Here is a 56,145-nt window from a genome sequence, read left to right as displayed (position 1 = left end):
TTCAACAGCAGCCGCTCGGTGCCGTGCCAGTACTTGCGATGCGCCGGGTCATCGGCGAACAGCACCACGTTGCCCTGCCCCTGCGGCGACACCACCAGCCAGGCGCTGCCGGCCACGCGGCTGCGGTTGGCCTCGGACAGGTAGCCGTTCACCCGCGGTGACTCGTCAATGCGCACCACGGTCGAGAACGCATTGCGGCTGGGCTTGAAGCTGATCCCATTTTCCTTGTTGATCGCCAGCTGGGTGCGCGGCAGGCCGAAGCCGAGCGGGTGGCTGGTGTCCACGTCGGCGCTGAGGATGTTGCCGCTCACCCGCTCGATGGCGGCGATGTCGCGCTGGTCGCCGAACGCGCGGCGCGCACCCTCGGGCTCCTTCTCTTCGGCACCCAGCACTTCATCGCTGAGCTTCTGCTCGATCGCCCACTTGGCCGCGCTGCCGTAGGTCACCAGCGAACCGCCGGCGTTGATCCAGCGCTTGAGCGCGGCCACCGCCGTGGCATCCACGCCGCTGTAGGTACCGCCGGACAGCACGATGGTGGTGTAACGGTCCAGGTTGACCTTGCCCAGCTGCGCCGGGTCCAGCTTGCTGGCCGGCAGCTGCACCTGCTGGTCGAGCAGGAACCACGCCGAGCCGATCTCGGTGGCGCTCACGCCCTCGCCCATCACCAGCGCCACCGCCGGCCTGCGCAGCGATTTGACGCTGTCGCTGCCCAGGTCGATGCCGCTGCGGCTCTGCCCACTGGCCAGGGCGTGCACCTGCACGCCGCTGCTGCGCGCCGCTTCATCCACGGCAGCGAGCAGTGCGTCGCCCGCCAGCGTCTGCCCGGCCACCGGCACCACCACGCTGCCGCGCGCGAACGCCTGCTCACCCGACGCGGTGGCGGCGGTGAACGGCTGGAACGCGGCGCGGGTCAGCACACCCTTGGCCTGCAGCGCGTACAGCGCGCGGCTGGCGTTGTAATCGCGCCAGTCGAACACGTAGGCATAGCCGGCCTGGCCACCGCTCACCCCACCACGGGCGGACGGCAGGCGGGTGATGCGCTCGCCGCCATCGACACGGCTGCGGCTGCCGGCGAACGCCACGCCGTAGGCCGGTGCGATCGCGTAGGAGGTGCTGCCGTAGAACACGTCGCCCTTGATCGGCGGGGTCTCGGCGAAGATCGAATGCACCAGGCGGAACTGCGGCTGCGCGGTGGGCACCACGTAAGCACTGCCCGGCTCGAAGCGCTGGCCGTCCACGGTGACTGCCTTGCTCAACGCCTGCACGGTGATCTGGTGCTGCAGCAGCAGGTCGAGCAGGCGCCGGGTCAGGCCCGGGTCGTGGGCATCGCCGAACACGAACGCCTTGACCGGCTGCTGGTTGGCCTGCTTCACGGCGGACTGGAAGAACTCCTTCTGCAGCTTCAGCAGCCCGTCGCGCTCGGTCACCGCACCGCGCACGGTGCCCAGGCCGGTGGCGACCTGGTTGCGGATGGTGAACGGGAAGGTCAGCAGGCCGTTGACCGATTCCTGCACGCGGCCACGCGAGCTGGCCTGTTCCACCGTGACACCGACCGCACCATGGAAGTCCGGATAGGTCGAGCCGTACACCGGCGAGAAATTGTCGAAATTCTCACCGGTGTAGTACAGCGAGCCGAGCGCATCCAGTGCCTGCGCGTGGTACTTGGCCAGGGTCTTGTTGAACGCGTACGACGACGCCGGCAACAGCGGGCTGTGCATGCTCGCCGGCGACGGTTCGAAGTAGTAGGTGCTGTCCTTGCCCATCTCGTGGAAATCGATCTGGACGTTGGGGTACCACTGGTGGAAGTAGGCGATCTTGGGCCGCGTGTCCTGCTGGGTCAGTGCCAGCCAGTCGCGGTTGAGGTCGGTGAAGTAGTGGTTGGTGCGTCCCTGCGGGAAAGGCTCCACGTGCTCCTTGTCGGCCGGATCGGCCGATGCCGGCGACGAGGCATAGGCGTTGTGCCAGCTGGCCGCACGGTCGCGGCCGTCCGGGTTCTGCGCCGGGTCGAACAGCACCACCGCCTGCTGCAGCCACCTGGCCGTATCGGCACTGCGGTTGGCCACCAGATAGTACGCAGTGAGCAGCGCGGCTTCGCCACTGGAGGTTTCATTGCCGTGCACGCTGTAGCCCAGCCACACCACCACCGGGCTGTTGCCGGCCGCCGACAGCGGCTGCGCCGGGTCGGCCAGGGTCACGTGCTGGCGGCGCAGGGTTTCCAGCTGCTGCTGGTTCTGCGCCGAGGTGACGGTGGCGATCAGCAACGGGCGGCCTTCGTAGCTGCTGCCGATCTGCTCGACCTTGATCTTGTCGGAGTGTCTGGCCAGCTCGTTGAAGTAGGCCACCAGCTGGTCGTGCCGGGTGTAGCGGCTGCCGATCTCGTAGCCCAGGAACTGCTGCGGAGTGGGAATGGCCGGATCGAAATCGCCGCCCTGCGGGAAGAAATAGGCGCTCTGTGCGAACGCCGGCGCGGCCAGCAGCCACAGCGCCCCCACCACCCAGGTGATGGGACGCGACAAACCATGGAACAAGGACACAGCGAACCCCTCTTAGAAGCGGTAATCGAAGCCGACGGTGAAGTAGCGGCCGCGCAGGTCGTACTGGCTGAAGTCGTACGGCGCGCGGATGCCCGGGAACGAGGCGTCGTACGGCGGTTCCTCATCGGCCAGGTTCTGGATCTTCGCGTACAGGGTCAGCTTCTCCAGCCCGGTGTAGGCCAGGTACAGGTCGAACTGGCTGTACGAATCCACCCGGTCCTGCACGGCCGTGGCCGCGGCACTGGCCTTCTGGTCGTAGCCGCTGGTGTAGTACCAGGTCAGCGCGGTGCGGAAATCGGCGTAGCTCCAGTCCAGCGTGGTGGTGGCCTTGTTCTTGGGCAGGGTGGCGCCGAGGTTGCTGCCGGCGTAATCCACCAACGGGCCGCCGACCACGGTGGGGCGGCTGTAGTCGCGCACATGGGTGAACGCGGTGGACAGCGAGAAGTCACCGGCCGCCTCGGTCGGGAAGCGCTGGCGCAGTTCCACGTCGAAGCCCGAGGTCTTGAGCTCACTCAGGTTCTGGTAGCGGTTGAACACCGCCAGCAGCTTGCCGCGCTCATCGCGGGTGACCGCGCCGGGCACATCGTTGGTGACCAGGGTCTGGGTGTTGTTGGTGCCGACCAGGTTTTCCAGTTCGATGCGGTAGTAGTCCACGCTCAGGCTGGTGTTGGACCACGGCGACAGCACCAGGCCCAGGTTGTAGCTCCTGGTGCGTTCCGGCTTCAGGTCGCTGTTGCCGACGGTGAAGAAGGTCGGGTTCTGGCGCGAGCCGGGCACGTCCGGGTCGCGCGGATCGATCACGCTGCCGTAGGCGATGCTGGTGCTGTTGGAGTTCTCCGACAGCGACGGCGCGCGGAAGCCCTTGGAGGCCGCGGCACGCACCAGCAGGATGTCGAACGGCTGCCAGCGCAGGCTCAGCTTGGGCGAGAACGCATCGCCGAAATCGCTGTAGTGGTCGGCACGCGCAGCGGCCTGCAGCTCCAGGCGCTCGGCCAGCGGCACGTTCACTTCGGCATAGGCCGCGGTGACCTTGCGCTCGCCGTGCACTTCGGCAATGGCCGGGCGGATCTGCAGGCCCGCATCGATCTGCCACGGGTTTTCCGAATCCAGCTTCTCGCGGCGCCATTCCAGGCCGGCGGCGAAGCCGATCGGGCCCGCCCAGGTGCTGCCCAGGCCGCCGGAGATCTTGGCGTCCACGCCCTGCAACACGGACTCGGCCGGGCGCAGGGTGCTCAGGTTGATGCCATCGATCACCGACTGCGGGGTGGCCGACGGATCGAGCAGGTTGTAGCTGCCGGTGGCCAGTGCATCGGCCAGGGTCCAGCGGTTGGCAAAGCCGCCGGAGACGGTTTCGCGCTCGCTGCTGCGTGCGCCGAACGCGCCCACTTCCCAGTCCCAGTCCTGCAGGCTGCCGCGCAGGCCGACCACGCCGCGGTAGGCGGTGGAGCGGTTGGTCTTGAAGGTCGGGCCGAGGTTGAAGAAGGTGTATTCGATCGGAATCGCGCGGCCGTAGGGGTTGAACGGGCTGCTGGCCGGCAGGTTGGACGACACCGGCTCGGCCAGGCCGGTATCGGCGTTGAGCGCGAAGCGGCCGCTTTCCAAAGTGAAGAACGGGCTGCTGCCGAACCACGACACGCCCTTGATCTCGCTGTAGATCACTTCACCGAACGCTTCCACGTTGTCGTTCACCTTGAAGGTGCCGTTGACGTAGGCCTGGTAGCGCTTGGTCGAGGGAATCAGCGTGGTGTACGGGGCGAGGTTGTAGCCGCAGGTGTTGCCGGGCAGGCCGTCGATCGGCGCGCTGGGTACCAGCGTAGTGTTGTCCGGGCACTGCCCGTTGGCGTCGAGCATGGGCACCGAGGTGCCGTTGACCAGGAAGCGCGCGCCCTTGGCCGACCAGCCGTTCCAGCGGCCACCGGGCTTGTCGGTGTAGATGCCGGACTTGGTGAGGTCGCGCTGGTCCTGGTCCAGGCGCTCGCGGTTGTAGCCTTCCAGGCTGACCAGGATGTTGTAGCCATCGGCGTCGAGGTCACCGATGCCACCGATGAACTTCAGGTTCTGCTCGTCCAGGCCGCCCTGGTCGGCGGTGCCGACGCTGCCGCCCAGTTCGGCACCCTGGAAGTTCTGCCGGGTGATGATGTTGACCACGCCGGCCACGGCGTCGGAGCCGTACACGGCCGAGGCGCCGTCTTTCAGCACTTCGATGCGCTCCACCGCGACCATCGGCAGCGCGTTGAGGTTGACGAAGGTGTCGGAGAGGCCGCCGGCGGGGAAGCCGTAGTTGGCCAGGCGGCGGCCGTTGAGCAGCACCAGCGTGTTCTTCTGCGACAGGCCGCGCAGGCCGATGCCGGCCGAACCCGAGGCCCAGCCGTTGTTGGTGGTTTCGTTGTTGGCGTTGCCGGTGTTGGCCGAGATCGAACGCAGCAGGTCGGCAACGGTGGCCTTGCCGGTGGCTTCGATTTCCTGGCGGCCGATCACCTGTACCGGGTTGGCGGTCTCGGTGTCGGTGCGCTTGATGTTGGAGCCGGTGACGCGCACCGCGGCCAGGGTGGTGCTTTCGCCGCTGGCGGAGGCGTCGGGGCTGGCATCGGGGCCAGCGGCGGCGTCGAGGGCAAACGCGGACAAAGGCGTAGCCAGGGCGGCGGAAAGGGCCGCCACAAGAAGGGTGTGCTTGGGCATGAACTCTATGGGGGTGGTGGACGACAAGTTCCGCAGTAGTCCATGCCAAGGGCTTAACGGGCCAATAACATCGCTTCATGCGGATATAACGAAAAATAACATCTCTTCATCCGGATGGATATGTTTTGTTGGATGGCCGTACAATGGGCCCATGGAAATCTTCAAAGTCTTTACCCTCGAAGCGGCCCACCACCTGCCCAACGTGCCGGCGGGCCACAAGTGCGCGCGCCTGCACGGCCACTCGTTCCGGGTGGAGCTGAAGGTCGAGGGCGAGCCGGGCGAACACACCGGCTGGATCATGGATTTCGGCGACGTCAAAGCGGCCTTCCAGCCGATCTACGACCGCCTGGACCACCATTACCTCAACGACATCCCCGGCCTGGAAAACCCGACCAGCGAACGCCTGGCGATCTGGATCTGGAACGAGCTCAAGCCGGCCCTGCCGGCGCTGAGCGAGGTGACGGTGCACGAGACCTGTACCTCCGGCTGCCGCTACCGCGGCTGAGCCCCAGCCAAAACCGGTTGTTTCTGAACGGATTCAACCTAATCCGGACCACTTCGGCAATGTATTGTTGCAATGCACCACGATCGGTGTATGCTGCATTGCATCAAACGGAATTTGCGTGGGTCCCTCCCCCCACGCAATCCCAAGACCCGACAGAACCCTCCCTCTGTCGGGTCTTTTTTTTGTCCCCGCTAAAGGGCGGTTCTGATGATTTCCATGCGTTACCGCGCGTGGGTAACCTCAGTGCAGTCGTTTGGGAACCGACCCTACGGCCATGCACTTCGCTCTTTCCATGGTCACCTGCCATGTGTCGAAGGCTGGCGGCGGTGGGTTTGCGGGAGCGTAGAGCGCCATGGATGGCGCGAACGAGCCCCCATGGATGGGTTCACGGCGTCTCCCGCAAACCCACCGCCGCCAGCCAAACCATGGACACCCACAGACCACGGCTTTGGCTTTGGTTTTGGCTTGAGGGTCAATCAGGACGCGCGAGCGGGCGCACGATCTGCACCAGGCTCAACAGCGTCTTGCCCGGCTCTTCCCACGCGACCATGTGCGCCGAATGTTCGAACCACACGCCCTGCTTGTAGGGCGCCTGCACGGTGTTCAACCAGCGCTCGGTCGGCGCGGTGGGCGTGGTGTAGTCGTGGCGGCCCATGAACATCACCACCGGGATCGGGAAGCGGGTAATCGGGTTGAAATCCACCTTCAGCATCTGCGGCAGCAACGGCCCCAGCGACAGCACGCTGCCCTTGTCGATGTTGCAGCGGTCTGCGTCCGTGTAGTCGGGCGAGAGCCTGGCCGCGCCGAAGTAATACTTTGAGTCATCGCGGTAGGCCGTCAGCCCCCCGTAGTACTGCGGCCACGTGCGCGCGGTGATGATCCGCTCGCGCGTGATCGGCGTGTTGCCCGGATACGGTGCGATCGCCTCCAGTTCGGCCACCGCCTTGGCGTTGCCATGTGCCTTCGCCTGCGCCAGCCCGTAATCGAAACTGATCTTCTCGTTTTCCACCTGGTTGATGATCTGCCCGATCCCCACGTACGCGTGGAACAGGTCCGGCCGCTTCAACGCCGCCTGCATCGCCACGATCGTGCCCCAGCTGTGCGCCATCAAGATCACCTTGCGCTGGCCCAGGTGCGTGCGCAGGTGCTCGGCCACCTCGATGGCATCATCCACGTAGCGTTCAATGGTCAGCGTCGGCGCGATGGCGTCCGGCGACGCCTCCGCGTAGGTCTTGCCTGCACCGCGCTGGTCCCAGTCCACCACCGTGAAGTACTCCTCCAGCGGTCGCTGGAACTGCCACACGCTCGGCGTCACCGGGCTGGCCGGGCCACCGTGCACGAACAGGATCACCGGGTTGGCCCGGTCCTCGCCGCGGATGGTGAGCCACTGCTTCACCCCGCCGATCGGCGTGGCGTACTGTTCCTGGATCCCGTTCGGCGTGGTGATCCGCTGCAGGTCGCGTACCACCGCGCGCGCCGGTTCCAGCGCCGAGGTGTCCGGGCATTCATTGGCGGCCGATGCAGTGCCTGCGATGCCAGACATGAGCAGCAGCGCCATCAGGGCAAACCGGATGCGGTGGGAATCCTGTGCGTTGGGCATGCGCTCACTCCTGGCGGGCGTTGAATGCATTGCATCCTGCCAGCAACGGGCGCCCCAGTGCCGGTGGTCGCCGTGACCTTGGGCAGGGGCGGCTCAGACCACCCGCGCCGCCGGCAGCGAGAACACGAACAACGCACCCTCGCGGCTGTCCAGCAGCTGGATCTCACGCTGGTGCAGCTGCAGGATGCGGTGCACGATCAGCAGGCCCAGCCCGCCGCTGTCCGGCCGCTGGCTGCCGAATGCCGGGGGCGTGTGGAACAGGTCCTCGCGCCGCGCCGCCGGAATGCCCGGGCCGGTGTCGGCCACGCTGACCTGCACCTCGCCCCGCGCCGCCTGCAGCGTCACCGTGATCCGGCCGCCCTCAGGCGTGTGCCGGATCGCATTGTCCAGCAGGTTGGTCAGCACCCGCTCGATCAGCGCCAGGTCCGCGTCCACGGCCGGCAGGCCAGGTGGAATGTCCGCCGCCAGCGTCTGCCGACGCGCCTGCGCGGCCAGCTCGAATTTCTGGAAGACGTCCTGCACCAGGTCCGGCAGCGAGAACGCCTGGCGGTCCAGCACCACCCCGCCGTGTTCCAGCCGCGCCAGCTCGAACAGCGCCTGGGCCAGCCGGCCCACCTTGTGGCTCTGCGACAGCGCGATGCCCAGGTAGCGCTGGCGCTCTTCTGCGCTGAGCGTGGCGTCCTTCAGCGCCAGCGTTTCCAGGTAGCCGTGCAGCGACGACAACGGCGTGCGCAGGTCGTGCGAGATGTTGGCCACCAGCTCGCGCCGCTGCAGGTCCTGCTGGCGCAGCTGCTGCCACTGCTCGCCCAGGCGCTGGCCCATGTGCCCGAAGCTGTGCTGCAGGATCGCCAGCTCATCGCGCTCGCCCGCGCGCAGCGGCGTAGGCGGCAACGCCTGCGCCGGCGCTGCGGCATCCACGTCGAACGACTGCACGCGCCGGGTCAGCTGGCGCAGCGGTCGGGTCACCCAGCGGAACGCCACCGCACCGGCCAGCAGCCCGATGCCGGCCACGATCGCCAGCGACCACAGCGTGGTGCGCAGCGTGGCATTGGCCGCGATGTTGGCCGCCAGCGCCTCACGCTGTTCGCCCACCAGCACCACGTAGATGTAGCCGGCCTGGCGCCCCTGCACGAACAGCGGGGCGGCGTTGAACACCTTGCGCCCGCGCGCGCTGCGCGGGTCATCGCCGAGGATCGGCAGCGGCTCATCGCGCAGCAGCGCCTGCACCGGCGCCAGGTCCACGCGGTCGCGCTTGAGGTGGCCGGTGGGCGCATCGTGGCCGAGGATGCGGCCCTGGTCGTCCAGCAGGTACACCTCCACGCTGGGGTTGACCGCCATCAGCTTGCCGAACAGCGCGCGCACCTCGCCGGTGCGCATGCCGCCACCGTCCATCAGCTCGCCGCTGCGCGCGATGTGCTCGGCCAGCCCGCGCGACAGCCGCTGTACGGTTTCCTGCTCGTGCAGGCTGGTGCTGCGCATCTGGATCGCCATCAGCGCGCCGCAGCACACCAGCAGCAGCGCGAAGAACGCCACCGACAAACGCTGCGACAACGACAACCGGATCATGCCGCTGCACCCTCGTTGCCATCGACCAGCTTGTAGCCACGGCCCCACACCGTCTGGATGCGCTGCGGCGACGCCGGGTCGCGTTCGATCTTGTTGCGCAGCCGGTTGATGTGCGTGTTGACGGTGTGCTCGTAGCCATCGTGCTGGTAGCCCCACACCTGGTTGAGCAGGTCCATGCGCGAATACACCTGGCCGGGGTGGCGGGCGAAGAAGTACAGCAGGTCGAACTCGCGCGGGGTCAGCTCCAGCGCGCGCCCTTCCACCTGCGCGGTGCGCGCGACCGGGTCGATGCGCAGCCCGGCCACCGCCAGTTCACCGGCATCGATGCGCGCGTTCTGCGCCATCGCTTCCACCCGGCGCAGCAGCGCCTTGACCCGCGCCACCAGTTCCAGCATCGAAAAGGGCTTGGCCAGGTAATCGTCCGCGCCCAGTTCCAGGCCCAGAATGCGGTGCACTTCGCTGGCGCGTGCGCTGGTGATGATGATCGGGGTGTAGCGCGCCATGCCCCGCGCCCGCCGGCAGATTTCCAGGCCATCCACGCCGGGCAGCATCAGGTCCAGCACCAGCGCCGACCACGGCTGCGCCTCCAGCAGGGCCAGGCCCTCGTCGCCAGTAGCGGCATGGGTGACCTCATAGCCCTCGTCGCGCAGGTGCATGCGCAGCAGGTTGGCGATGTGGACATCGTCTTCGACGATCAGGACGCGCTTGGCACTGCTCATTGGCACGGTGACGGGCAGCAGGAAGGTGAACGCATTGTGGCCAGATCCGGACCTGAATGTGTCACGGAAAATTTAACCCTGCGTGAGGATTCGTTGACCGGCCCGGGCGCAGCATGGCCCCATCGTTTCCAGACCGGGAGATCGCCATGCGTTGTACCCGTCGCAGACTGCTCGGCATGGGCGCCATCGGCGCCGCGGCCGGCCTGTTCGGTTTGACCGCCTGCAGTGGCTCGGCCCCCGCCGCACCCGCACCCGCGCGCCGCTTCGAGGTGATGCGCACCGATGCGCAGTGGCGCGAACAGCTCAGCCCGGCGCAGTACGCCGTGCTGCGCCGGCAAAGCACCGAGCGCCCCTTCAGCAGCCCACTCAACAAGGAACACCGGCGCGGCACCTTCACCTGTGCCGGGTGCGCGCTGCCGTTGTTCTCCTCGTCCACCAAGTTCGACAGCGGTACCGGCTGGCCCAGCTTCTGGGCGCCGCTGCACGATGCCGTCGGCGAGGACCGCGACACCACGTTGGGCATGCTGCGCGTGGAAGCCCATTGCCGGCGCTGTGGTGGCCACCTGGGCCATGTGTTCGATGACGGCCCGCGCCCGACCGGGCTGCGTTATTGCATGAACGGCGTGGCGATGAACTTCGTCGCCGCTGAGGAAGAGACACGCGTGCGGATACCCAACCGCACGTAACGCCGATGAAGCCGCCGGGCAGGGCCCGGCGCTACCCGATAAGGAACGTTCGATGATTCTGCTTGTACTTGCCTACCTGGGCGGTGTGTTGACCATTCTCAGCCCGTGCATCCTGCCGGTGCTGCCGTTCGTGTTTGCCCGTTCGGACCGCCCGTTCCTGCGCAGTGGCCTGCCGCTGCTGATCGGCATGGCGCTGATGTTCGCGGTGGTGGCCAGCCTGGCGGCGGTGGGCAGCCAGTGGGTGGCGCAGGCCAACCAGATCGGGCGCTGGATCGCGCTGGTGGTGATGGCGCTGTTCGCGCTCGCGCTGCTGTGGCCGGCGCTGGCCGACCGCCTGCTGTCGCCGTTCCAGCGGCTGGGCGCACGGCTCAGTGCGTCAGCAGACAAGGCCACCGACGCCGGGCGCGGCGGGGTGGGCACCTCGCTGCTGATCGGCGTGGCCACCGGCCTGCTGTGGGCACCGTGCGCCGGCCCGATCCTTGGGCTGATCCTCACCGGCGCTGCCCTGCAGGGTGCCAGCGTGGGCACCAGCGGGCTGCTGCTGGCGTATGCACTGGGCGCGGCCACCTCGCTGGCCCTGGCGATCTGGATTGGCGGGCGTGTGTTCACCGCGCTCAAGCGGCGGCTGGGCGCGGGCGAGTGGATCCGCCGCGCGCTGGGCGTGGCCGCACTGCTGGCGGTGGTGGCCATAGCGATGGGCTGGGACACCGGCGTGCTCACCCGGTTGTCGTCGGTCAGCACCGCGCGGCTGGAACAGGGCCTGCTGGATACCCTGCCCGGCCAGGCGCCTGGCGCCGGTCCCGCGATGATGATGCGCGCCGCCGATGCACCGGCCGGTGCCGAGCTGCCGGTGGAAGGCACCCTGCCTTCGCTGGACGGTGCCACCGGCTGGCTCAACAGCCCGCCGCTGACCGCCGAAGGCCTGCGCGGCAAGGTGGTGCTGGTCGATTTCTGGACCTATTCCTGCATCAACTGCCTGCGCGCCCTGCCCTACGTGCGGGAGTGGGAACAGCGTTACCGCGACCAGGGCCTGGTGGTGATCGGCGTGCATGCCCCGGAGTTCGCCTTCGAGCGCAACCTGGGCAACGTGCAGCGTGCGGTGAAGGAACTGAAGATCGACTACCCGGTGGCGATCGACAATGAGTTTGCGATCTGGCGCGGCTTCAACAACCGCTATTGGCCGGCGCACTACTTCATCGACGCGCAGGGCCGCATCCGTGCGCACCACTTCGGTGAAGGCAACTACGCGCAGTCCGAACGGATCATCCGCCAGCTGCTGCGCGAAGCCGGTGCCACGCTGCCCGAGGAGCCCGCACAGGCCATGGCGATGGCCGCCAGTGCACCGCGCGCGGGCGTGGAACTGCAGGCCGACATGTCCAACCTCAAATCGCCGGAGACGTACCTCGGATACTCGCGCGCGGAAAACTTCGCCTCGCCGGACGGCCAGCGCCGCGACGCACCCGCCGATTACACGCTGCCGTCGACGTTCGCGTTGAACCAGTGGGCCTTGTCCGGGCGCTGGACGGTGGGTAACGAAGACGCGCAGCTGCAACGCGCCGGCGGTCGCATCGCGTTCCGCTTCCACGCCCGCGACCTGCACCTGGTGCTGGCACCGGGTGCGGACGGCAAGCCGGTGCGGTTCCGGGTGCGCATCGATGGCCAACCGCCCGGCGCCTCGGCCGGTGGCGATGCCAGCGCCGATGGCAGCGGCACGGTCACCGAGCACCGCCTGTACCAGCTGATCCGCCAGTCCGGCGATGTCGGCGAACGCACGTTCGAGATCGAGTTCCTCGATCCGGGTGTGCACGCCTATGCCTTCACCTTCGGTTGAACCAGGAGAACCCCATGCGCGTTTCCTTCGACAAACTGGTGGCCGGCGGCATTGCCGCCGCCGTTGCCGCGCTGACCATCAGTGCGGTGGTCAGCCTGGACCGCCCCGCATATGCCGCGCCGGCCGAAGCGGTGGTGGCGGTGCCGGCACCGGCGGGTGCGGCCGATCCGAAGCTGCCCGGCAAGCGCGCGCAGGTGGTGTTCGCCGGCGGCTGCTTCTGGGGCGTGCAGGGCGTGTTCCAGCACATCAAGGGCGTGGACAACGCGGTCTCCGGCTACATCGGTGGGCGCCCGGCCGACGCGAACTATTCGCGCGTCAGTAGCGGTGGCACCGACCATGCCGAAGCGGTGCAGGTCACCTACGATCCCAGCCAGGTCAGCTACGGCCAGTTGATGCAGGTGTTCTTCTCGGTGGCGCACGATCCCACCCAGCTCAATCGCCAGGGGCCGGACCGCGGCACGCAGTACCGTTCGGCGGTGTTCGCCGACGATGCCGCGCAGCGCGATGCCACCCGCGCCTACATCGCGCAGCTGCAGAAGGCACGCGCGTATGCGGCGCCGGTGGTGACCACCGTGGACGGCGGCAAGCCGTTCGTTCCGGCCGAGGGCTACCACCAGAACTACCTGACGCTGCATCCGGAGTCGCTGTACATCCGCATCAATGACCAGCCGAAGGTGGCGGCGCTGCAGCGGATGTACCCGCAGCTGTACCGCGAGAAGCCGAGGCTGGTGTCGACCTTGTCAGCGAGGTAAGGGATGGGACGGCGGTAGAGGCCGACCGTTGGCCGGTCTTCGCCGAGGAAACGCCAGGTTGCAAGGCATCCAGGGTACAGCGCACCATGCTGGCGACCCTCATGGTTACAGATTCCATGGCCGCCAACCTCTACCAATCCCTGGCCGACGAACTGGCCGACGCCATCCACGGCGGCCGCCTGCCGGCCGGTGCGCGCCTGCCGTCCCTGCGCGGCCTGGCCGCGCAGCGCCAGCTCAGCTTGAACACGGTCATCGCCGCCTACCGGCAGTTGGAGGACGCCGGGCTGGTAATGCCGCGGCCCAAGGCCGGGTTCGTGGTCAGCGCGCGCCTGCCCGAACCCACCCGCTCGCTGCGCCAGGCCCCGGCGCTGGCCACCACCCAGGCCCAGCAGCTGATGATGGCGCGCGTGCTGGAGGCGCAGCGGCAACCGGGCATCGTCGACCTGGCTTTCGCCGGTCCACGCGGCGAACGTTTCTACCCCGCCGCACGGCTGGCCCGTGCCACCGCACAGGTACTGCGGCGCACCCCGGCGATGGTGCGCACCTACGCACGCCCCAACGGGGCCAGGCGGCTGTTGGAGCAGATCGTGCGGCGCGGCCCGCGGCTGGGCCTGCACACCACGGTGGAGCGGCTGGTGCTCACCCATGGCGCGATGGAAGCGCTGCAGCTGGCCCTGCGTGCGGTGACCCGCCCGGGCGATGCGGTCGGCATCGAAGCCCCCTCCTATTTCAACCTGTACCCATTGCTGGCCAACCTGGGCCTGAAGGCGATCGAGCTGCCCACCGACCCGCGCGAGGGGCTGGACGTGGATGCGGTGGAAGCGCAGCTGCAGGCAGGCGCACTCGCCGCCATTGTCGCCATGCCCAGCGTGCACAACCCGCTCGGCTGCACCCTGCCGGTAGCGGCCAAGCAGCGCCTGGCGGCACTGGTGAACCAGTACCAGGTACCGCTGATCGAAGATGCGGTCTATGCCGAACTGCAGTACCAGGAGCCGCTGGCGCCGTTGTTGAAAGCGTTCGACGAGGACGGTTGGGTGATCGTGGTCAACGGTTTTTCCAAGACGCTCGCACCGGATTACCGGATCGGCTGGCTCGATGGCGGGCGTTTCGCCGCCGACATCCAGCTGCTGAAGTTCCAGTCCACCGGCGCCGAATCGCAGCTGCTGGGCGAGGCGGTTGCCGCGTTCCTGGAAGCGGGCAGCTACGAACACCACCTGCGCGGGCTGCGCCGGCTGTACCGCGAGCAGGTCGGGCGCGTGCGTGCGCTGGTGGCCCAGCACTTCCCGCCCGGTACCCTGGCCACCCAGCCCAGCGGCGGTTTCCTGCTGTGGATCGAACTGCCGGCGGGCGTGGACAGCAGCGTGCTGTTCGAACAGGCCCTGGCCGAGGGCGTGGTGATCATGCCCGGCCAGGTGTATTCGCGCGGCGCCCGCTACCGGCACTGCCTGCGGCTGTCGTGCTGCCAGGACCTGGACGCGCGCTACGTGGGCGCCATTGCCAGCGTCGGCCGGCTGGCCACTGCCCTGCTGGCGCAGGCGCGCGGCTGACCCTCAGCCGAGCAGGTGGCGGGCCAGCTGCGCCGGATCGGCACCCGGTGCATACGGCAGCCGGCCCCAGAACGGCATCGGCAGGCGCACGCGCAGCAGCGCCACGTTATCGTCGATGCGCTCCATCTGCGGGTCCACCTCGTTGGCGATCCAGCCGATGCAGGTTGCACCGCTGGCGTTGATCGCCCTGGCGGTCAGCCGCGCGTGGTTGAGACAGCCCAGCCGCAGGCCCACCACCATCACCACCGGCAGCTGCAGCGCCTGCACCAGATGCGACTGGTCCAGCGTGGCCGACAGCGGTGCCAGCCAGCCGCCCACGCCTTCCACCACCACGGTGTCGGCCTGCGCGCGCAGCCGGGCGAACGCCGCCTCGATCGGATCCAGGGACAGCGTCACCCCCGCCGCCTCCGCGGCCAGTTCCGGGGCCAGCGGCAGCGGCAGCGCGTAGGGGTTGAGGTCGGCATAGGCCGGGGCGGGGTCGCTGGCGGCCAGCAGCGCGGTGGCATCCTCGTTGCGCAGGCCCTCGACGGTCTGCTCGCAGCCGCTCGCCACCGGCTTCATGCCCACCGCGCGGTGCCCGCGTTGGCGCAGCGCGTGCAGCAGGGCGCAGCTGCTGAAGGTCTTGCCGATGCCGGTATCGGTACCGGTGACGTAGAACGCGGCGGGCGGGGCAGAAAGCGATGACATGGCCGGACCGATGAACAGGGGCGCCCATTATCAGCGTTCCGCCGCCAGTGGGTCCGGCCGCCGGCCGCGCTTGCTAGACTGCGACCATGTTCGATACTTCCACGCTCACCGGCAGCAAGCCGGAACAGTACGGCCAGCTGCTGGCCCAGGCCCGTGCCCTGGTGCACGGTGAACGCGACCGCATTGCCAATGCCGCCAACCTGTCAGCGCTGGTCTACCACGCGCTGCCGCAGCTGAACTGGGTGGGTTTCTACCTGTTTGATGGCACTGAACTGGTGGTCGGCCCGTTCCAGGGCCTGCCAGCCTGCGTGCGCATTCCGCTGGACAAGGGTGTGTGCGGCGCGGCCGCCTCGCAGCGGGTAACCCAACGCATCGAGGACGTGGACGCCTTCCCGGGCCACATCGCCTGTGATTCGGCCTCGCGCTCGGAACTGGTGGTGCCGCTGGTCCACGGCGACACCCTGATCGGCGTGTTCGACCTGGACAGCCCGGTGCTGGCCCGTTTCGATGCCGATGACCAGGCCGGGCTGGAAGCCATCGCCGCGGTGTTCGTCGAGGCCCTGGGATGAGCACCAAGCTGCGCAACATCGGCCCCAAGAGCGCGGCCTGGCTGCGCCAGGTCGGTCTGCGCACTGCCGAAGACCTGGCCGCGGCCGGGTCGGTGGGCGCGTTCGTGAAGGTACGCCGCGCCGGCTTCAAACCGAGCCTCAACCTGCTCTACTCGCTCGAAGGCGCGCTGCAGGACTGCCACTGGCAGGAACTGCCCGAAGCGCGCCGCGCCGAGCTGGTGGCCGAATACGACGCGATCATCGCCGACAAGCCGCTGAAGAAGGCACCGCCGGCCTCGGGCCCGGTGTATGACCGCACCGTGGCCAACGATGACGATGCCGACGGCGGCGACGCCGCGTTCGACACCGACGACGACCGCTAGGGCGACGCCTGCTGCAACTCCAGTAGTTCCCCCCACAGCTCCCCATCGTCCCGCTCCACCCGCAGCTGCAGCCGCGTACCGTGGTCGATGCGCAGCGCCCAGCACATCGCCATCGGCAGCCCGCACACCTGCGACAGCACCATCCGCAACGGGCCGCCATGGCTGACCACCAGCGTTGGAACCGGCTCGGGCTCATCCAGCAGCCGATGCAATGCGCGCGCGATGCGGCGCTCGAAATGCCCCCAGCTTTCGCCATGCGGCGGCGGATTCGCATGCGCGTCCAGGTGGAATGCCTGCAGCGCCTGCATCGGCAGCGCCTGCAGCGGCTGGCCGTCCCAGTCGCCGAAATCCAGCTCCTCCCATTCCTCGTCCGCGATCACCTCCAGCCCGCGCGGCAGCGCCAACGCAGCGGCGGTGTCCAGCGCACGCCGGCGCGGTGAACTCAGCACGCGCTGCCAGTGCAGGTCGGCATGGCGTGCGCAGATCAGATGGATGCCCTGCACGTCCAGCGGCGGATCGGTACGCCCATCCAGGTGGTCGTCGCGGCCAGTGGCCGCGTGCCGGATCAGGTCCAGGATCATAGGGACTGCAACCACGTCAAAAAGCGAGGCGCATTCTAACCGCTGGCGTCGCACCGCCCCTGCCGGCAGTGCGCCGGCCGCCGGGCTTTGCTCTACACTGCGCCCACTTTCAGGTGACCTGCGGCGCAAGCCGGCAGGTTGAAACGGGAAGCCGGTGACGCAACAGGTCCTGCCTGCTGCCATTCCGGCGCTGCCCCCGCAACGGTAAGCGTGGAAGCCAGGCAACATGCCACTGTGCGCAAGCATGGGAAGGCGCCTGGCGCGATGGTCCGCCATCGGCCCGCGAGCCCGGAGACCGGCCTGGAAGACGACTGGTTGCGATGCGGCGGGCATGGCGGCGGCAAGCGGCGCCGTACCTGCGCCCGCCCACCGTCCCTGCCCCCGTTGACCGCCTCCCACAACCTTGCCGCGCGGGCGTGCGCGGTGTTTGGAGTCAACGATGAAGCTGCAGATCCGCCTTCTTTCCCTGGCCGTACTCTCGGCGCTGCCCGGTGTGGCCGCCGCACAGGACGATGCCACCGCACTGGACCAGGTGCTGGTGACCGCCACGCGCACCCCGATTGCCCTGCAGGACAGCATCTCGCCGGCGCAGGTGATCGACCGCGCCGAAATCGAGCGCAGCCAGGCGCCGTCGCTGCAGGACCTGCTGCGCGGCCGCGCCGGCATCAACCTCAACAACAGCGGTGGGCTGGGCAAGCAGAGCTCGCTGTTCCTGCGCGGCACCAATTCGGCCCACACCCTGGTGCTGGTCGATGGCGTGCGCATCAACACCGGCGACCTTGGCCTGGCCATGCTGCAGGACCTGCCGCTGGCGCAGATCGAACGCGTGGAAATCGTGCGCGGCCCGCAGTCCAGCCTGTACGGCGCGGACGCGATCGGCGGCGTGATCCAGATCTTCACCCGACGCAATGCCGGCGACTTCGCCCCCCACCTGCAACTGGGCGGCGGCAGCAACGGCCTGCGCGAAGCCAGCGGCGGCTTTGGCGGCACCGGCGCGCGCGGCTGGTTCGGCACCGACATCGCCTACCAGCACACCGACGGCATCAACTCCTGCAACGGTGATCCAGTCACCTTCGCCGGCTGCGGCGCCAACGAACCCGACCGCGACGGATACCGCAACCTGTCGATGAGCCTGCGCGGCGGCTACACGCTGACCGACAGCCTGAGCGTGGAAGGCACCGCGCTGCGCGCCGAAGGCGAGAACCACTACGACGGCTACTACAACTACTCCGAAACCCTGCAGCAGGTGCTGGGCGGCAAGGTCCGCTACACGCCGAGCGAGCGCTTCACCCTGACCGCCAACGTCGGCCGTGCCGACAACGAGTCGGACAACTACAACGACGACACCTGGCTGGGCGCCGCACAGACCCACCGCGACAGCGCCTCGGTGCAGGCCGACGTGGGCATCGCCGACGGCCAGCTGCTCAGCGCCGGCGTGGACTGGAGCCAGGACAACCTGGACGGCAGCAGCGCGGGCTATCTGGTCGACAGCCGCGACAACACCGGCGTATTCGTGCAGTACCAGGGCCGCTTCGGCGCGCACCACCTGCAGGCCAGCGTGCGCAACGACGACAACGAACAGTTCGGCAACCACACCACCGGCAGCTTGGGCTGGGGCATGGAACTGGGCAGTGGCTTCCGCCTCAATGCCAGCTACGGCACCGCGTTCAAGGCGCCGACCTTCAGTGACCTGTATGACCCGTGGAGCGGCGTGCCCGGGCTGGATCCCGAGAAATCCAAGAGCGCCAACCTTGGCATCGCCCAGCAGGGCGACAGCTGGCGCTGGGGCCTGGATGTGTATGAAACCCGCATCGATGACCTGATCACCTACGACGCCACCACCTTCATGATGTCGCAGGTGGAAAAGGCGCGGATCCGTGGCGCCGAGCTGACCGGCTCAATGACCGTGGCCGGCTTTGACCTCAGCGCACAGCTCAGCCACACCGACCCCCGCAACCGCACCGACGGCAGCGCCCAGTTCGACAACTGGCTGGCCCGCCGCGCGCAGGACACCGCGCGCCTGGACATCGACCGCCGCTTCGGTGGCTTCCGCGCCGGCGTGACCGCCTTCGGTGCCGGCAAGCGCTACGACAACGCCGACAACAGCGTGCGCCTGGCCGGGTATGGCACCGTGGACCTGCGCCTGGAATACGCGCTCAGCCGCGACTGGTCGGTGCTGGGCCGGGTCACCAATGTGTTCGACCGCGATTACGAAACGGTGGCCTGGTACAACCAGCCGGGCCGCGAGTACCGCCTGAGCGTGCGTTACCAGCCGAAGTAAACCGGCGTTGGCCGGCATCGCAAGGTGCCGGCCAACGGCCGGCGCTACCGGGTGCACGAGCACGGCTCGGCATCACCGCCGCTCCACGAGCAGGGTGCGGCGTCACGGCCGCTCCACGAGCAAAGTACGGCGTCACGGCCGCTCCACGGACACGGTAGGTGCCGACCGTTGGTCGGTACGGCGTCACGACCGCTCGACGAGCACGGTAGGTGCCGACCGTTGGTCGGCACGACGCCACGACCGCGCTACAACCCGGGCAACGCCCGCAGGTCGTCCACCACCGCCACCGCGTCCACCGTCGCCAGGTCCAGCCCGCGCGGATACCCGTACCGCACCAGCGCCACCGGCATGCCTGCATCCACCGCAGCGCGATAGTCGGTGATCGAATCCCCCACCATCAAGGCGGCCGTGGGGGCCACCCCGAATGCAGCGGCGATATGCCGCAGCGGTACGCCACTGGGCTTGCGCTCAGGCAACGAATCGCCGCCCAGTATCATCGCGAAGAAGTCCTGCACGCCCAGGTGGGCGAGCAGCGGCGCGACCATGGCCAACGGCTTGTTGGTGCAGATCGCCAGGGTCACGTTACGCGCGCGCAACGCTTCCAGCGCCGGTACCACGCCGTCGTACAGCCGCGGGCTGCGCAGCAGGCACGCTTCGTAGTGCCGCATGAAACCGGGCATCACCCGATCCAGATCGATGTCGCTGCGGGCCGCAGTGAAGGCCTGCTCGACAAGGCGGCGAACGCCATCACCGATCCAGGTCAGCACGGTAGCTTCGGGGACGCGCGGCAGCTGCCAGTCTTCCAGCGTGCGGTTGAGCGCCTCGGCGATATCGGCCGCGCTGTCGACCAGCGTGCCGTCCAGATCAAAAATCACTAGCGGGTAGGGATAGGACAAAGGAAAAATCGCCTTCACGTCGTGGGGTGAATGATTGTAGCGACACCCCATGCGTGTCCCACGCGAAGCCGGACCGAGCTGCGTCAGATCCGCGCCAGGAACTCCTTCCCCGCAAACCGTTCCACCAGGAAATCCAGGAAGCTGCGCATCACCGCCGGCAACTGCCGCCGCGACGCATATACCGCATGGATGCCCATCTCCTCCACCTGGTACTCCGGCAACACCTCCACCAGCGCACCCGAACGCAGCAACGGCGCGATCTGGTACGTCGGCAACATCGCAATCCCCGCCCCCGCCCGCACCGCCTCCAGCAACAGCGACGCCTCGTTGGCACTGATGTTGCCGCCCACCGCCACCGAAATCGCACGCCCCTGCCGCTGCAGCTGCCACACGCTTTTACCCACGTAATGATGGGTAAGACAGTTGTGCCCCGCCAATGCATCGGCACTGACCGGCGTGCCCCGCTCGGCCAGATACGACGGCGCCGCGCACAACACCGACCGGCACGGCGCCAGCCACCGCGCGATCAGGCTCGGATCAATCGCCCGCGAAATCCGCACCGCCACATCCACCCGCTCCTCCACCAGGTTCACCACCCGGTCCACCAGCAACAGCTCCACCCGCGTCAACGGATGCCGACGCACGAACTCCGCCACCGCCGCCGCCAGGTGCAGCTGCCCGAACGACACACTCGCCGTCACCCGCAACACCCCATGCGGCTCCGGGTTGTCGCTGGCCACCTCGCCCTGCAGCTCATCGCCGATGGCCAGCATCTGCCGGAACCGCAGCAGCGCCGCCTCCCCCGGCCCGGTCAGGCTGATCCGCCGCGTGGTCCGGTGCAGCAGCCGCGCCCCCAGCCACGTTTCCACCTCCGCCAGGTACCGCGTCACCATCGCCCGCGACATATCCAGCGCCTCCGCAGCCGCCGTCAGGCTGCCGCGCTCGGCCACCTCCACGAACACCTGCATTGCCGTAAGCCGGTCCATTTGATCGATCCGCGCAACAAATTAGGCCGTTATACGCGGTTTTTCGTCCGCTTTCAGGCGCATATGCTGGCCGTCCTCCCACAACGGACCCTGCCCCATGAAGATCGCCCTCGTCGGTGCCACCGGCAACATCGGCCGTGAAATCACCCGCCAGGCCCTGGCCCGCGGCCACCAGGTCACCGCCATCGTCCGTCGCGACAGCGGCCTGCCCGCCGAACTCGACGGCGCCCAGCTCGCCGTCGCCGCGCTCGACGACACCGACGCCCTGGCCGCCGTGATTGCCGGCCACGACGTCCTGGCCAGCGCCTTCGGCCCGCGCCCCGGCGATGACCCGTCCACCGTCACCACCGTCACCGCCGAACTGGTCAAGGCCGCCCGCCAGGCCGGCGTCCCGCGCTTCCTGATGGTCGGCGGCGCCGGCACCCTCGAAGTCGCCCCCGGCGTACAGCTGGTCGACACCAAAGGCTTCCCCGATGCGTACAAGCCCGTTGCACTCGCCGCGCGCCAGGCGTTCAACCTGCTGCAGAAGGTGGATGACCTCGACTGGACGTTCTATTCGCCGGCGGCTGAAATCGGCCCGGGGCCGCAGAAGGGTGGTTTCCGCACGCAGGCCAAGCAGTTCCTGGTTGGCGCCGATGGGCACAGCCGGATCAGTTACGCCGATTACGCCGATGCGTTCGTGAGCGAGATCGAGAAGCCGCAGTACGTGCGGACGATTGCGACCGTGGCGTATTGATCGAGAGTGGTGATGCGCGGCATTTGGTTATTTTCATGCCCCACCGCGCGCTGCATTGCCATCGGCGGTCGATTGGGATGCGACCCTACCGTCGTCCCACCGACCTGAGGACAGTGTCTTCAAGTTCCCGCGGTCGGTTGCAATGCGCAGTTGCTCCCGCTGTTCATTGCGTGCCAGCCCAGCTTGGGCGGGCCGGCGGGGGCGGGTTGGCGGGACTGTAGAAAACATGGATGTTTTCTACAAGCCCCCATGGATGGGTTCACGGCGTGTCCCGCCAACCCGCACCCGCCGACCCGCTACCCGGAGCAATGAAACCCCGCTGTTGCTGTTGCTGTTGCTGTTGCTGTTGCCGTAGCTGTCGCTGTCGCTGTTGCGTCAGTCAAACAGCCCCATCTGGCTGACCGGCTCACGCTCGCGGAACCCGCCCAAGCCAACCCCCACCAAGCGATAACGCGTCTCGGCCGGCAGATCCACGCGCGCGCGCAACGCAAGCGCGATATCGCGCAACTCCTCCAGCGTTTCCGGCGGCGATTCCGGCGTGAAACTGCGCGTGATGATCCGGAACTGCGACGTCTTCAACTTCAGCACCACCGTGTGCCCCACCCGGTCCGTCTTCCGCGTTGCGTTCCACGTCTTGCCCGCCAGCTCCACGATCGCCGGCTCCAGCGCCTCCAGCGGCAGATCCTCCGCGAACGTATCCTCCGACGAAATCGACTGCACCGGCTGGTCCGGCTCCACCGGACGCTCATCGATACCACGCGCACGCCGGTACAGACTCGCCCCGAAACTGCCGAAGCGCCCTTCCAGCTCCTCCAGCCGCAACCCACGCAGATCGCCTACCGTCACGATCCCAAGCTCCGACAGCTTGCCCTCCATCACCTTGCCCACCCCCGGCACCCGCTTCACCGGCAGCGGCATCAGGAACTGATCGATCCGGTGCGGCGGCACCACGAACTGCCCGTCCGGCTTGCGCCAATCCGACGCGATTTTCGCCAGGAACTTGTTCGGCGCGATCCCCGCCGACGCCGTCAACTGCGTCTCCTCCCGGATCTGCGCGCGGATCAGCGCCGCGATCTCCGTCGCCACCGTCATCCCACCCTTGTGCACCGTCACATCCAGGTACGCCTCATCCAGCGACAACGGCTCCACCAGATCCGTATGCCGCAGGAAAATCTCCCGCACCTGGCGCGACACCGCCTTGTAGCGCACGAAATCCGGCGGCACGAACACCGCATCCGGACACAGCCGCTCCGCCCGCATCGCCGGCATCGCCGAACGGATCCCGAACACCCGCGCCTCGTACGACGCCGCGCACACCACCGAACGCGCCCCCTTCCACGCCACCACCACCGGCAGCCCCCGCAGCGACGGATTGTCGCGCTGCTCCACCGACGCGTAAAACGCGTCCATATCGACGTGGATGATCTTGCGTTGTGCGGACACGGCGGAAGCTCAAGGGCCCAAGCGGCGGGAATAGATGAACAAGATTACAGCCACACGCCTGAGTATGGTCTTTTCATAACAACAACATGCGTTTTTCAAGCTGAAAACACTACGCCGGCGTACGGTTAAAACGTTTGATTGAATGGAAATTACTCTGCACTCTTGGGTGCTTTCAACGGCAACAAACCGCCGCCCTCCATCTTCAGGATTGCGTTTTCCATGACTCGTCTCAACGCGTTCTCGCGCGAACAGCTGCTGGCCAGTGCCCGTGGCGAACTGTTCGGGCCGGGCAGCGGTCGCCTGCCCAATGACCCGATGCTGATGTTCGATCGCATCACCGACATCCGCGATGACGGCGGTCCACACGGCAAAGGCTACGTGCGCGCGGAACTGGATATCCGCCCCGACCTGTGGTTCTTCGGCTGCCATTTCATCGGCGACCCGGTGATGCCCGGTTGCCTCGGCCTGGACGCAATGTGGCAGCTCACCGGCTTCTACCTCACCTGGCTGGGCGCGCCCGGCCGTGGCCGCGCACTCGGCTGCGGTGAAGTGAAGTTCACCGGCCAGGTGCTGCCCGACGCAAAGCGTGTCACCTACGAAATCGACATCACCCGCGTCATCAACCGCAAGCTGGTCATGGCGCAGTCCGATGCCCGCATGCTGGTCGACGGCCGCGAAATCTATACCGCCAAAGACCTCCGCGTAGGTCTGTTCACTTCCACCGAGAACTTCTGATGCGTCGCGTCGTCATTACCGGAATGGGCATCACCTCGTGCCTGGGCAACGATCTGGACACCGTGTCCACCGCACTGCGTGAAGGCCGCGCCGGCATCCGCAACCTTCCCGACCACGCCGACGCCGGCCTGCGCAGCCACGTGGGCGGCAACATCGAACTGGACCTGGACGCGCAGATCGACCGCAAGCTCAAGCGCTTCATGAGCGATGCCTCGGCCTACGCCTACATCGCCATGCGCGACGCCATCGCCGATGCCGGCCTGGACGAAGCGCAGGTGGTGAACCCGCGCACCGGCCTGATTGCAGGCTCCGGCGGCGGCTCCAGCCAGTGGCAGGTCGAATCGGCCGACATCCTGCGCGCGCGTGGCGTGCGCAAGGTCGGCCCGTACATGGTGCCGCGCACGATGTGCTCCACCGTGTCGGCCTGCCTGGCCACCGCCTTCCAGATCAAGGGCCTGAGCTACTCGCTGTCCGCTGCCTGCGCCACCTCCGCGCACTGCATCGGCGCCGCCGCCGACCTGATCCGGCATGGCGCGCAGGACGTGATGTTCGCCGGTGGCGGCGAAGACCTGCACTGGTCGATGAGCGTCATGTTCGATGCGATGGGCGCGCTGTCCACCCGCTTCAACGACACCCCGGCCACCGCATCGCGCCCGTACGACAAGGACCGCGACGGCTTCGTCATCGCCGGTGGCGGCGGCATGCTGGTGCTGGAAGATTACGACCACGCCGTGGCACGCGGTGCACGCATCTATGCCGAACTGGTGGGCTACGGCGTCACCTCCGACGGTGCCGACATGGTCGCCCCGTCCGGTGAAGGCGCGGTGCGCTGCATGAACATGGCCATGCAGAACCTCAGCGGCCCGATCGACTACCTCAACACGCACGGCACCTCGACCCCGCTCGGTGACGTGACCGAGCTGAAGGCGGTGCGCGAAGTGTTCGGCGAATCGATTCCGCCGCTGTCGTCGACCAAGGCGCTGTCGGGCCATTCGCTGGGTGCGGCCAGCGTGCACGAAGCGATCTACTGCCTGCTGATGATGCGCGATGGTTTCATCGCCGGTTCGGCCAACATCGGCGAACTGGACCCGGCCGTGGAAGGTTTCCCGATCGTGCGCGAGAGCCAGGACAAGCAGTTGAACACGGTGATGTCCAACAGCTTCGGCTTCGGCGGCACCAACGCAGCGCTGGTGTTCGGGCGGGTGTGATTCCGCGCGGCATCGACATGAAAAACCCGGCCACGTGCCGGGTTTTTTGTTGGTTTACGGGCGGAATAATGCGGGTGGAACGGCGTGAGATTCCCGGTAGAGCCGACTGTTAGTCGGCTGCCTTTGGCGGGGTCTATGATCGCGCTTCGCGCTTAGCCGACTAACAGTCGGCTCTACCCTTCGGCTCTACCCTTCGGTTCTACCCTTCGGTTTTACCCTTCGGTTCCACCTTCGGCTCTACCCTTCGGCCCTACCGTCGCTTTGCAGCAGCGGCAGCAGCAGTGCGTGGGCGTCGGTGAGCGATTCCACGATGCGGTGGCCGAGCGCGCGCAGGTCGGCATCCGGATGTACCAGGTCCGGCACCTGGATCGCGGTCATGCCGGCGCCTACCGCCGCGCGGATGCCGGCCGGGGAATCTTCCAGCGCCAGGCAGCGCGCGGGATCCTTGCCCAGTTTCCGCGCCGCCAGCAGGTAGATGTCCGGCGCCGGCTTCGGGTAGGCCACGTCGCTGCTGGTGACCACGTGGTCGAAGTAACCCAGCAACCCCGCCGCCGCCAGTTTGCGCGACGCGCGCGGCTCGCGCGTGGACGTCGCCACCGCTCGCGGCAGGGCGTGTGCCTGCAGCAGCTGCAGCAGCGCCAGTATGCCGGGACGCAGCGGCAGCCCCTGCTGGGTGCGCGCTTCATACAGGTCGTGGCAGCGCGCATACAGCGCGGCTACCTGCCCGGCATCGATGTGGCGCAGCAGCCGCTGTTCGCAGTCGCGGTCGCCCAACCCGACCATGCCCAGCCAGAAGTCATCGGCGAACGGCAGCTGCAGTTCCCGTGCGGCCTGCGACCAGCACGCAATGGACACCCGCTCGCTGTCGATCATCAGGCCATCCATGTCGAAGATGACCGCTTCGGGCAGGAACGGCAGGGCGGCGATGGCGGTCATGACGCGTCGGTGAGGTGCCCGGTGAACAGCGTTTCCAGGTCCGCCGCATCCAGCATGCGCCACTCGCCCTCGGGCAGGTCGCCCAGCGACAGCCCGCCGATGCGGCTGCGGTGCAGTGCCTGCACGTGGTTGCCCACCGCCGCGAACATGCGCCGGGCCTGGTGGTAGCGGCCCTCGTGCAGCACCAGTTCGGCCTCGCGCGCCGAGCGCACGTGCAGTTCGGCCGGCAGCAGCGGCTTGTCGTCCGCTTCCAGCATCAGCGCGCCACTGGCGAAACGTGCCACCTCGTCACCGCGCAGGTCTTCGGCCACGGTGACCTGGTAGGCCTTGTCCAGCCGCGACTTGGGCGACACGATCCGGTGCAGCAGGGCGCCGTCGTCGGTCATCAGCAGCAGGCCGCTGGTGTCGCGGTCCAGCCGGCCCACCGACGACAGCACCGGCGAACGCTCGCGGAAGCGCGGCGGCAACAGGTCGTAGATCAGCCGGCCTTTGTCCTTGGTCGAACAGGTGTAGTCACGCGGCTTGTGCAGCATCAGGGTCAGCCCCTGCGGCGGATCCAGCGGCTCCCCCTCGACCCGGATCGCTTCGTGGGCGACCTGGTCATCGGCGTACAGCACCTCGCCGTCCGCATCGGTGATGAGCCCCTCGCGGAACATGCCCTGCACCTGCTTGCGGCTGCCGTAACCCAGGTTGGCCAGCAGTTTCACCAGCTTCATGCGCGGCCCCCGCGGCCCCACTTCGGCTCGTCGCTGCGCGGGGCCCTGGCGGGGGTGGGGCTCTTGCTGGCCTTGGTCGCCTCGATCAGCTTGAAGCCGTCGCGTTCTGCAGCCACGCGCACCTGGCCGAAGCTTTCGTTGAGGATCTGCTCGTACGGCAGGTGGCGGTTGGCCACCAGCCACATCCGCCCACCCGGGCGCAGCGCCTGCGCGGCCACGGCGATGAAGCGCTGGCCGATGTCCGGGCGGTCGGCACGCGAGGGAGTGTGGAACGGCGGGTTGGTGACGATGAAGTCGTACTGCGCCTCGATGCCGGCGGTGACGTCCTGCCAGTGGAAGCCCAGCTTGGCCGGCTTGCCCAGTGCCTCCAGATTGACCCTGGCCAGCGCCAGCGCGCGGCCTTCTGCCTCGAACAGGTCCAGCGCGCTCACCTGCGGGCAGCGCTGCAGCACTTCGCTGGACAGGTAGCCGAAGCCGGCCCCCAGGTCCGCGCCGCGGCCGGCCAGGTCGGCCGGCAGCTGTTCCACCAGCAGCGCCGAGGCCGGGTCGATGCGGTCCCAGGCGAAGATGCCCGGGCGGCTCTGGAAGCGCCCGCCCAGGATCGCGCGCGGCGCGTCCAGCGCAGCCCAGCGCTGGGCCAGGGCGACGTCATGCTGGCCATCCAACGGCGCGGTCCAGTACACCCGGCAGTGGTTCTTGGTCATCTTGCCGCCCAGCCCGGCCAGCTGCTGCAGGTCGCCTTCGCCTGAGCGGGCGCCTTCGTTGTTGTGCTGGCAGGCCACCACGATGCCGCCCGGGGCGGCCAGCGCCAGCGCGCGGGCAAACAGCGCGCGGGCTTCTTCACGCTGGCGCGGCGGCAGCACCAGCACCAGCGCGTAGCGGGTGGTGTCATCGGCCAACTGCTGCTCGTCGCGCACGGTCCAGCCGCTGGCTTCCAGCGCATCGGCGAACGGGCGGAAGCTCTGCTCGCAGACCAGCTGGCCCGGCTGGGCGTGCTCGCGCAGCGGCCAGCCATCGCGGGCGCGCAGGAACAGCACCGGCCCGGCCGGCCAGGTCAGCGCGCCGCCGAACGGCAGGAACAGGGTTTCCAGGGGGGCGTCGTGCTGGGCAGCCATGGGGGCACATCTTGAAAAGAGGCCGCCATTCTACCGTTTCGGCCGATCGGCCCCGTTCGGCGGCCGATTTGCGTTTATTCAACGCTGCCTTGATGCCATCGCAACAGGCTGTCGGTCAGGGTGAAGGCTCATTCGCAACGGAGGTAGCTCATGCGCGCATTGTTCGTCGGTGGCGTGGTCGACAACAGCGAAATGGATCTGGAGGGCGCACAGCCGCCGGTGCACTACCCCGAGGACACCGGTGGGGGGCATTCGAGGTACCGGTTGCACCAGGTGGGCAAGCAGGCCGATGGCGCCGTGGCCTATGCGGTGTACGGCGCGCCCGACATGGCCGATGACGAAGTCGCCCGGATTGCGGATGAGCGCGCCTATGCGCGCCGCTTCGAAGCTGAGCCGGAAGTCTTCACGCATTGAGGAAAGGCGCGTGCCGGGCAGGGCCCGGCACGGCCCGGAGGGTCATTCCACCGGGGGCAGCTGGCGGATCGCGCTGATCTCATCCAGCCACAGCACATGCTGCTGCACCGGGGCATCCAAGTCATCCAGACGCAGTTGGCCGTTGCTGCCTTCGTTCTCTTCCGCATTTCGGTACTGCTGCACGGTGGGCTGTACCGCCACCGTGCCGAGCAGGCGGCGACCGTCTTTCAGCGTGACTTCGACCTGGGTCTGGCCTTTGAGCTGGGGCAGCAACGCCTCGAGCTGGGCGATGTCGGCCGGGTTCGTGTGGATGCGGGGGGCGATGCGGGACATGCGGTTCCTTTGATTCAATTCCGTCCGGCCAGGACGCTGCGTACTGCGGTGACCAGCTGCGCGACCGAATAGGGTTTGGCCACGTGTTCCTGGAAGCCCGAGGCCAGCGCGCGCTTGCGGTCGTCGGCACGGGCCAGCGCGGTCACCGCCACGATCGGCAGCGCGTTGGCATCGAGGCCGAAGTCCTGGCGCAGCGCACTCACCAGCCCATACCCGTCCATGCCCGGCATGCCGATGTCGGTCAGCAGCACGTCCACCGCCTCATGGCCGCCGGCATCCAGCAGCGCCAATGCTTCGCCGGCCGAAGCCGCCGCGGTGACCTGTGCGCCCTGCTCTTCCAGCAGCCGGCGCAGGTATTCCAGCACTTCGGGTTGGTCTTCCACCGCCAGCAGGCGCAGGCCCTTGAGCGGGTACGGCTCGATCAGCTGTTCGCGGATCGGGCCACTGAACACTTCGCGCAGCGGCCGGCCATCGGCCTGGGGCTGGTAGCGCGGCAGCTGCACGGTGAATTCCGCACCCTGGCCCTGGCCTTCGCTGTTGGCCGTGACCGTGCCGCCGTGCAGTTCCACCAGCTGCTGCACGATCGCCAGGCCCAGGCCCAGCCCGCCATGGCGGCGGGTGGTGGTGCCATCGGCCTGGCGGAAGCGGCTGAACAGATGGCGCAGGAACTCCGGCGCAATGCCGTCGCCCGAATCGGCCACGGTCACTGTCCAGTGATCACCGTCGGTGGCCAGGGTGACCGTGACCGAGCCGGCGGCGGGGGTGAACTTGATGGCGTTGCTGAGCAGGTTCCACAGCACCTGCTGCAGGCGCGTGGCATCGCCCAGCACCAGCGCCGGTTCGTCAGGCATGACCAGCCGGGTTTCCAGCGCCTTGCCTTCGGCTACCAGTTCCTGGGCGCGCATGGCCTCGGTGAGCTGGACGCGCAGATCCAGCACTTCCACTTCCAGCTGCACCTTGCCCAGCAGCATGCTGCTCAGGTCCAGCATGTCCGAGATCAGCCGCTTCTGCGCCATGGCGCTGTTGGCGATCACGCCCAGCCCCTTGAACAGCGGGCTGGTGCTGTCCACGCGCTGCAGCAGCAGCTCGCTCCAGCCCAGGATGGTGGTCAGCGGCGTGCGCAGCTCGTGCGAGAGCGTGGCCAGGAATTCGTCCTTCAACCGCGCCATGCTTTCAGCGGCATTGCGCGCGGCGCGCTCGGACTGCAGCAGCTCTTCGCGCGCCATTTCGATTTCGCGCCGGTCGGTGACGTCGGTGCTGCTGCCGGCCAGGCCGATGAACCGGCCCATGCGCGAGAAGCGTGGCTGGGCGCTCATTTCCAGCCAGCGCCACTGGCCATCGGCGCGCAGCCCGCGCACCAGCACCTGCATGGAGCGCTGCGCCTTGATCGCGGCCTGCAGCTCGTAATCGAACACGGACACATCGTCGGGGTGGACCAGACCGCGCCAGACATCTTCCGGCACGCGCTGTTCGTCACCGCCGAAGAATTCGCTGAAGGCGCTGTTGACGAAGCGCGCATGCGCGCGTTCGTCCAGCACCCACACCGGCATGGGCAGGCCATCGGCCAGCGCGCTGAAACGCGCCTCGCTTTCGGCCAGCTCCACTTCGATCTGCTTGCGGTTGGTGATGTCGAAGAAGAGCACAGCGACGCGATGTTCGTGCGGCTCGCCTACCCGCATCGCCTCGACCGCATACCAGCGGCCCAGCGCGCGTGCTTCCAGCTCGAACTGCTGGGAGCGCCCGGTCAGGGCGATCTGGCCGTACACCCGGTACCACTCCGGCTCGTGGGTCGGCTGCAGTTCGCTCATCAGCCGGCCCGAGGCCTGGTTCAAGCCGGTGTTGCGCTCGAAGGCATCGTTGACTTCCAGGAACCGGTAGTCGACTCCCACGCCGTCTTCGATCATCACCTCGATGATGCAGAAGCCAGCGCTGAGGCCTTCCAGCACGCTGCGGTGCAAGGAAGGATCGGACGCCGAAGGCACGTACGGGGCGCGTTCCAGGGTTGAGGCGGGCAGGCTGGGCAAGGGCGTCAAGAGGGGCAACTGGTGGAACGGAGGGAGACAGCATCTTCCAGAGCGCGTATTCGTAGCGTCAAGCGCCCCTTGCCGGTTTGACGTAAGTGAATTGCCGGCTACCGGGGATCCTGCCTGCCGTTTCCGGCAATTGTCCCGCTGGCGGATCAGGATCACACTCAGTACCGACCTTCTTCCGCCGCTCCGACCGAGGCAACGCCATGAACCGCAAACCCTTGCTGGCTGGTGCTCTGGGCTGTCTGCTGCTGCTTGTCGGCAGCGCGTCCGCCGCCCCGCGCACCGTCACCGACCCCAAGGCGCCCCGCGCGCTCACCGGCGAAAGCCCGGTCCAGGTGAAGTGGACGGACCCGGCCCAGTTCACTGAAATCCGCAGCAGCACCAACCGGTTCGAGGCCCAAAGCGGCAACTGGGTGCAGCAGCTTGCCGACTACCTGCGCAGCAGCGCCAGCAAGCGCCTGCCCCCGGGCCAGACCCTGGACGTGGAGATCACCGACATCAAGCGGGCCGGCGAGTTCGAGCCGCAGAACGGCCCGCGCGGCAATGACGTGCGGATCATGCGCAACATCTATCCGCCGCGGATGACCCTGACCTTCACCCTGCGCGACGCCACCGGTGGGGTGGTCCGCCAGGGCGAGGAGAAGCTGATCGACATGAACTACCTGGGCAACACTGGTTTGCTCAGCAACAACGACCCGCTGCGCTATGAGAAGCGGATGATCGATGACTGGCTGCGGCGCCTGCTGCCGCCTACGCGCCGCTGAGCACCCGCGCCACGCGCTTGACCGCACACGGCAACTGGTAGGCGCTGACCTTGCACAGCGGTGCCAGCACGTCCAAGCGTGGGGCATCGCCCCACAGGGTGACGGTGCTGCCCACCCCGGCCTGCGGCAGGTCGGTCAGGTCCACGGTGAGCATGTCCATCGAGACCCGGCCGATCAGGTGGCCGGGCTGGCCATCGATCTGGACGGGGGTCCCGTTCGGCGCGAACTGCGGGTAGCCATCGGCATACCCCAGCGCCACCACGCCCACGCGGGTGGGGCGTTCTGCCACGAAGCGTGCGCCGTAGCCGACCGGTTCGCCCGAAGCGATCTCGCGGACCGCGAAGATCTTCGACTGCATGGTCATCACCGGGCGCAGGCGCTCGGTAAAGGCGTTGTGCTTCTGCAGCGGGTTGGCCCCGTACAGCATCAGGCCCGGGCGCACCCAATCGCTGCGCACGTCCGGCCAGCCCAGCAGCGCCGGTGAATTGCACAGGCTGGTTTCGCCGGCCAGGCCGTCGATGGTGGCGGCGAACAGGTCCGCCTGTTCGCGGGTCCGCGGGCTGTCCAGTTCGTCGGCGCGCGCCATGTGGCTCATCAGCACCATCGGTGCCACCTGCGGAAGCGCCGACAGCCGCGCGTGCGCGGCGCGGAAATCTTCGGGCGACAGGCCCAGGCGGTGCATGCCGCTGTCCAGCTTCAACCAGATCTGCAGCGTGGCGTCGGTCTGGAACGCTTCCACCGCGTCCACCTGCCACGGCGCGGCCACCGCGAACCACAGGCTGTGCTGCACGATCAGCGGCAGCTCGTCGGCATCGAAGAACCCTTCCAGCAGCAGGATCGGCGAGGTGATGCCGGCCGCGCGCAGTTCCAGCGCCTCTTCAATGCAGGCTACCCCGAACGCATCGGCTTCGCCGTCCAGCGCGCGCGCGCAGGCCACGGCACCGTGGCCATAGGCATCGGCTTTTACCGCGGCCAGGGTCTTGCGGCCGCCGCCCAGTTCACGGGCCAGGCGGAAGTTGGAGCGCAACGCCTCCAGGTCAATCAACGCGCGGGCTGGGCGCATGCATTCGGTTCACTGTGTTGGACGGACGCGGCGTGGTGGCCGCCATAACGGAAGATATCCAGGCCTTCGGTGCTGATCTGCGGCTGGCGCGCGCTCATCAGGTCGGCCAGGTAGCGGCCCGAGCCGCAGGCCATGGTCCAGCCCAGCGTGCCGTGGCCGGTGTTGAGGAACAGGTTGCGGTACGGGGTGGCGCCGATCACCGGCGTGCCATCCGGGGTGGCCGGGCGCAGCCCGGTCCAGAATTCGGCGCGCGACAGGTCGCCGCCCTCCGGGTACAGGTCGCCCGCCACCTTTTCCAGGGTGGCGCGGCGGCGCGGCGACAGCGACAGGTCGAACCCGCCCACTTCGGCCATGCCGCCCACGCGGATGCGGTCGTCGAAACGGGTTACCGCCACCTTGTAGCTCTCGTCCAGGATGGTCGAGGTCGGCGCCATCGCCGCGTTGGTGATCGGCAGGGTCAGCGAGTAGCCCTTCAGCGGGTACACCGGCAGGTGCATGCCCAGTGGGGCCACCAGCGACGGCGAATAGCTGCCCAGCGCCACCACGTAGCGGTCGGCGGTTTCGACCTTGCCGTCGATGCGCACGCCGGTGATGCGGTCGCCGTCGGTTTCCAGCCCGGCGATGTCCTGGTCGAAGCGGAATTCCACCCCGGCATCCATCGCCATCTGCGCCAGGCGGCGGGTGAACAGCTGGCAGTCGCCGGTCTGGTCGCGCGGCAGCCACAGCGCGCCCACCAGCTTGTCGGCCACGCTGGCCAGCGCCGGTTCGTGGGCGATGATGCCGGCGCGGTCCAGCACTTCATACGGCACGCCGTACTGGGCCAGCACTTCGATGTCCTGCGCCGAGGCATCCAGCTGCTGCTGGGTGCGGAACAGCTGGGTGGTGCCCAGGTCGCGGCCTTCGAACTCAATGCCGGTCTGCGCACGCAGCTCGTTGAGGCAATCGCGGCTGTATTCGGACATGCGCACCATGCGCGCCTTGTTGATGGCGTAGCGCTCGTGCGTGCAGTTGCGCAGCATCTGCGCCAGCCACCGGTACTGGTTCAGGTCCAGCCCGGGGCGGATGGCCAGCGGTGCGTGTTCGGAGAACAGCCACTTCACCGCCTTCAGCGGCACGCCCGGGGCGGCCCACGGCGAGGTATAGCCGAACGACAGCTGGCCGGCATTGGCGAAGCTGGTTTCCAGCGCCGGGCCGGGCTGGCGGTCCACCACCGTGACTTCAAACCCGGCCTGCCGCAGGTACCAGGCACTGGTCGTGCCGATTACCCCACTACCCAGGACTAGAACGCGCATGAGACCTCTCCAACCCGATCATTCCCTGCACTGGAGCGTGCCGGGACCATAATTGAGGAAGTATATTCCGGCCAAACCAAGCAATTTTGCTGTTTTTGGCGCCTCAGGCAGGATATTGTCCCGCCAACACCACTGAGAGGCTGACGCCATGGCCGCCCGTGCCCGCGAGCTGGACAAGATCGACCGCAAGATCCTGCGCATCCTGCAGGAGGAGGGGCGCATTTCCTTCACCGAACTGGGCGAGCGCGTCGGGCTGTCCACCACCCCCTGCACCGAGCGGGTGCGCCGGCTGGAGCGCGATGGCGCCATCACCGGCTACTACGCACGGCTGGACCCGCAGTACCTCAAGGCCAGCCTGCTGGTGTTCGTGGAGATCAGCCTGGCCTACAAGTCCGGCGACATCTTCGAGGAGTTCCGCCGCGCGGCGCTGAAGCTGCCCAACGTACTGGAATGCCACCTGGTCTCGGGCGATTTCGATTACCTGCTCAAGGCGCGCATCAGCGAAATGGCTTCCTACCGCAAGCTGCTGGGCAGCACCCTGTTGACCCTGCCGCACGTGCGCGAATCCAAGAGCTACATCGTGATGGAAGAGGTCAAGGAAACGCTGACCCTCCCGATTCCGGACTGACCCGCGCCGCACCGACCCGCGCAAACGCAAAAGGCGGCGCGCTTGCGCGCACCGCCCGTGTAGCTGCCGACCAGAGGCATCAACGCTGCTGTTTCTGGTCCTGGTGGCGCTGGTCCTGCTGTTTGCCACCCTTCTGGTTCTGCTGATCCCATTGCTGCTGGTTCTGCTGGCCGGATTTCTGGTTCTGCTGGCCCTGCTGTTCCTGCGGCATCTTGCCGGGATTGCCCTTCTGCTGATTAGCCATAACTGCACCTTCTGAGCTTGGGGATGCGCGTTGTTGCGGCGCACGTACAGACTCGGCGAATGCCGGTTAATCGCAGGCGAAATTGCAGTGAGCTGCGGCGTTGACACCGATGACTGCGGGCATTGGTTGTGAAACGTTCATGCATCAGGGCTTGATGCGTTGGCCATCACCGGTGGGCACCGCGTCGTAATAGCGGCCGGTGCGCGTATCCAGTACGCGGTTGGGGCCAGCCTGCTTCATGCCCGGCACGATGCGGCCGTGTCGGTCATACACCTTGGGTGGCGCGGTGGTGGCCGGCGGCGGAGGCGGCACCACCTGGGCCGGCCCCTGGCTCTGGATGGGGTGGGTGCGCAGCTGCTGCGTCGTCTGCGCCGGGGTGTTCACCGGCGCGGGCAACGGCGCCTGCGCAGGTACCACGGGGGTGGGCGGGCGGGTATCGGTGGGTTTGCGTGGCGCGGCCATCTGCGCCACCGCGACCAGCGGCAGCAGCACGGCCAGCGACACGACACCCCGGAAGAAGCGTTTCATGGCGGCGGACTCACGACGGGACATGCATTCACCCTGCGCCAGCACGCGTGTCAGCACCATGAATGCCATCGGCGCTTGCCCCCGGGCGACGCCGCCCCCATTTTCCTGCCATCCCCACGAGGACCACCCATGACCGCATTCGATCTCTCCCCGCCCAGCGACGCCCAGCGCGACACGCTGGTGGCCGGGCTCAGCGCCGACGAGCGCCGCGTCCTGCTCCAGCACGGCACCGAAGCCCCGTTCTGTGGGGTGTTCCTGGACAACAAGCAGGACGGCGTCTACGGCTGCCGCCTGTGCGGCCTGCCGCTGTTCCGTTCCAGCACCAAGTTCGACTCCGGCACCGGCTGGCCGAGCTTCTTCGCCCCGTTCGACCCGGACCATGTGCGCGAAATCCGTGATGTCAGTCATGGCATGGTGCGAACTGAAATCGTTTGCGCCCGCTGTGACAGCCATCTCGGCCACGTGTTCCCGGATGGCCCGGCGCCGACGTTCGAGCGGCATTGCCTGAATTCGGTTTCGCTGCAGTTCACCGCCAACGGTCAGCCTTACCCGGATCCGCTGCAACGCGGGGGAGCCGAGGCCCAGCCAGCCGGTTGAGCGCCCCGGCAATGCGTGCCCACCAACGGTGGGCACCTACCACGGGGGCGGCACCCTCCGGACGAGGCGGGGTCGGCACCCTCCGGGCGACGTACCCGGCAGGTACCCACCGTTGGTGGGTACTGTGCGATGCACCGGTAGGTACCCACCGTTGGTGGGTACGACGTGCCGGCCAAAACTGTGACGTCCGACCACGCCCCCCCTTCAGAATGCGCGCGCCAGGCCGACATGGTGATATCCCCACCGCCGCGCCCGCCCCATGCTCATCATTGTTGGCTTCCTCATCGTCATCCTCAGCGTGCTCGGCGGCTATGTCGGCGCGCACGGCAAGCTCGGCGCGCTGTGGCAGCCCTATGAGCTGGTCATCATCGGTGGCGCGGCGCTGGGCGCGTTCCTGGTCGGCACCCCGCTCAAGACCGTCAAGCAGACCCTGCAGGCCACGGTGGGCGTGTTCAAGGGCCCGCGCTACAAGCAGCAGGACTACATCGATGTCCTGAGCCTGCTCTACGAACTGCTCAACAAGGCCCGCCGCGAAGGCTTCATGGCGCTGGAAGACCATGTCGAGCGCCCGGCCGACAGCGCCATCTTCGCCAACTATCCGAAGGTGCAGGCCGACCACCACCTGGTCGACTTCATGACTGACTGCCTGCGCCTGATGATCGGCAGCAACATCGAACCGCACGAGCTGGAACCGCTGCTGGAAATGGAGCTGGAAAAGCACCACGCCGAAGCCATGCAGCCCTCGGCCGTGCTCAACAAGGTCTCCGACGGCCTGCCCGGCTTCGGCATCGTGGCGGCGGTGCTGGGCATCGTGATCACCATGGGCTCGATCGGTGGCGAAATCACCGAAGTGGGCGCGCACGTGGCCGGCGCGCTGGTGGGTACCTTCCTGGGCATCCTGCTGGCCTACGGCTTCGTCAGCCCGCTGGCGGCGGCCGTGGAAGCACGCGCCGAGCAGGACAGCCGCATCTATGAGTCGGTCAAGACCGCCCTGCTGGCCTGCCTGCGCGGCTACAACCCGAAGATCGCGCTGGAGTTCGCGCGCAAGACCCTGCCGTCCAACGTGCGTCCGGGCTTCAGCGAATTCGAACAGCACCTCAAGACGGTCAAGTAAGGCACCGCCATGGCCGAGAACAAACCCACCGTCATCGTCCGCCGGGTCAAGAAAGGCGGCCACGCCGCGCACCATGGCGGCGCCTGGAAGGTGGCTTACGCCGACTTCGTCACGGCCATGATGGCGTTCTTCCTGGTGCTGTGGCTGATGGCGGCCACCACCAAGCCCGAACGCGCGTCCATTTCCGAATACTTCCGCAACCCCAGCCCGCTCACCGGGCAGAGCCCCACGCCCGCCCCGGGCATGGCCGGCCCGGGCGGCGCCAGCACCTCGATGATCAAGCTGGGCGGCGCCACCGATGTGTCGCGCGGCAACAGCAACGACCCCTTCCAGAACCACCAGGCCGAGCGCCCGGTGCCGCAGGAAGACGAGCGCGAGCGTGAGAAGAAGCAGCTGGAAGTGCTCAAGCAGGAACTGGAAGAAGCGATCAGCAAGAGCCAGGCGCTGGAGCCGTTCAAGGACCAGTTGCTGCTGGACCTGACCCCGGAAGGCCTGCGCATCCAGATCGTGGACAAGCAGAACCGGCCGATGTTCGACATGGGCAGTGCCGCGCTGAAGACCTACACGCGCGACATCCTTCGCGAGCTCTCGCAGTTCATCAACCACGTGCCGAACCGGATCAGCATCACCGGCCATACCGACATCACCGCGTACAACGCCGCCCACGGCTACAGCAACTGGGAGCTCAGCGCCGACCGCGCCAACGCCGCCCGGCGTGCGCTGCTCGATGGCGGCATGGCCGACGACAAGGTCACCCGCGTGGTCGGCCTGTCCTCCTCGGTGCTGTTCGACAAGACCCAGCCGGACAACCCGATCAACCGCCGCATCAGCATCGTGGTGATGACCAAGGCCGCCGAAGCCGCCGCGCTGGCCGGTTCGGGCCAGGAAGTGGCGCTGTCGCCGACCGTCCAGGACGCCGACATCCAGGCGGCCCAAGGCGCGCCGGCACCGGCCCCGGCCGCTGCCCCCGTCTCCGCTTCGCCCTGAGCCCTTCGGGCGTAACGACCAACGGTCGTTACCTACCGGGGGTTGTGCAGGGCCGGGAGCCGCTCGTCCCAGCATCCCCGCGCAACCCCCACTACAATGGCGGTCTTTCCCGTACCGATAGACCGATTCCATGTCCAAGCAGTCCAAGGCCAAGCGCGACAAGCGCAAGAAGCTCCAGCCCAAGCGCCCGATCAACCGCCTCAACGCCCAGCAGCCGGTCCAGAACCATGCCGTGCTGACCAACGAAGAAGGCCAGGTGGTCGCTGCGATCGGCCTGCAGGGCACCGAATGGCTGCTGGCCATCGGCGGCCAGACCATGGGCAACGCCGACAACCCGGTGCCGATGCTGGCCATGCTCAAGCACCTCTCCAATGTCCAGGAGAAGGAAGGCCGCAAGGTCACCCTGGAATACTCGACCCAGCTGCAGCAGCTGATCGACGACCTGGCCGCCGATGAAGGCAAGACCGCCGACGAGTACCTGAGCCAGCTGGTTTCCGAGTTCGAAGGCGTGGAAGGCGAAGAAGGCGACGACGCTGACACCGCTGCCGAAGACGCCCCGGCCGCCGAACCGGCTGCCGAGGACGCCGAAGCCACCCCGGCTGCCAGCGACGACAAGCCGCAGGCCTGAGCCACGGCCACCCGGTGACGGTCTATATCGACGATGCGGTACACCCCTGGCGCGGCGAGCGCTGGGCGCATCTGATGGCCGACACCCTGCCCGAGCTGCACGCCATGGCGGCGCAGCTCGGGATTCCCCGGCGGGCCTTCCAGAACCGCCGCAGTGGCGCCCATTACGACGTCCCCGCGCCCCTGCGCCTGCAGGCCATCGCGCTGGGTGCGACCGCCATTTCCCGGCACACCGACCGGGCGCTGGTGAAAGCCGTCATCGCCAACGCCAGATCGCAATACACGGCCTGATCCGCCGGTAGCCCCCGACCGTGGGTCGGGTGACCTGTCAGAACGGATCCGAGCCCGGCCGCACTTCCACCCCCAGCAGCGAACACAGCGCCAGCATGGCGTCATCATCGCGCTGCAGTGCCATCCAGCCGGCCAGGCCGCCGTTGCCGGTATCCACGCTCCACAGCGAGTAATTGTGCTCGCGCAGGCGGTCGTAGGCGGTGCCCATCAGCCGCGGCGCGTCGACGTGGGCGGCAAAATCCTCGTCATCCAGGTCGCCACCCCAGTCCAGCTGCAGGTTCCAGCGCGCGGACAGCTCGTTCACCGCCGACACCAGCGCATCGGTGTCTTCACGCTCCACCTCGAAGCCGGACTGCCAGGCAATGGCGGCCATCAGCGGCGGCAGCCAGTCGGCCTCCTCGTCGATCTCCTCACCGTTCTCCAGCAGCGCCTCGCGCCAGCGGTTGAACTGCTGCAGGCCCAGTTCCTCGTCGCCCGGGTTGATCAGCACGAACAGGTTCCAGATACGGGCCTCGAAGTCGTCTTCGTCGAAATCGCGTTCGTCTTCTTCGAAGTCGAAATAGTCGCTGTTGTCGGGCATGGCCGGTATTCCTGGAGACAGGCAGGCATTCTGCCACGGCCACCCTACGGTTATCCTGTGCGCCTGAAGATGGCCGTGGTGGCTGTCAGCATCCAATGACCATGAGCGATACCCCTCCCGATCACCTGGCGATCAACCCCGCCAGCCCCTTCCACGATGCCGCTGCGCTGGAGCGCGGCGTGGGCATCCGCTTCAACGATGTCGAGCGCGACAACGTCGAGGAATACTCGGTCAGCGAAGGCTGGATCCGGGTGCAGGCCGGCAAGGCCCGCGACCGCCGTGGCAACCCGATGACCATCAAGGTCAAGGGCACCGTGGTGGCGTATTACCTGGATCAGAAGACGGAATAATCGGTCAACCGGCCCACGGTCGGTTGCTACCCGGGATTGACGGCTGCGCCGTCAATCCTTTTGCCGGGTTTCCAGCAGGTCCAGGTTGCGGATCAGCTTGCGCGAGATCTCGTCGGAAATCCGCCCGCGCCGGGTCAACCGGAACAGTTCTTCGCGTTCGGCGGTCAACCCGGCACTGCGCAGCTGCCGGTAGCCCTGCTCCATGCGCCGCACCTTTTCCGGGTCCGCATCCGGGCCCTGGTCTTTTTCCAGGTTGCGCTGGTACAGCAGGCTCACCCGTGAGGCCGCATCGTTGTACAGCTGCACGTTGTCGGTGGTCTGGTTCTGCACCAGTTGCTGGCGCATGCGCTCCACCCCGGCCAGCGCGGCCTTCGAAGCCAGCCGCCGCGCCAGGTCTTCTTCCTTGCGCTCGCCCGAGTCCGCCGGCAGTTCCAGTCCCTTGAGCAGGCGCGGCAGCGCCACGCTGGCACCGACCAGCGACACCAGGATCACCGCCGCGGCCAGGAAGATCACCAGGTCGCGCGCCGGGAAGGCGCTGCCATCGGGCAGGAACAGCGGCAGGGTCAACACACCGGCCAGCGTGATCGCACCGCGTACGCCGGCCACCGAGGTGGCCACCACGATGCGCCACGAGGTGCCTGGCCGCGCCTCACCGCGATGCTTCGCACGCAGCACGCTCCAGCGCAGCGACAGCCACACCCAGGCCAGGCGCAGCAGCACCAGGGCCAGGTTGATCACCACCACGTACACCAGCAGCCACCACGCACTCTGGTGCCCGCTTTCGCTCACCGTGGTCATGGCGCGGTCCACGATGCCCGGCAGCTGCTCGCCCAGCAGCACGAACATGATGCCGTTGAAGGAGAACTGCAGCATGTTCCACACCGCCATACGCTGCACGCGCATGCTGCCCGACACGCGGCCGGTAAGCTCCACGTAGCTCATGGTGATACCGGCGGCCACCGCCGAGAGGATGCCCGAGGCGTTGGCCTCTTCGGCCAGCAGGTAGGCCGCGAACGGAATCAGCAGGTTGACCAGCAGCGCCGCGCCTGGCTCTTCGCCGAAGCGCCGCCACAGCCAGCGCTGGAAGGTGGACACACCGAGCGTCACCGCCACGCCGATCGCCAGGCCGGCCACCGCCACCCACAGGAACGTCACCGAGGCCGTTGCCAGCGAGAAGGTACCGGTCATCACCGCGGCCACCGCGAAGCGGAAGCAGACCAGGCCGGAGGCATCGTTCAACAGCGATTCGCCCTCCAGGATGTGCATCAGCCGCTTGGGAATCGGCGCGCGCGACGCGATCGAGCTGACTGCCACCGGGTCGGTCGGCGAAATGATCGCCGCCAGTGCGAACGCCACCGCCAGCGGCATCACCGGAATCATCCAGTGGATCAGCAGGCCCGCGCCGATCACGGTAAACACCACCAGCCCGAAGGCCAGCTCCAGGATCACGCCCTTGTCGCGGAACAGGCCCTGCTTGGGAATGCGCCAGCCGTCCAGGAACAGCAGCGGCGGCAGGAACAACAGGAAGAACATCTCCGGTTCCAGCGCGTGGCCACGGTTGAATACCCCCGCAATCACCGCACCCAGGCCGATCTGCACCAGCGGCAGCGGCAGCGACAACGGCAGTACGCGGACCAGGTAGCCGCTGGCGACCACCGCCACCAGCATCGCCAGGACGACTTCAATCGTATGCATGCATTTTCCAGAGAGCCTGGAAAAAAATTACCACACCCACCCCGAACCGCGTCCTACAACGGCGAACTCAGGCCGCCTCGCCGTCGAAGCGGTAGATGTCCATCGCCAGCATGCCCGCATCGATGCCGGCATCGATGCGCTGCGCGCCCAGCACCTCACCGCCGGCGGCACCAAGCGCGAAATGCAGCGGTTGGAAGTGCTCGTCGGTGGGGTGCGCGCGTTCGGCATACGGCGCCTGCCGGCGGTAATCGAGCAGCGCGGCGCTGTCGTTGGCCTGCAGGCGCTGCTCCACCCATTCGATGAAGGGGCGCACATAGGGCGCTTCGCCGCCGCGCTGGTAGTCGCGGAAGTCGTGCAGGTTGTGGGTGATGCTGCCCGAGCCGACCAGCAGCACGCCCTGCTCGCGCAGCGGCGCCAGCGCGCGGCCCAGCGCGAACTGGTGGGCCGGGCCCTGCAGCGGCTGCAGCGCCAGCGGCACCACCGGAATGTCAGCCTGCGGGTAGAGCAGGCGCAGCGGCACCCACGCGCCGTGGTCGAGGCCACGGGTCGGGTCCACGCCGGTGGGCAGCCCGGCCGCCACCAGCCGCTGCGCGACTTCCTCGGCCAGGGACGGGTCGCCCGGCGCCGGGTACTGCAGGTCGAACAACGCCTGCGGGAAGCCGCCGAAATCATGGATGGTCGGCGGCTGCGGGTGCGCGCCCACCACCGGCTGGCGGGTCAGCCAGTGCGCCGAGGCCATCACGATCGCGCGCGGGCGCGGCAGCTGCGCGGCCAGCTCGGCCAGGCGCACGCCCACCAGCCCGGGAGTCAGGGCGGTCATCGGCGAACCATGGGAGATGTACAGCGAGGGCAGGCGGGTCATGGGGGCTCCAGCAGGCAAATGCACCGAGAACGATGCCGACCCAGCTTATTGCTTTCACCGGTGATGATAAATGCCAAATCCAGTGCGCATTGTTCCACTGATGGCGCACCCTGGGTGACATCTACTGGGTCACATCTACTGGGTGACATCTACTGGGTGACATCTACTGGTGACATCTACTGGGTGACATCTACTGGTGACATCTACTGGGTGACATCTACTGGGTGACATCTACTGGTGACATCTACTGGTGACATCTACTGGTGACATCTACTGGTGACATCTACTGGGTGACATCTACTGGTGACATCTACTGGTGACATCTACTGGTGACATCTACTGGTAGCGCCGACTGTTAGTCGGCTGCTCTTCGCCACAGCACATGGCTGCCCGTAGCCCTGCGCCTGGTGATGCAGCCGACTAACAGTCGGCGCTACCGTTCGGCATGGCGGCCGCCGTTTTACGCGGCGGCGGTTTCCAGCCGTCCTATCACGTCGGCCAGCGGCGCCGGCCGGCCCAGCAGGAAGCCCTGCACCTGGTCGCAGCCGTGCGCGGCCAGCCATTCGTGCTGGCCCGGGGTTTCCACGCCTTCGGCGATCACCGTCAGGCCCATGCTGTGGCCCAGCGACAACAGCGCGCGGCAGATCGAGGCGTTGCGCGGGTTGGTTTCCACATCGGCCACGAAGCTGCGGTCGATCTTCAGGATGTCCAGCGGCAGGTGCTGCAGGTAGGACATGTTCGAATAACCAGTACCGAAATCGTCCAGCGAAATATGGATGCCCTGCTCGTGCATGCGCTGCATGGTCTGCTTGGCCTGGCCCGGCTTGCGCATCAGGCTGCTCTCGGTCAGCTCCACGTGCAGTGCGCCGCGCGCCAGCCCGAATTCCTGGCTGGCACGGCTGAACTCGGCCACCAGGTCGCTGTTGAAGAACTGCACCGCCGAGACGTTCACCGCAATCGGCAGGTCCCAGCCGGCATCCACCAGCTGGCGCTGCGCACGCGCTGCTTCACGGATCACCCAGCGGCCCAGCGCCAGGATCAACCCGGTGTCTTCGCACAGCTGGATGAACTCGCCCGGCGGAATGAAGCTGCCATCGGCCTGCGGCCAGCGCAGCAGCGCCTCCAGCGCCGCCGGGCTGCCATCGCTGGCGTGGCAGATCGGCTGGAAGTACAGCGCGAATTCGGCGTCGATCGCGCTGTGGATGCGCCCGGCCAGCCGCAGCCGGTCGGCCAGCCGCGAACTCACCGCGCTGTCGAACCAGGCAATCACGCTGCCTTCGTCGCGCGCGGCATGCGCGGCCTGCGCGGCCATGCCGATCACCTGTTCGGCACTCACCACATCGCCGTCGAACTTCACCGCCACGCCGATGCGCGGTTCGAACTGGTGCAGCCAGTCCTGTCCGCGCACGGGTTCGGAGACGGTCTGCACCAGCGTATCCAGCGCGGTCTGGCGCTCGTGGTCGTCGCGGATGGCGAAGATGAAATCCTCGGCCGGCTGGAACGCCAGCAACCCATAGCGCACGCCCAGTCCCCCCAGGCGCTTGGCCATGGCCTGCAGCACTACGTCGCCCACTTCGCGGCCCAGCGTATCGGCCACCAGCTGCAGGCCACGGAACTGCACGTAGGCGATGGTGTAGCTGCCGCCTTCCTCATCCAGCTGCGCGGCCAGCGCGCGCGTGTTGAGCAGCCCGGTGGCCGGGTTGTGGGTGGCGTGGTAGGCCAGGTCACGCTCATAGGCCATGCGGTCGCTGATGTCCTCGGCCAGCACCAGGCAGGCCTCGCGCCCGTCGAAGTCCAACCGCGCCAGGTGCGCGCGCACTTCGAATACGGTGCCGTCCTTGCGCCGGTGCAGGCGCACCTTGGCATCCTGCAGGTCGCCGCTGGCGGCGTTGGCAATCGCGCCGCGGATTTCCTCCCAGCCTTCGCGTGGGCGGATGTCCAGGATGCTCATCGCCAGGAATTCATCGCGGCTGTAGCCGTACTGGCGCACCGCCGCTTCGTTCACTTCCAGGAACCGCAGCGTGTCCGGATCGAACACCCAGAACGGTGCCGGGTTGCGGTCGAAAAGCAGGCGGAACTGGCGCTCGGCCTGCTGCGCGCGTGCCAGCGCCTGGACCCGCTCGCTCACGTCGGTGAGCGCGCCGATCATGCGCCGCTCGCGGTCGCTCCCACCCACCTGCTGGCCACGCGCCGATACCCAGTGCGTGGCACCGCCCGGCAGCACGATGCGGAACATCTCATCCAGCACGCCATTGCCGGCAAACGCATCGTCGAACGCCGCCTGCAACCGCTGTGCATCCTCGTGGTGCACCCGGTTGAAGAAATCGGCCACCGGCAGGGAATCGAGCGGGATGCCGAATATTTCCCGCGCCAGCGGCGACCAGCGCAGCACCGACGCATCCTCGTCCACCGTCCAGGTGCAGATCTTGCCGACCTGGTGGGCCATGCGCAGCTCGGCATGGCCGGTGCGCAGCTCCTCGCTCATCGCATCCTGGCGGCGGGTGGCACGGCGCAGGCTGGTGTAGACCAGCGCGAACGCACCCCAGTACAGCAGGTACAGGCCGATCGAGGCCTGCACGTAGGGCCACCACGGCGCCAGCACATCCTGCCGGCCCAGCCCGGCGTACACCGCCAGCGGGTACTCGGCCAGCGTGGTGAGGGTGGTGATGCGCTCGACCTTGTCGATGGGACTGTGTTCGACGCCCAGCGGCAGCACCGTATCGCTGCCCAGCAGGTCGCGCCGCTGCAGCTTGAACTGCTGGCCGGTCAAGCCGTCGTTGTCGGGGCTGCGCGCCAGCAGGTGGCCGGTGACATCACTGATGGAGAGCACGCCGTGGAGGCCGATATCCAGCCCGCTGATGATCGACTGCAGCTCGCTGGTATGCAGCCGGCTGAGGAGCCACCGGTCCTCGCCCATGCGCAGCGCCAGCGGCAGCACCCAGCGGCGCATGCCCAGGTCCTGCGGCGGCCCCAGATACAGCTGGCTGTCCTGGCCACGATGGGCCTCCACCGCCCACAGCGGCAGGGTCAGGTCACCGCCGCCGCTGGTCAGCGCACGGCCGAACTGGTCCACCACCACGATGCTTTCCAGCTCCGCATGCCGCTGCAGCACCCCATCGATGGCTTCGTCCAGCAGGTCCGGCGCCTGCGCCGGCACGTGCTCGAACAGCTGCGCGCCGTCGGCGGCAATGCCGCGCATGGCACGTTCCAGGTTGCGCAGTTCCAGTCGCAGCAGGCGCTGCGAACCGGTAGCCAGCGCCGTGCTCTGCCGCTGGGCGGCCTCCAACCGGCGTTGGTAATCATTGGCCAGCATCACCACCAGGCCCGCACCGAGCAGCAGGCCCAGGCCGATGCCCAGCCACACGATGGTGCGCAGCGGCCGCGCCATGGGCTGGCTCAGCGCGGGCATCGCGTACCTCTACCTCGGTGACGGCCTGACTTCATGTAAACGCTTCCTGGTTTCCCCAAACCTGAGCGGCCGACGTCGCAATTTCTTGACGTCTCTCTTGCCCGTTCCCAACGGGCAAGGCCTTGGCCCAGCGCCTTGCCCCCAGCATGCACCAGCCCGCCCGGCTCGGGAAGGGGTGCGACAGCCGTCACACCTTGACGCAGCCCAATGCGGCCACAACTCCCGCCAGATCCCGCCGGTTCCCGGGCCGGGCGGCGGATTAGACTTGGGGTTTCCCCGTTGCCTGAGAAGTCCATGTCCAAGCTGCGCCGCCCCACCCTGATGCTTGCCATTGCCGCCAGCCTGTCGCTGGGCCTGGCCGCCTGCGACCGCGATGCGGCCGCGCCGACCGCCGCCCCGCCGGCCGATACCGCCGCCCCGCCCGCCGCGCCCAAGCCGCAGCTGGGCAGCTTCGGCTTCGATGCCGCCGGCATGGACCGCAGCGTCGCCGCCGGCGATGACTTCTTCGGCTTCGCCAACGGCAGCTGGGTCAAGAACACCGAAATTCCGGCCGACCGCTCCAGCTACGGCAGCTTCAACGTCATTTCCGAGAAGACCCTGGCCGACACCCGCGCCATCCTCGAAGGCGCCGCCGCCGATACCAAGGCCAGCGGCGAAACCAAGCTGATCGGCGATTACTACGCCGCCTTCATGGACGAGGCCGGGATCGAATCGCGCGGCATGGGCGCGATCAAGCCCGAGCTGGATGCCATCGGCGGCATCGGCGACAAGGCCGCGCTGGCCACCGCCCTGGGCGGCACCCTGCGCGCCGACGTGGACCTGCTCAACGCCACCAACTTCTACACCGACCGCCTGTTCGGCACCTGGGTGTCGGTGGACCTGCTGCAGCCGGACCGCAACGCGCCCTACCTGGTGCAGGGTGGCCTGGGCCTGCCTGACCGCGACTTCTACCTGCAGGGCGGCCGCATGGCCGATATCCGCAAGCAGTACCAGGCCTATATCGCCCAGGTGCTGCAGCTGGCCGGCGTAGCCGACCCGGCCGCCAAGGCGCAGCGCATCCTGGCGCTGGAAACCCGCATCGCGCAGGCGCACGCCACCCAGGAAGAAACCAACGACGTGGCCAAGGGTGCCAACGCGTGGAAGCAGGCCGACCTGAGCGCGAAGGCGCCGGGCATGGACTGGGCCGCGTTCCTGGCAGCCGCCGGCCTGGACAAGCAGGACGACTTCATCGTGTGGCAGCCCAAGGCCGTGGCCGGCATTTCGCGCCTGGTCGCCACCGAACCGCTGGATGTGTGGAAGGACTACCTGACCTTCCACGCCCTGGACCGCGCCGCGCCGTACCTGCCCAAGGCACTGGCCGATGCGCGCTTCGCCTTCCACGGCACCACCCTCAACGGCACCCCGCAGCAGAGCGAGCGCTGGAAGCGTGCGGTGGATGAGAGCAACAACGCCGTGGGCGAAGCGATCGGCAAGCTGTATGTCGAAAAGCACTTCGACCCGGCCACCAAGGCGCGCGCCGATGAAATGGCAAAGAACATCATCGCCGCCTTCGCCAAGCGCATCGACGCGCTGGAATGGATGTCGCCGGAAACCAAGGCGCACGCCAAGGCCAAGGTCGAAGGCCTCACCGTGGGCATGGGCTACCCGGACAAGTGGCGCGATTACACCGGCCTTGAAGTGAAGCGCGACGATGCGCTGGGCAACGCCGAGCGCGCCAGCCAGTTCGAGTACCGCCGCAACCTGGCCAAGCTGGGCCAGCCGGTGGACCACAGCGAATGGGCGATGCTGCCGCAGACCATCAACGCCATGAACGTGCCGCTGGAAAACCGCCTGGTGTTCCCGGCCGCGATCCTGCAGCCGCCGTTCTTCGACGGTGCCGCCGATGATGCGGTGAACTACGGCGCGATCGGCGCGGTGATCGGCCATGAGATCAGCCATGGCTTCGACAACGCCGGTGCGCTGTTCGATGAAACCGGCAAGCTGCACAACTGGTGGACGGCCGAGGACCTGAAGAAGTTCAATGCCGCCGGCGATGCGCTGGCTGCGCAGTTCAGCAGCTACCAGCCGTTCCCGGGCGTGTCGGTCAACGGCCGCCTCACCCTGGGCGAGAACATCGCCGACGTGGCCGGCCTGGCCACGGCCTACGACGCCTACCAGCTGTCGCTGCAGGGCAAGCCGGGCCAGACCCTGGAAGGCTTCACGCCGGACCAGCGCTTCTTCCTGGGCTTCGCCCAGGCGTGGCGCAGCAAGGCCCGCGAACAGGCCCTGCGCAATTCGCTGCTGACCAACGTGCACGCCCCCGGCCAGTTCCGCGCGCTCACCGTGCGCAACCTGGACGCGTGGTACCCCGCCTTCGAGGTGAAGGACGGCCAGAAGCTGTACCTGGCCCCCGAAAAGCGGGTCAAGGTGTGGTGACAGGAACGGGCGCTTCGGCGCCCGTTTTTTTTGTACCCGCTGGTAGAGTCGGTTCCCAAACGACTGCCGATGGCGATGATCGGCACGGGGACGCATGACGTTGAACGGAGAGACGCCTTCGTTTCAGGTCATGCGTAAATGAAATCGCACACGTTATCGGCAGTCGTTTGGGAACCGACCCTGCCGATCCGTCATCCGGTTCACCAATGGGCGAGCGTGCTTGTTGGCACGCCTACACGCGCGCAGGCGCGCGCCGCTACGCCGTCCTGCAGCGCGCGGCGGAACAAGGGCGACATGCCCTGCAGCAACCGCGCGGAAGCCCGTGCCTGGGTGCGCTGCAACGGCGTTCGTTCGAGCATCGTCGTGGCCCACTCTGGAAGCAGCGCAGCACCGGCGCCGAGGAACAGTTCGCGCGAAAGCCCCGCCATCGGTACCGGCAGCCGGATGCTGGACAACACCGCCAGCACTTCACGTGAGCGCGCATCGAACCGCAGCAGCGTCTGCTGCCGCGCGAAATACGCTTCCACCTGCGCTTCCGAAGCCGGCACATCGGTGGCACCCAACGCTTCGGCCACGCGCCGGTACTCGTCGTAGTACCGGTCGGCGATGGGCTCCGGCACCTCGCGGCAGTAACGCCGGTAGCCCTGCAGGAAGCCGTATGCCTCGGTGACATGCACCCAGGTCAGCAACGCCGGATCATCGGCCGAATACGCCTGCCCATCCTGCGTCTGCCCGCGCACGTGTGCGTGGATGCGCTTCACCTTCCCGACCAGCGCCTCCACTTCGCCCGACGCCGCGTAGCTGGTACATGCCACGAACGCCGTGGTGCGGCGCAGCCGCCCCACCAGGTCATCGCGGAAGTTGGAATGGTCGTACACCCCGGCCAGCGCGAGCGGGTGCAGGGTCTGCAGCATCAGCGCGCACAGCCCACCTGCCAGCATCCCGGGAAACTCGGCATGCACCCGCCAGGTCACGCTGTCCGGGCCGAACCAGCCCGGGTCGCCCAGCGGGTGGTCGTAATCGATGCCGCTCTGCCCGCGCGGGAACGCACCCAGCACCCAGCGCCGGATCGGTACGGTGGCGGGGCGGGTGAGGCGGTGCAGCAGTGACGACATCGGGGTGCTTCCATGGGTGAAGAGGCCGGCGATCCTGCGCGGTTGCGTCAATTCTGCGTGATCCACGTCGCCCCGACCACGTCCTGCACGGCACCGGCCTACACATTGTGCGGTCGCAGCAGAAAACGGCGGGAATTTTTCGCTTCACCAGCAGTTTTACATGATGCACCGCGCAAAAATTTCGGCGCCCTGCGCATTCAGTTAAGTCCCCTGCGGCGTTTTGTCGCACTGCCCATTGCCAAGCGAAACGAAAGTGCTAGAACTGAACCCGCCTCACCGTCCGTCCAAATGCGCCGCTGCACGTTCCCGAAGGAGCCCGTGATGATCGCTTTGTTCAAAGGTTTAGGTTTACTGCTCCAGGACAACGAGCTCTACGGCAGCCCGTTCGAAAAGCAGGTCGCGCATTGGCGCAACAAGAGTGAGCAGCAGATCCGCGAAGAAGTGGCCACCCTGGCCAAGGCCAAGGGCCAGTGGCTGATGGCGTCCATCGTTGGGTGGCAGGCGGCCTCGCTGCTGATCCTCGGGCTGATCGCCAACTACCTGTGGAAGGACGACTTCCATATCACCTTCACCCGCGTGGTGATCGTGTTCGGCTCGTGGGTCTCGATCCTGTTCGTGATCTGGTTCATGGCCAACATGTTCGACCACACCGCCGGCTTCGAGCGCTGGATGAAGGCGTTCAACAGCCGGGCGCGGATCACCTCCGATGCCGACACCGTGGAATGCGTGGCCGAAGCGCTGGACATGGCCCAGCTCTACCCGGAAGTGCTCGACTACAAGCAGGCGGTCACTGCCAGGCGTGAGCTGCGCCACGAAGACATCCGCATCATGCGTGAGATCGGGCGCATGAAGCAGCATTCGGAACTGGTCGGCCAGCTCAACCACGTCGGCGAACCCGACCCCGGCCAGAACCTGCACCTGCAACCGGCCTTCTGACCCCACCAGGTCCAGGGGGATCCCAATGCCACCGTGCGCGAACACGGTGGCATTGTTTTTCTACATGCCGCGGAACAGGCTCATGAACGGCTGGCTCACGTTGAGCACTTCCGGCCGCTGCTTCAGGCGCAGCTGGCCACGGCCGGTGTCATCGCGGCTCACCGCCGCCACCGCTTTCATGTTGACGATGGTGGAGCGGTGGATCTGGCGGAAGCGCTGCGGGTCCAGCACTTCCAGCAGCTCGCGCAGCGGCGTGCGCAGCAGGCTTTCGCCGGCCTCGGTCACCACCGTGGTGTACTTGCTGTCGGCGCGGAAGTAGACCACGTCTTCGAGCATGATCAGCTGCGTATCGCGGCCATTGCTGGCGGTGATCCACGCCAGCGGCGGCGCGTTCGAGTGCGCCCCGGGCTGCTGGCCCAGGCGCTGCAGCAGCTGCTCCAGCATCGCGTTGTCCGGCCGGCCCATCTGCATGCGCGCCAGGATGCGCTCGCGCGTGGCCAGCAGCCGCTCGTCGCTGACCGGCTTGAGCAGGTAATCCATCGCGCCCTGCTCGAAGGCATCGATCGCGTACTGGTCGTAGGCGGTCACGAACACCACCTGGGTGCGCGGGCTGATCTCCGGCAGCGCGCGCGCTACCTCGATGCCGCTGATGCCAGGCATGCGGATGTCGAGCAGGGCCAGGTCCGGTTTCAGTTCGGCCAGCCGCTCCAGCGCGCTGGCGCCGTCTTCACATTCGGCCACCAGCCGCAGTTCCGGCCACAGCCGCTGCAGCTGGGCCACCAGCGACTGGCGCAGCAGGTCTTCGTCTTCGGCAATGAGGGCATCAAGCAGCATGGATCGCCTCGCGTGCGTCGCGCGGCAAGGTGATCGTTGCCGCCACGCCGCTGGGGAAGTTGGACACGATGGCCACGCCGGCGCGTTCACCGCAGGTCAGGCGCAGCCGTTCGCGCAGGTTCTTCAGGCCGATGCCGGTGCCGCTGCTGCCCTGCCCGAAGCCCAGGCCGTCGTCGGCCACGGTCAGGGTGACGTGGTCATCGAAGGCGCGCGCGATGATCCACACCGTGCCGCCACCGGGCTTGGGCTCCAGCCCGTGCTTGATCGCGTTCTCGACCAGCGTCTGCAGCGCCATCGACGGCAGCGGTACGGTTTCCAGCGCCGGCGGCACATCCACCTGCAGTGCCAGCCGCGCGCCCATGCGGATCTTGAGGATTTCCAGGTAGGCCTTGGTGCGCTCCAGCTCCACGCCCAGGGTGGACATCGATTCGTCCACGCTCGGCAGCGAACTGCGCAGGTACTGGATCAGGTGCCCCAGCATCTGGTCGGCGCGCGGCGGATCGGTGCGGGTCAGTACCTGCGCGTTGGCCAGCGTGTTGTACAGGAAGTGCGGTTCCACCTGTGCGTGCAGCAGGTTCAGCCGCGCCACCGACAGTTCCTTTTCCGTGGCGGTCTGTTCGGCCGCTGCCTGCTCGTCGCGGCGCTGTTCGGACACGCGGCGGGTGATGGCGCGGCTGACCGCTTCGGCGTTCTCGTAGTTGCTGCCTTCGTCCACCGCCAGCAGGTCGGCCCACACCCCGGCATCGGGTTCGAACACCAGGGTCACGCTGCTGGTGCCCTGCCCCGGGGTGACCGTGGCCAGCACGCTGTTGCGCTTGATCGCCCAGCGCGCCGGCAGGTTCCAGCGCGACGGCGGGCGGCCGTTGTAGGGGTCCACGCGGCGCACGTAGGCGCGCACCTGCAGGCTGCCGGCGGCGCTTTCGATGTCTTCCACGCGCGGCAGTTCCTTGATCGCCTGTTCAACCAGGCTGAAGGCCTCGCCGGCGTCCATCGGCAGTTCGATCTGGCGCCGCTGGCGGCTGGACAGGGTGGCCGCATCCAGGCGCCCTGCCAGGGTCGAGACCCGGCGCAGGTGGGTGATGCAGCTGCCCAGCGCGGTGATCATCAGGAACAGCGCCAGCAGTCCGAACACCCAGCCCGGGCCTTCATCCATGCCGTGGAAGAAGCCGCTCCACACGAACCCGGCCACGACGATCGCCGCGGCCCAGGCCACCAGAATACGGAGAATCAGGGAAAGGCTGGCAAACACGGCGGCGTCTTCACGATGGGATGGTGTGAGGATAGCCGTGCCCGTGGAGGGCACAAGCGCCATGCGATGGAAGCCGGGAAAGCAGGGATGAAACGGTGCCGGCGCGGCGCCGGGGTGCCAGGCACCGCGTGGACACGCACGGCGTGTCCCTACGGCGACGGGTCCGGGCCCGCGTGGACACGCATGGCGTGTCCCTACGGCCGGTCCGGGGCCCGCATGGACACGCATGGCGTGTCCCTACGGCCGGTCTGGGGCCCGCGTGGACATGCATGGCGTGTCCCTGCGCGACCGGTCTGGGGGCCGCGTAGCGACACGCCATGCGTGTCCCACGTACAGCAGGCCGAAGACCATGCCCCGCCGGCAGGTGCCGGCGGGGCGTGGTGCTTACTTGCGCTCGGCGGCGCTGGCGTCGCGCGGTGCGCGGAACTGCGAGTCATCGCTCCAGTTCGGCCAGGCGCGGCTGTTGGCCAGCTGGTTGCCCAGCGTGTACAGCACTTCCAGGTCGCGGGCGGCGCCGGCGAACTTCCAGTCCGCCTGCCACTCGTCGCCCTGCTGGTGGTAGCGCTTGGCGGTGTAATCGTCCGAGGCCGCCTTGCCTGCGGCCACGCCGCCGTCCACCCAGTCCTGGCCGGCCGAGTAGGACACCGCCGGCACGCCACGCTTGGCGAACGGGAAGTGATCGGAACGGAAGAACAGGCCGGCTTCCGGCTTCGGGTCCGGGGTGTAGCGGATATCCCAGCCCTTGGCCACGTCCTTCAGCTGGTCCAGCAGTTCCAGCTTGGCCGAGCCATAGATGCCGAAATCACGCGACGGGCCAAACGGCGCCATGCCATCCATGTTGATCACCGCCACGGTCTTGGCCAGCGGGTACAGCGGGTGGCTGGCGTAGAACTCCGAACCCAGCAGGCCCTTCTCTTCGGCGGTCACGGCCAGGAACAGCACCGAACGCTCCGGGCGCTTGCCCTTGGCGAAGCCACGGGCCAGTTCCACCAGCGAGGCGGTGCCGCTGGCGTTGTCCAGCGCGCCGTTGAAGATGGTGTCGCCGTTCGCATCCGGCTTGCCCACGCCGATATGGTCCCAGTGCGCGCTGTACACCACGGTTTCATCCGGGTGCTTGCTGCCTTCCAGGCGCGCGGCCACGTTGTGCGAGGTGATCACCTCGGTCTTCACCGCGTACTTGGCCGACAGGGTTTCGCCCTTCAGCTCCACCGGCTTGAAATCGCGGCGCTGGGCCTGCTTCTTCAGCGCCTCGAAGTCCTGCCCGGCACGCTTGAACAGGTCCACCGCCAGGTCGCGCTGGATCCAGCCTTCCAGCAGCGGGTGCGCTTCGGCCGGGTTGTCGCGGACCACGTCGAACATGGTGTTGGTGTTGGAGCCGGCTACCGTGGCCCAGCCGTAGGAGGCCGGCGCGGTTTCGTGGACGATCAGCACGCCCAGCGCACCCTGGCGGGCGGCCTCTTCGTACTTGTAGGTCCAGCGGCCGTAATAGGTCATGCCCTTGCCGTCGAAATCGCCCTCGCCGGTTTCGAAATCCGGGTCGTTGATCAGCACGACGGCTATCTTGCCCTTCAGGTCCACGTCCTTGAAGTCGTTCCAGTTGCGCTCCGGCGCGTTCACGCCGTAGCCCAGGAACACCAGCGGGGCGTTCTGGATATCCACTTCGGACGCGCCATTCATGGCCGCGCGCACGGCGATTTCCTGGCCCTGGGTAAGCGACTGCGGCTTGCCCTTGCTGGACAGCGCCAGGCTCGGGGTGCCGACGATATCGCCCTTGAGCAGCGGCACGGCCTGGGTCCACAGGCGCTTGCCATCTTTCAGGTCGCCGCCCGGCTGCAGGCCGGCGGCCGCGAACTGCTTGCTGAGGAAAGCGATGGTCTTCGCTTCGCCGGCCGTGGCGGGCGAGCGGCCCTCATAGGCGTCGGAGGCCAGTTCCTTGACGTCGGCGGAGATCCGTGCGCCATCGAATTTCGGCGTCGCCGCCATCAGGGCGCTGGACACCGACAGTGCCAGCACGCTCAAAACCACTCGCTTCATCGTTTTCTCCGGGACAGGGGCATCATCCTCTGATCATACCCATTCCCGGCGTTTCCGCCTTCCGCGCGCAACCGCCCGGCGCTGTGCGCCGCCGCACGACCAACGGTCGTGCGCTACCCCGGTAGGTACCGACCGTTGGTCGGTACGCCTTTCAACGACCGTCACGCCCCGGTAGGTACCGACCGTTGGTCGGTACGCCTTTCAACGACCGTCACGCCCCGGTAGGTACCGACCGTTGGTCGGTACGCCTTTCAACAACCGTTACGCCCCCCGGTAGGTACCGACCGTTGGTCGGTACGCTGTTTCACCAGTTCGGATCTTCCGCCGGCGCCGCCGCCTTCGGTGCCGCCGCGCGCGCCGGCTTCGGCTTCGCGCTGCCGCTGGATGCCGTCGCCGCCGACGCCGCCGGCTTCACCGCACCGGCCTGCGAACGCAGCTCGATCGAACCGGGCTTGAAGCTCGCTCCCCCCAGGTCCGCGCCGCCTTCGATGGTGCCGTAGGAGGTCTGCGATGCCACGCGGTCCACCCGGATCGTGCAGCACGGGGTTTCATTGCGGCCCAGCGAACGCCCGGTCTGCGGGTCCTTCAGTTCCTCGCCCAGCATCACCGCCTGCCAGCGCTGGCCGGCCTTGAGCGATTCACCGCCCTGGCTCAGCACCACCTGGTCGCCGGTCATGGCCACCACCGACACCGGGAAGATCTCGGTGATGATCGCCGTGCCGATCTGCCCGGACAGCGAATCCATCATCGCCGCCGCCATGCCCTTGCCATCCACCACGCGCGGCAGGGTGCTCGGGCCCGTCGAGGCCAGCTGGTGATCGAAGCTGTCAGACATCACCACCTCACCGGTGGTCGCGTTGATCAGGCGCAGGGTGATGCGCCCGCCGCCCGAATACGAGGTCACCTGGCGGTCGGACATGCGCAGGTTGCGCACGCTGCGCGGGTACTCGAAGCGTTCGATGGTCGGAATCAGGATCAGGTCGGTGGCCAGCTGCTGGCCCAGCCGCGCGGTGTCCTGCAGGCGCACGTTGCCGCTGTTGATGTGGTCGATCTCGGCCTGCATCTCCTCGCCGAACTCACGGTCCAGCACGATGAAGCGCTTGGTCTGGGTCAGCGTGTCATTCAGGCGCGCGCGAATGGCCGCGGCCACTTCCTCACTGGCCACCCGGCCATCGCCGACGGCGTAGGTACCGCTGCGCACGTGCGGCTGGGCCACCACGATCTTCGGCCGGCCCTGTTCGTCCGGGGCGCGGTACTTGGCGATGTCGGCACGCACGCGCACCTTCCAGTAGCTGCGCATCGTGCGGCGGCTGACATCGGATTCGAATGACTGCGCGCCGCGCTTGGCATCCACGCTGGCCTGTTCCTTGTAGCTTTCCTTGATGCTGGCCGATGCGGAACTCCCGCCACCGGCAGCCTCTGCCTGCGCCTGCGCCGAGCCACTGGCCGAGGCAGACGCCGAATAACTGTAGCCGGCGTCGCTGGCGCGCACGCGGGCAATCACTTCTTCATCCAGCTGGCTGACTTCTTCCTGCGAGAGGATCTCGTAACCCAGCACCGCCCCTTGGGAAGCGGCAATCATCTGCTGGGAAAACGCGTCGGCGCGGATATCGCCGACGTGTTCCCCATCCACGTCCACATGCAGGCCCGCACGCAGGCTCTGCATCTGGCTGGCGACACGCACGCCGTTGACCTGTGCCACCGCCGACTGCAGCGCTGCCAGCACCGCCAGCTCCGGCGTGCTGCCAATGCCATCGGCTTCGCGCGCCACCTGGGTGGTGCCGCCGAAATCCGGGGACCCGCGCAGCGGCTTTTCAGCCGGTGCGTCCAGCTTGGATTCGGCCTTCGGCGCCGCGGTCTCCACCGGTGCCTCCTGCTTGCCGCAGGCGGCAAGCAGGGTAGCGGTGAGGGCCAGGCTCAACAGTCGGTATGGGGTCTGCATGCGTGGCGATCCTTTCGATTACAGGCTGTCGAGCATCGACTCGGCGTTGCCCGGCACCTTGATCTTGGCGGCGCGGGCGAAGGTCAGCGCGGCCTTCGACGAGGAGTACAGGCCCTTCAGGTAGCCCGGCGATTCCTTGGCC

51 protein-coding genes and 1 riboswitch (2 of these 52 only partly in view) are annotated in these 56,145 nt (G+C 67.6%); of the genes, 22 read left to right on the top strand and 29 right to left on the bottom strand.

Going from position 1 to position 56,145, the window contains the following annotated elements:
• Window positions 1-2,516: the 5' portion of a M14 family zinc carboxypeptidase gene (locus AC06E7_RS13320; RefSeq protein ID WP_478065038.1), read on the bottom strand. It extends 49 nt beyond the left edge of the window; only the first 2,516 of its 2,565 coding nucleotides appear in the window; its start codon is at window positions 2,514-2,516; its stop codon lies beyond the left edge, outside the window.
• 30 nt (window positions 2,517-2,546) lie between these two features.
• On the bottom strand, window positions 2,547-5,213 hold the full coding sequence (locus tag AC06E7_RS13315; RefSeq protein ID WP_478065037.1) for a TonB-dependent receptor: 2,667 nt from the start codon (window positions 5,211-5,213) through the stop codon (window positions 2,547-2,549).
• Between the two features lie 151 nt (window positions 5,214-5,364).
• Here AC06E7_RS13315 and queD point away from each other — a divergent pair, with 151 nt between their 5' ends.
• Window positions 5,365-5,718 carry a 6-carboxytetrahydropterin synthase QueD gene (gene queD / locus AC06E7_RS13310; RefSeq protein ID WP_068849013.1) on the top strand — a complete coding sequence of 118 codons (354 nt, stop codon included), beginning with the start codon at window positions 5,365-5,367 and terminating at the stop codon, window positions 5,716-5,718.
• A gap of 472 nt (window positions 5,719-6,190) precedes the next feature.
• On the opposite strand, the gene AC06E7_RS13305 is transcribed toward queD, so the two are convergent.
• The 3 genes from AC06E7_RS13305 to AC06E7_RS13295 form a co-directional block, all read right to left on the bottom strand.
• The gene (locus AC06E7_RS13305; protein ID WP_478065036.1) at window positions 6,191-7,318 is read right to left on the bottom strand and encodes an alpha/beta fold hydrolase; all 1,128 of its coding nucleotides are present in this window, start codon (window positions 7,316-7,318) and stop codon (window positions 6,191-6,193) included.
• Window positions 7,319-7,411: 93 nt separating this feature from the next.
• Entirely contained in the window at window positions 7,412-8,884 is a 1,473-nt protein-coding gene (locus tag AC06E7_RS13300; protein WP_478065035.1) for a sensor histidine kinase, read from the bottom strand.
• On the bottom strand, window positions 8,881-9,603 hold the full coding sequence (locus tag AC06E7_RS13295; RefSeq protein ID WP_093532899.1) for a response regulator transcription factor: 723 nt from the start codon (window positions 9,601-9,603) through the stop codon (window positions 8,881-8,883). Before AC06E7_RS13295 ends, AC06E7_RS13300 begins: the two co-directional genes overlap by 4 nt.
• A gap of 146 nt (window positions 9,604-9,749) precedes the next feature.
• Between AC06E7_RS13295 and msrB (AC06E7_RS13290) the strand changes: the two genes are divergently transcribed.
• From msrB (AC06E7_RS13290) to AC06E7_RS13275, 4 genes are all read left to right on the top strand, one after another.
• Complete coding sequence (msrB, locus tag AC06E7_RS13290) at window positions 9,750-10,289, top strand: peptide-methionine (R)-S-oxide reductase MsrB (RefSeq protein WP_478065034.1); 540 nt, start codon at window positions 9,750-9,752, stop codon at window positions 10,287-10,289.
• A gap of 52 nt (window positions 10,290-10,341) precedes the next feature.
• Window positions 10,342-12,120 carry a cytochrome c biogenesis protein DipZ gene (locus tag AC06E7_RS13285; RefSeq protein ID WP_478065033.1) on the top strand — a complete coding sequence of 593 codons (1,779 nt, stop codon included), beginning with the start codon at window positions 10,342-10,344 and terminating at the stop codon, window positions 12,118-12,120.
• Between the two features lie 14 nt (window positions 12,121-12,134).
• Entirely contained in the window at window positions 12,135-12,872 is a 738-nt protein-coding gene (gene msrA, locus AC06E7_RS13280; protein ID WP_478065032.1) for a peptide-methionine (S)-S-oxide reductase MsrA, read from the top strand.
• Window positions 12,873-12,973: 101 nt separating this feature from the next.
• Window positions 12,974-14,419: an aminotransferase-like domain-containing protein gene (locus tag AC06E7_RS13275; protein ID WP_478065031.1), complete on the top strand. Its 1,446-nt coding sequence runs from the start codon at window positions 12,974-12,976 to the stop codon at window positions 14,417-14,419.
• A 3-nt stretch (window positions 14,420-14,422) separates the two neighbouring features.
• Here the strand turns inward: AC06E7_RS13275 and bioD are convergent, their stop codons facing one another.
• Window positions 14,423-15,106, bottom strand: a complete 684-nt coding sequence (gene bioD, locus AC06E7_RS13270) for a dethiobiotin synthase (RefSeq protein WP_478065030.1) — start codon at window positions 15,104-15,106, stop codon at window positions 14,423-14,425.
• A gap of 86 nt (window positions 15,107-15,192) precedes the next feature.
• Between bioD and AC06E7_RS13265 the strand changes: the two genes are divergently transcribed.
• A complete protein-coding gene (locus tag AC06E7_RS13265; protein ID WP_068848998.1) occupies window positions 15,193-15,675 on the top strand; it encodes a GAF domain-containing protein in 483 nt (160 codons plus the stop codon).
• Entirely contained in the window at window positions 15,672-16,037 is a 366-nt protein-coding gene (locus AC06E7_RS13260) for a TfoX/Sxy family protein (RefSeq protein WP_478065029.1), read from the top strand. Before AC06E7_RS13265 ends, AC06E7_RS13260 begins: the two co-directional genes overlap by 4 nt.
• Here AC06E7_RS13260 and AC06E7_RS13255 read toward each other — a convergent pair.
• Window positions 16,034-16,618, bottom strand: coding sequence for a histidine phosphatase family protein (locus AC06E7_RS13255; RefSeq protein WP_478065028.1), 585 nt, complete (start codon window positions 16,616-16,618; stop codon window positions 16,034-16,036). The genes AC06E7_RS13260 and AC06E7_RS13255 overlap by 4 nt on opposite strands.
• A 94-nt stretch (window positions 16,619-16,712) precedes the next feature.
• Window positions 16,713-16,936, top strand: a riboswitch (cobalamin riboswitch).
• 121 nt (window positions 16,937-17,057) lie between these two features.
• On the opposite strand from AC06E7_RS13255, the gene btuB reads away from it, so the two are divergent.
• Entirely contained in the window at window positions 17,058-18,899 is a 1,842-nt protein-coding gene (gene btuB, locus AC06E7_RS13250; RefSeq protein ID WP_478065027.1) for a TonB-dependent vitamin B12 receptor, read from the top strand.
• 245 nt (window positions 18,900-19,144) lie between these two features.
• Here btuB and gph read toward each other — a convergent pair whose 3' ends face one another.
• A complete protein-coding gene (gene gph, locus AC06E7_RS13245) occupies window positions 19,145-19,795 on the bottom strand; it encodes a phosphoglycolate phosphatase (RefSeq protein WP_478065026.1) in 651 nt (216 codons plus the stop codon).
• A gap of 83 nt (window positions 19,796-19,878) precedes the next feature.
• Window positions 19,879-20,781, bottom strand: coding sequence for a LysR family transcriptional regulator (locus AC06E7_RS13240; RefSeq protein ID WP_478065025.1), 903 nt, complete (start codon window positions 20,779-20,781; stop codon window positions 19,879-19,881).
• Between the two features lie 97 nt (window positions 20,782-20,878).
• Between AC06E7_RS13240 and AC06E7_RS13235 the strand changes: the two genes are divergently transcribed.
• On the top strand, window positions 20,879-21,517 hold the full coding sequence (locus AC06E7_RS13235) for an NAD(P)-dependent oxidoreductase (protein WP_478065024.1): 639 nt from the start codon (window positions 20,879-20,881) through the stop codon (window positions 21,515-21,517).
• 375 nt (window positions 21,518-21,892) lie between these two features.
• Here the strand turns inward: AC06E7_RS13235 and dinB are convergent, their stop codons facing one another.
• Window positions 21,893-22,960 (bottom strand): DNA polymerase IV, encoded by a 1,068-nt coding sequence (dinB, locus tag AC06E7_RS13230; RefSeq protein ID WP_478065023.1) that lies wholly within the window; start codon window positions 22,958-22,960, stop codon window positions 21,893-21,895.
• A 219-nt stretch (window positions 22,961-23,179) separates the two neighbouring features.
• On the opposite strand from dinB, the gene fabA reads away from it, so the two are divergent.
• Window positions 23,180-23,695, top strand: a complete 516-nt coding sequence (gene fabA, locus AC06E7_RS13225; protein WP_068854535.1) for a 3-hydroxyacyl-[acyl-carrier-protein] dehydratase FabA — start codon at window positions 23,180-23,182, stop codon at window positions 23,693-23,695.
• The gene (fabB, locus tag AC06E7_RS13220) at window positions 23,695-24,903 is read left to right on the top strand and encodes a beta-ketoacyl-ACP synthase I (protein ID WP_068848982.1); all 1,209 of its coding nucleotides are present in this window, start codon (window positions 23,695-23,697) and stop codon (window positions 24,901-24,903) included. The genes fabA and fabB overlap by 1 nt, the downstream gene beginning before the upstream one ends.
• Window positions 24,904-25,140: 237 nt before the next feature.
• On the opposite strand, the gene AC06E7_RS13215 is transcribed toward fabB, so the two are convergent.
• From AC06E7_RS13215 to AC06E7_RS13205, 3 genes are read right to left on the bottom strand one after another with little or no spacing between them, the layout of a single operon-like run.
• Complete coding sequence (locus AC06E7_RS13215; protein WP_478065022.1) at window positions 25,141-25,839, bottom strand: HAD family hydrolase; 699 nt, start codon at window positions 25,837-25,839, stop codon at window positions 25,141-25,143.
• Window positions 25,836-26,555: a pseudouridine synthase gene (locus tag AC06E7_RS13210; RefSeq protein WP_068854534.1), complete on the bottom strand. Its 720-nt coding sequence runs from the start codon at window positions 26,553-26,555 to the stop codon at window positions 25,836-25,838. The genes AC06E7_RS13215 and AC06E7_RS13210 overlap by 4 nt, the downstream gene beginning before the upstream one ends.
• Complete coding sequence (locus AC06E7_RS13205) at window positions 26,552-27,670, bottom strand: class I SAM-dependent methyltransferase (RefSeq protein ID WP_478065021.1); 1,119 nt, start codon at window positions 27,668-27,670, stop codon at window positions 26,552-26,554. The genes AC06E7_RS13210 and AC06E7_RS13205 overlap by 4 nt, the downstream gene beginning before the upstream one ends.
• 150 nt (window positions 27,671-27,820) lie before the next feature.
• Here AC06E7_RS13205 and AC06E7_RS13200 point away from each other — a divergent pair, with 150 nt between their 5' ends.
• Entirely contained in the window at window positions 27,821-28,084 is a 264-nt protein-coding gene (locus AC06E7_RS13200; RefSeq protein ID WP_068848976.1) for a hypothetical protein, read from the top strand.
• 42 nt (window positions 28,085-28,126) lie between these two features.
• On the opposite strand, the gene AC06E7_RS13195 is transcribed toward AC06E7_RS13200, so the two are convergent.
• A complete protein-coding gene (locus AC06E7_RS13195) occupies window positions 28,127-28,417 on the bottom strand; it encodes a DUF3247 family protein (protein ID WP_447784032.1) in 291 nt (96 codons plus the stop codon).
• Between the two features lie 14 nt (window positions 28,418-28,431).
• The gene (locus AC06E7_RS13190; RefSeq protein ID WP_414715872.1) at window positions 28,432-30,441 is read right to left on the bottom strand and encodes a hybrid sensor histidine kinase/response regulator; all 2,010 of its coding nucleotides are present in this window, start codon (window positions 30,439-30,441) and stop codon (window positions 28,432-28,434) included.
• 209 nt (window positions 30,442-30,650) lie between these two features.
• Here AC06E7_RS13190 and AC06E7_RS13185 point away from each other — a divergent pair, with 209 nt between their 5' ends.
• Window positions 30,651-31,211, top strand: coding sequence for a DUF3016 domain-containing protein (locus AC06E7_RS13185; protein ID WP_217537925.1), 561 nt, complete (start codon window positions 30,651-30,653; stop codon window positions 31,209-31,211).
• On the opposite strand, the gene alr is transcribed toward AC06E7_RS13185, so the two are convergent.
• The gene (alr, locus tag AC06E7_RS13180; protein ID WP_095364548.1) at window positions 31,198-32,274 is read right to left on the bottom strand and encodes an alanine racemase; all 1,077 of its coding nucleotides are present in this window, start codon (window positions 32,272-32,274) and stop codon (window positions 31,198-31,200) included. The two genes, AC06E7_RS13185 and alr, sit on opposite strands and share 14 nt — an antisense overlap.
• The gene (locus tag AC06E7_RS13175; protein WP_478065020.1) at window positions 32,253-33,566 is read right to left on the bottom strand and encodes a D-amino acid dehydrogenase; all 1,314 of its coding nucleotides are present in this window, start codon (window positions 33,564-33,566) and stop codon (window positions 32,253-32,255) included. Before AC06E7_RS13175 ends, alr begins: the two co-directional genes overlap by 22 nt.
• Before the next feature lie 148 nt (window positions 33,567-33,714).
• Between AC06E7_RS13175 and AC06E7_RS13170 the strand changes: the two genes are divergently transcribed.
• Window positions 33,715-34,194, top strand: a complete 480-nt coding sequence (locus tag AC06E7_RS13170) for an AsnC family transcriptional regulator (protein ID WP_068848966.1) — start codon at window positions 33,715-33,717, stop codon at window positions 34,192-34,194.
• Between the two features lie 79 nt (window positions 34,195-34,273).
• Here the strand turns inward: AC06E7_RS13170 and AC06E7_RS13165 are convergent, their stop codons facing one another.
• Both AC06E7_RS13165 and AC06E7_RS13160 read right to left on the bottom strand, forming a co-directional pair.
• The gene (locus AC06E7_RS13165) at window positions 34,274-34,438 is read right to left on the bottom strand and encodes a lana protein (RefSeq protein ID WP_068848964.1); all 165 of its coding nucleotides are present in this window, start codon (window positions 34,436-34,438) and stop codon (window positions 34,274-34,276) included.
• A 144-nt stretch (window positions 34,439-34,582) separates the two neighbouring features.
• A complete protein-coding gene (locus AC06E7_RS13160; RefSeq protein WP_320458157.1) occupies window positions 34,583-34,990 on the bottom strand; it encodes a classical arabinogalactan protein 4 in 408 nt (135 codons plus the stop codon).
• Window positions 34,991-35,095: 105 nt separating this feature from the next.
• On the opposite strand from AC06E7_RS13160, the gene msrB (AC06E7_RS13155) reads away from it, so the two are divergent.
• The 5 genes from msrB (AC06E7_RS13155) (at window position 35,096) to AC06E7_RS13135 (ending at window position 38,582) form a co-directional block, all read left to right on the top strand.
• Complete coding sequence (gene msrB, locus AC06E7_RS13155) at window positions 35,096-35,563, top strand: peptide-methionine (R)-S-oxide reductase MsrB (protein ID WP_320458158.1); 468 nt, start codon at window positions 35,096-35,098, stop codon at window positions 35,561-35,563.
• A 259-nt stretch (window positions 35,564-35,822) separates the two neighbouring features.
• Window positions 35,823-36,677, top strand: coding sequence for a flagellar motor stator protein MotA (motA, locus tag AC06E7_RS13150; RefSeq protein WP_068848960.1), 855 nt, complete (start codon window positions 35,823-35,825; stop codon window positions 36,675-36,677).
• 9 nt (window positions 36,678-36,686) lie between these two features.
• Window positions 36,687-37,664, top strand: coding sequence for a flagellar motor protein MotB (gene motB, locus AC06E7_RS13145; protein ID WP_095364551.1), 978 nt, complete (start codon window positions 36,687-36,689; stop codon window positions 37,662-37,664).
• 130 nt (window positions 37,665-37,794) lie between these two features.
• Window positions 37,795-38,292: a hypothetical protein gene (locus AC06E7_RS13140; protein WP_217537929.1), complete on the top strand. Its 498-nt coding sequence runs from the start codon at window positions 37,795-37,797 to the stop codon at window positions 38,290-38,292.
• A gap of 14 nt (window positions 38,293-38,306) precedes the next feature.
• The gene (locus AC06E7_RS13135; protein ID WP_068848955.1) at window positions 38,307-38,582 is read left to right on the top strand and encodes a DUF4031 domain-containing protein; all 276 of its coding nucleotides are present in this window, start codon (window positions 38,307-38,309) and stop codon (window positions 38,580-38,582) included.
• A gap of 37 nt (window positions 38,583-38,619) precedes the next feature.
• On the opposite strand, the gene AC06E7_RS13130 is transcribed toward AC06E7_RS13135, so the two are convergent.
• On the bottom strand, window positions 38,620-39,162 hold the full coding sequence (locus tag AC06E7_RS13130) for a DUF6630 family protein (protein WP_068848954.1): 543 nt from the start codon (window positions 39,160-39,162) through the stop codon (window positions 38,620-38,622).
• Window positions 39,163-39,263: 101 nt separating this feature from the next.
• Here AC06E7_RS13130 and AC06E7_RS13125 point away from each other — a divergent pair, with 101 nt between their 5' ends.
• A complete protein-coding gene (locus AC06E7_RS13125) occupies window positions 39,264-39,512 on the top strand; it encodes a DUF3297 family protein (protein ID WP_478065019.1) in 249 nt (82 codons plus the stop codon).
• Between the two features lie 51 nt (window positions 39,513-39,563).
• Here the strand turns inward: AC06E7_RS13125 and AC06E7_RS13120 are convergent, their stop codons facing one another.
• The 3 genes from AC06E7_RS13120 to AC06E7_RS13110 all read right to left on the bottom strand — a co-directional run bounded on the left by AC06E7_RS13120 (window position 39,564) and on the right by AC06E7_RS13110 (window position 45,478).
• Window positions 39,564-41,207, bottom strand: coding sequence for a Na+/H+ antiporter (locus tag AC06E7_RS13120; protein ID WP_068848952.1), 1,644 nt, complete (start codon window positions 41,205-41,207; stop codon window positions 39,564-39,566).
• Between the two features lie 67 nt (window positions 41,208-41,274).
• Window positions 41,275-42,069, bottom strand: coding sequence for a DODA-type extradiol aromatic ring-opening family dioxygenase (locus tag AC06E7_RS13115; protein ID WP_478065018.1), 795 nt, complete (start codon window positions 42,067-42,069; stop codon window positions 41,275-41,277).
• A 460-nt stretch (window positions 42,070-42,529) separates the two neighbouring features.
• A complete protein-coding gene (locus tag AC06E7_RS13110) occupies window positions 42,530-45,478 on the bottom strand; it encodes a bifunctional diguanylate cyclase/phosphodiesterase (RefSeq protein ID WP_320458161.1) in 2,949 nt (982 codons plus the stop codon).
• Window positions 45,479-45,772: 294 nt separating this feature from the next.
• Here AC06E7_RS13110 and AC06E7_RS13105 point away from each other — a divergent pair, with 294 nt between their 5' ends.
• A complete protein-coding gene (locus AC06E7_RS13105; RefSeq protein WP_449324828.1) occupies window positions 45,773-47,893 on the top strand; it encodes a M13 family metallopeptidase in 2,121 nt (706 codons plus the stop codon).
• A 200-nt stretch (window positions 47,894-48,093) separates the two neighbouring features.
• On the opposite strand, the gene AC06E7_RS13100 is transcribed toward AC06E7_RS13105, so the two are convergent.
• Window positions 48,094-49,008, bottom strand: coding sequence for an oxygenase MpaB family protein (locus AC06E7_RS13100; RefSeq protein WP_306989914.1), 915 nt, complete (start codon window positions 49,006-49,008; stop codon window positions 48,094-48,096).
• Window positions 49,009-49,329: 321 nt separating this feature from the next.
• On the opposite strand from AC06E7_RS13100, the gene AC06E7_RS13095 reads away from it, so the two are divergent.
• Entirely contained in the window at window positions 49,330-49,944 is a 615-nt protein-coding gene (locus tag AC06E7_RS13095) for a hypothetical protein (protein WP_068854530.1), read from the top strand.
• Window positions 49,945-50,004: 60 nt separating this feature from the next.
• Here AC06E7_RS13095 and AC06E7_RS13090 read toward each other — a convergent pair whose 3' ends face one another.
• The 5 genes from AC06E7_RS13090 to AC06E7_RS13070 all read right to left on the bottom strand — a co-directional run.
• Window positions 50,005-50,778 carry a LytR/AlgR family response regulator transcription factor gene (locus tag AC06E7_RS13090; protein WP_068848943.1) on the bottom strand — a complete coding sequence of 258 codons (774 nt, stop codon included), beginning with the start codon at window positions 50,776-50,778 and terminating at the stop codon, window positions 50,005-50,007.
• Window positions 50,768-52,027, bottom strand: a complete 1,260-nt coding sequence (locus AC06E7_RS13085) for a sensor histidine kinase (RefSeq protein WP_093533046.1) — start codon at window positions 52,025-52,027, stop codon at window positions 50,768-50,770. Before AC06E7_RS13085 ends, AC06E7_RS13090 begins: the two co-directional genes overlap by 11 nt.
• A 384-nt stretch (window positions 52,028-52,411) precedes the next feature.
• Entirely contained in the window at window positions 52,412-54,061 is a 1,650-nt protein-coding gene (locus tag AC06E7_RS13080; protein WP_478065017.1) for a M28 family metallopeptidase, read from the bottom strand.
• 304 nt (window positions 54,062-54,365) lie between these two features.
• The gene (locus AC06E7_RS13075; protein WP_478065016.1) at window positions 54,366-56,003 is read right to left on the bottom strand and encodes a CsgG/HfaB family protein; all 1,638 of its coding nucleotides are present in this window, start codon (window positions 56,001-56,003) and stop codon (window positions 54,366-54,368) included.
• 18 nt (window positions 56,004-56,021) lie between these two features.
• On the bottom strand, window positions 56,022-56,145 hold the 3' portion of the coding sequence (locus tag AC06E7_RS13070) for a hypothetical protein (protein ID WP_068848935.1). The gene runs 542 nt beyond the window's last position; the window shows 124 of its 666 coding nt (coding positions 543-666); its start codon lies off the right edge, out of view; its stop codon occupies window positions 56,022-56,024.

Source organism: Stenotrophomonas sp. Steno-Z4 (assembly GCF_056393145.1).
This window is presented reverse-complemented; position numbering and strand designations above follow the sequence as displayed.

Bases quoted from the DNA above. Each gene is read 5' to 3' on its own strand.
- AC06E7_RS13175 (WP_478065020.1), bottom strand. From the start codon at position 33,566: ATGCGCGTTCTAGTCCTGGGTAGTGGGGTAATCGGCACGACCAGTGCC.
- AC06E7_RS13240 (WP_478065025.1), bottom strand. From the start codon at position 20,781: ATGGACCGGCTTACGGCAATGCAGGTGTTCGTGGAGGTGGCCGAGCGC.
- AC06E7_RS13100 (WP_306989914.1), bottom strand. From the start codon at position 49,008: ATGTCGTCACTGCTGCACCGCCTCACCCGCCCCGCCACCGTACCGATC.
- motA (WP_068848960.1), top strand. From the start codon at position 35,823: ATGCTCATCATTGTTGGCTTCCTCATCGTCATCCTCAGCGTGCTCGGC.
- AC06E7_RS13125 (WP_478065019.1), top strand. From the start codon at position 39,264: ATGAGCGATACCCCTCCCGATCACCTGGCGATCAACCCCGCCAGCCCC.
- AC06E7_RS13105 (WP_449324828.1), top strand. From the start codon at position 45,773: ATGTCCAAGCTGCGCCGCCCCACCCTGATGCTTGCCATTGCCGCCAGC.
- AC06E7_RS13265 (WP_068848998.1), top strand. From the start codon at position 15,193: ATGTTCGATACTTCCACGCTCACCGGCAGCAAGCCGGAACAGTACGGC.
- alr (WP_095364548.1), bottom strand. From the start codon at position 32,274: ATGCGCCCAGCCCGCGCGTTGATTGACCTGGAGGCGTTGCGCTCCAAC.
- msrA (WP_478065032.1), top strand. From the start codon at position 12,135: ATGCGCGTTTCCTTCGACAAACTGGTGGCCGGCGGCATTGCCGCCGCC.
- AC06E7_RS13095 (WP_068854530.1), top strand. From the start codon at position 49,330: ATGATCGCTTTGTTCAAAGGTTTAGGTTTACTGCTCCAGGACAACGAG.
- queD (WP_068849013.1), top strand. From the start codon at position 5,365: ATGGAAATCTTCAAAGTCTTTACCCTCGAAGCGGCCCACCACCTGCCC.
- msrB (WP_320458158.1), top strand. From the start codon at position 35,096: ATGACCGCATTCGATCTCTCCCCGCCCAGCGACGCCCAGCGCGACACG.
- fabA (WP_068854535.1), top strand. From the start codon at position 23,180: ATGACTCGTCTCAACGCGTTCTCGCGCGAACAGCTGCTGGCCAGTGCC.
- AC06E7_RS13260 (WP_478065029.1), top strand. From the start codon at position 15,672: ATGAGCACCAAGCTGCGCAACATCGGCCCCAAGAGCGCGGCCTGGCTG.
- AC06E7_RS13075 (WP_478065016.1), bottom strand. From the start codon at position 56,003: ATGCAGACCCCATACCGACTGTTGAGCCTGGCCCTCACCGCTACCCTG.
- AC06E7_RS13110 (WP_320458161.1), bottom strand. From the start codon at position 45,478: ATGCCCGCGCTGAGCCAGCCCATGGCGCGGCCGCTGCGCACCATCGTG.
- bioD (WP_478065030.1), bottom strand. From the start codon at position 15,106: ATGTCATCGCTTTCTGCCCCGCCCGCCGCGTTCTACGTCACCGGTACC.
- AC06E7_RS13165 (WP_068848964.1), bottom strand. From the start codon at position 34,438: ATGGCTAATCAGCAGAAGGGCAATCCCGGCAAGATGCCGCAGGAACAG.
- AC06E7_RS13090 (WP_068848943.1), bottom strand. From the start codon at position 50,778: ATGCTGCTTGATGCCCTCATTGCCGAAGACGAAGACCTGCTGCGCCAG.
- AC06E7_RS13215 (WP_478065022.1), bottom strand. From the start codon at position 25,839: ATGACCGCCATCGCCGCCCTGCCGTTCCTGCCCGAAGCGGTCATCTTC.
- AC06E7_RS13170 (WP_068848966.1), top strand. From the start codon at position 33,715: ATGGCCGCCCGTGCCCGCGAGCTGGACAAGATCGACCGCAAGATCCTG.
- AC06E7_RS13160 (WP_320458157.1), bottom strand. From the start codon at position 34,990: ATGTCCCGTCGTGAGTCCGCCGCCATGAAACGCTTCTTCCGGGGTGTC.
- AC06E7_RS13080 (WP_478065017.1), bottom strand. From the start codon at position 54,061: ATGAAGCGAGTGGTTTTGAGCGTGCTGGCACTGTCGGTGTCCAGCGCC.
- AC06E7_RS13140 (WP_217537929.1), top strand. From the start codon at position 37,795: ATGTCCAAGCAGTCCAAGGCCAAGCGCGACAAGCGCAAGAAGCTCCAG.
- AC06E7_RS13315 (WP_478065037.1), bottom strand. From the start codon at position 5,213: ATGCCCAAGCACACCCTTCTTGTGGCGGCCCTTTCCGCCGCCCTGGCT.
- AC06E7_RS13295 (WP_093532899.1), bottom strand. From the start codon at position 9,603: ATGAGCAGTGCCAAGCGCGTCCTGATCGTCGAAGACGATGTCCACATC.
- AC06E7_RS13255 (WP_478065028.1), bottom strand. From the start codon at position 16,618: ATGATCCTGGACCTGATCCGGCACGCGGCCACTGGCCGCGACGACCAC.
- AC06E7_RS13235 (WP_478065024.1), top strand. From the start codon at position 20,879: ATGAAGATCGCCCTCGTCGGTGCCACCGGCAACATCGGCCGTGAAATC.
- AC06E7_RS13300 (WP_478065035.1), bottom strand. From the start codon at position 8,884: ATGATCCGGTTGTCGTTGTCGCAGCGTTTGTCGGTGGCGTTCTTCGCG.
- AC06E7_RS13275 (WP_478065031.1), top strand. From the start codon at position 12,974: ATGGTTACAGATTCCATGGCCGCCAACCTCTACCAATCCCTGGCCGAC.
- fabB (WP_068848982.1), top strand. From the start codon at position 23,695: ATGCGTCGCGTCGTCATTACCGGAATGGGCATCACCTCGTGCCTGGGC.
- AC06E7_RS13305 (WP_478065036.1), bottom strand. From the start codon at position 7,318: ATGCCCAACGCACAGGATTCCCACCGCATCCGGTTTGCCCTGATGGCG.
- AC06E7_RS13285 (WP_478065033.1), top strand. From the start codon at position 10,342: ATGATTCTGCTTGTACTTGCCTACCTGGGCGGTGTGTTGACCATTCTC.
- AC06E7_RS13210 (WP_068854534.1), bottom strand. From the start codon at position 26,555: ATGAAGCTGGTGAAACTGCTGGCCAACCTGGGTTACGGCAGCCGCAAG.
- btuB (WP_478065027.1), top strand. From the start codon at position 17,058: ATGAAGCTGCAGATCCGCCTTCTTTCCCTGGCCGTACTCTCGGCGCTG.
- AC06E7_RS13205 (WP_478065021.1), bottom strand. From the start codon at position 27,670: ATGGCTGCCCAGCACGACGCCCCCCTGGAAACCCTGTTCCTGCCGTTC.
- AC06E7_RS13195 (WP_447784032.1), bottom strand. From the start codon at position 28,417: ATGTCCCGCATCGCCCCCCGCATCCACACGAACCCGGCCGACATCGCC.
- motB (WP_095364551.1), top strand. From the start codon at position 36,687: ATGGCCGAGAACAAACCCACCGTCATCGTCCGCCGGGTCAAGAAAGGC.
- AC06E7_RS13200 (WP_068848976.1), top strand. From the start codon at position 27,821: ATGCGCGCATTGTTCGTCGGTGGCGTGGTCGACAACAGCGAAATGGAT.
- AC06E7_RS13120 (WP_068848952.1), bottom strand. From the start codon at position 41,207: ATGCATACGATTGAAGTCGTCCTGGCGATGCTGGTGGCGGTGGTCGCC.
- AC06E7_RS13115 (WP_478065018.1), bottom strand. From the start codon at position 42,069: ATGACCCGCCTGCCCTCGCTGTACATCTCCCATGGTTCGCCGATGACC.
- msrB (WP_478065034.1), top strand. From the start codon at position 9,750: ATGCGTTGTACCCGTCGCAGACTGCTCGGCATGGGCGCCATCGGCGCC.
- AC06E7_RS13185 (WP_217537925.1), top strand. From the start codon at position 30,651: ATGAACCGCAAACCCTTGCTGGCTGGTGCTCTGGGCTGTCTGCTGCTG.
- AC06E7_RS13130 (WP_068848954.1), bottom strand. From the start codon at position 39,162: ATGCCCGACAACAGCGACTATTTCGACTTCGAAGAAGACGAACGCGAT.